Source organism: Anaerophaga thermohalophila DSM 12881 (genome assembly GCF_000191885.1).
Lineage (GTDB): Bacteria > Bacteroidota > Bacteroidia > Bacteroidales > Marinilabiliaceae > Anaerophaga > Anaerophaga thermohalophila.
In genome coordinates, this window is record NZ_AEWI01000049.1 from 1 (window position 1) to 56,497 (window position 56,497).

The following is a 56,497-nucleotide window of genomic DNA, read 5'->3' on the forward strand; positions in this document are numbered from 1 at the left end:
AAATATGCTTTTTATACCGCACTCTTTTATTATAAAGCAGGCCGGACATTTTTCGGCAAAAACTCTGCAAAAAAACTGCGTCCGGCCTGTCAGGGTGGAACAATTATGATGTTTTTTAGTCCATTAAATTTTTGCAATAAATACGGTAAAGTGTTCTCTCTCTATCAGCGGAGGTAAAACCCGGAGGCCGAAGGTCTTTTGTGTTTATAGCCAGTCGTTGCAATATAGAGACACGACTCCGAAGGTGTCGTATGTAATTCCTTCAGGCTTGGCGGGCGGGACGTCCCAAAACCTGCCGGTGATCCCCAAGCTATACCAGGAGGCCTTAAAATCCGCCAGAGAGCCCGTAATACCGTCCTCCGGGCGGTCACTTTATGGGCAGATACTATTTTTATTGCTTAATCTTTCCTTTCAATAAGGTAACTGAATGGGGAGGGAAAGCGTATGTGACAACGGAACCACTGGCTTTAATGTTCTCTTTTCTTTCGGTCTTTACATTGGTCTGACCAAAATCATTTTCAGCCTTTATATCCGGCCCGTTAATCTCATATACTTCCAGCTTTCCGTCGAAATCTCCTGACTGTGATATTATATCGGTAGGAATGGCTTTGTCTTTATGGCGATTGATCACCGCGATGGTAACATTATCATCCTTATAAGTGGCTGACACATCCAGGTATGGTACATCCGACTGCTGAGTTGTAGTTTCTCCCAGACCGAGGTAAAATTCTTCAGTATCGTAGGTTTCACAGTCTACAAATACATCGAGCGATGTTCCGTGCATGTTATTGGCAAAGAGCTCGAGCGGATAATAGATGGTTTGTTTGTACATGTCGTCTTTGCTTGTAAAAATGGGACCAATAACATTGACCAGCTGCGCCATATTGGCCATTTTTACTATATGGGCATTTCTGATGAATGCGTTGAGCATACCACCAATGACGAGAGCATCTTCCAGATTATAATGCTCTTCAAGGGCTCTTTCACCGGTCATTGTATCTCCTGAGCGTGCACGGTACCAAACATTGTATTCATCCCAGGCAATATAAATAGGATCGTCGGTATGATCCCGCCGTAGAGTGCGTTGCATCACTTCGTTGATCATTCCTTCCACAATCCTGGTACGTTCTTCAATAACGAGGGGCGTGGCCATGAAGTTGTAGTAATTGTTGTCGGGATTTCCCACGTAGATGTGAAGGGCAATGTAGTCGATATAGTCTTTCAACTCTTCCAGAACAGTGCGGTTCCAATCATCAGGATTTGCATCCGGCCTGTAGTTGGAAGACCCTGCCGCAATAAGTTTAATACCGGGCGAAGTCAGTCGCATCAGTTTTCCTGCTTCGCGGGCTTTTTTACTGTAATCAATGGCATTGAGGTGTCCCATTTGCCAGTAACCGTCCATTTCGTTTCCGAGACTCCAGTATTTTATATTATAAGGTTCCGGGAATCCGTGTTTCTTTCGTAGCTCGGCATAATACGGTCCCTCTTTTACGTTGCAATACTCTACCCATTGCCGGGCTTCACGGATGGTGCCTGTTCCCAGGTTTACAGCAAAATAAGGCTCTGTCCCCAGTTTATTGGCCCATTTCATAAATTCGTTGGTACCAACTTCGTTGGTTTCTAATCGGGCCCACGCCAATTCAAGACGTTTGGTTCTTTCCGGTCCGACACCGTCTTTCCAGTTATAGTTTGAAACAAAGTTCCCTCCCGGGTAACGAACAATTGGGATATTCAGGTCTCTTGCAGCTTCCAGTACATCGGTACGAAATCCGTCTTCATCAGCAAAGGGGGAATCGGGATCATAAATACCTCCATAGACACATCGACCAAGATGTTCAACAAAATTACCGTAAATGTTTTTGTTGACTTCCCCTATTGTCCGGTCCAGATCAATCTTTATTCTCGCGTTTTGGGCTTGCAGGTTACTGCTAATGAAACCCGCCACCAAAAATAAGATCAGGGGCTTTAAAAAGTGGTTCATTTTCATAGTATTATTATTTTGATATTAGAAATTGCACGTTTCGGCAGGACTGCATGTTAAGCGTTATGTTCTTTGAACACGCGCTTACTTGTCAAAGATAGGCGCTGAGAGTTAAGTGGGGGAGGACAAACTGGTAAATCAGGTAGAAGGATGTTTTTGATACAATACTTCTTCAGACTCAGCAAAGAGTTTTAAATCAGATGATTGCAAAAACTCAGGCATTAAGAACATCCATGAGGAGTCTTTCCATACTGTCCCGATATTCGGGAACCTGAGTCAATAAATTTTTAAACGGAACAAACATATAGTAGCTAATATCAGAAATTCTAATGATCTATTGTATATTTGCACTGATCTTTAATTCATTCATATTCTTTGTTCGATGCAGGAAAAAATTTTCATTCTTGATTTCGGGTCTCAATACACCCAATTAATTGCCCGCCGCGTTCGTGAATTAAATGTATATTGTGAAATTCATCCTTTTAACAAATTTCCCGAACCTGATGAAACAGTAAAGGGTGTCATTCTTTCCGGGAGCCCGTTCAGTGTTCGTGATAAGAATGCTCCCATACCTGATTTAAGTAAAATTAAGGGCAGATTGCCCCTTTTAGGGGTTTGCTACGGTGCCCAATTCATGGCCCAGAATTATGGCGGTCTGGTAGAAGCTTCTGACTCCAGGGAATACGGAAGGGCTAATTTGAAATACATCGACCATGACAATGAACTGTTTCTGGAAATCGAGAAAGATTCACAGGTATGGATGTCGCATGGTGACACTATTATAAAACTACCCGATAATTATCGTATCATTGCAAGTACAAACGATGTTGAAGTTGCCGGCTACAAGGTGCAGAATGAGCCGACTTACGGCATTCAGTTTCATCCCGAAGTATACCATACCACACAGGGATTGCAGATATTGTACAATTTTGTAGTAGATATTTGCGGATGCCACCGTGACTGGACACCAGCTTCCTTTGTGGAAGAAACAGTTGAATCACTACAAAAGCAAATCGGCACCGATAAAGTTGTTTTGGGACTATCCGGAGGTGTTGACAGTTCAGTAGCAGCCATGCTTTTGCACAGAGCCATCGGGAAACAGCTTACCTGTCTCTTCGTGGATAACGGACTGCTTCGAAAGAATGAGTATGAGAAGGTATTGGATTCTTATAAACATATGGGTCTTAATGTGATCGGTATTGATGCAAAAGACCGGTTTCTGGGTGAATTAAAGGGTGTTTCCGATCCTGAGAAAAAGCGGAAGATTATAGGAAGAGTTTTTATCGAGGTTTTCGATACAGAGGCCCAAAAGATAACCGGTGTGAGATGGCTTGCACAGGGGACTATTTATCCCGATGTTATTGAATCTGTTTCCGTTAACGGACCTTCGGCTACCATCAAATCTCACCATAATGTAGGTGGTTTACCCGAAAAGATGCATCTGAAAGTAGTTGAACCGCTTAAATTGCTTTTTAAAGATGAGGTACGAAAAGTAGGGCATGAACTGAATATTTCTCCCACTATACTGAAACGTCATCCATTCCCGGGCCCGGGCCTGGCCATTCGTATTCTTGGGGAGATTACCCCAGAGAAGGTGGCACTTTTGCAAGAGGTTGATCACATTTTTATTGAAGGTCTTCGCATCCATAACCTTTATGACAAGGTTTGGCAGGCCGGAGCCATTCTTCTGCCTGTTCATTCTGTGGGTGTAATGGGCGATGAACGTACTTATGAAAGCGTGGTAGCACTTCGTGCGGTTACTTCGACCGATGGTATGACCGCCGATTGGGTGCATCTGCCTTATGAGTTCCTGGGACGTATTTCCAGTGAAATCATCAACCGGGTGAAAGGTATTAATCGCGTGGTTTATGATATCAGTTCCAAGCCACCGGCAACTATTGAATGGGAGTAGACACACATATTGTGAAAATTTTTGCAGGTTTAAAGACGAGTACAAGTTATGCTGCTTCAGCAGGTAAAGTGCTATTCTCTAATATATAGTCCCACAACCTGACAACTTAACAACTCAACAACCCGGCATGAAATAAGGGCAGGAATGACCTGGAAAATTAAAAGAAAATTCAGCAATGCGAAACGTTTTCATATTAACAATCACTTTTTTGGTGGCTTCATTGTCTGCAAATTCACAGGTAAATGATTCAGAACTGGAAAAAATTCAGCTTTCCTGGCAGTTGATTACTGCTTTCTATGTTGACAGTGTGAATACTCATGAACTTGCAGAGGAGGCTATTATTGCCATGTTAGAAAAACTCGATCCGCACTCGGTTTATATTCCTGCAGAGGAGGTTAAGGCCATGAATGAACCTCTTGACGGGAATTTCGAGGGTATTGGTATCGAGTTTATGATACTTAAGGATACACTTCTTGTGGTTTCAACCATACCAGGAGGGCCATCGGAAAAAGTGGGAATGATGGCAGGCGACCGTATCCTGGAAATTGACGGTGAAAATGTGGCTGGTATTGGCTTGACAAACAGCGATGTGTTTGATATGTTAAGAGGCCCAAAAGGAACGGAAGTACAATTGACCATTCTGAGAGATGATAGGAGTCTGAATTTTATTGTAGAGCGTGATGAAATTCCCATTCATAGCGTTGAGGCATCTTATTTGATTTCTCCTGAGACGGGATACATAAAAATATCAAGATTTTCTCAAAGTACTCATCAGGAATTCAGAGAAGGATTGAAAGAGCTGAAGAAGAGTGATATAGAAAATTTGGTACTTGATCTTAGGGGCAATGGCGGTGGCTATTTAAAAGCAGCTCTGGATATTGCTGATGAGTTTATCGGAGAACGCCGATTGTTGTTGTATACCGATGGGATGGCTATTCCCAGGTCTGAATATCATTCAAAACCAGGTGACCTTTGGGAAAAAGGGAAGCTGATAGTATTGATTGATGAAGGCTCTGCCTCGGCCAGTGAAATTGTTGCCGGAGCGGTGCAGGATTGGGACAGGGGCATTATTATGGGACGCAGGAGTTTTGGAAAGGGACTTGTTCAGAGACCATTTACATTGCAGGACGGATCGGAAATACGACTTACCATTGCCAGGTATTTTACTCCGTCAGGACGAAGCATTCAGAAACCTTACGATAACGGACTCTCGGAATATCACAGTGAGATATTTGAGCGCTTTGAGCATGGTGAGTTTATGTATGCCGACAGTGTTCACATGCCCGATAGCTTGGTTTACAATACGCTTGAGAAAAAACGAAAAGTTTACGGAGGTGGAGGCATTGTACCCGATGTGTTTATACCGATGGACACAGCCTACTATACGGATTATTATCGCGATTTGGTTGCCTCCGGAATCATGAACCGCCTGGTGATGGACATGCTGGACGAGAACAGGGAGATGTGGAAAGAGCAATTTCCGGCTTTTTCCGATTTTTCTTCCCGATTTGAAGTCCCCGATAGTTTTATTGATGAACTGGTAAAAAAAGGTGAAGAAAACGACATTATTCCGAACCGGCAGGAACTGAGTATTTCCGAATACTGGATCAGGTTACAGATTAAAGCTTTGATCGCACGAAATTTATGGGATACCGGCAAGTATTATCAAGTCATCAATCCGGCACTTCCGTTCTTTGATGAGGTGATTGAACTGGTGGAAAGTGAAGATAAATATTCAAAAGTATTTGAGAAAAGATGATTGAATGGTTGTCGGAACATTGGATGGAGATCGCAGGAACATTACTGTCCCTGGTTTATCTCTATCTGTCGGTTCGCGAAAACATCTGGTTATGGGCTACCGGATTTTTGTCATCCTTTTTTTATATGATTGTCTTCTTTGACGAACGCCTGTATGCCGATATGGGATTACAGGTGTACTACCTTATCATCAGCATATACGGCTGGCTTACCTGGAAGTGGGGAAGACAAAGAACCGGCGGAAAGAAGATGCCCATCAGTAAGGTGGATGGCAGGACAGGAGCTATTCTGTTGCTTACCGGAGGTATTGTTTATGTTGTGGTTCTTCTGATATTATTGAAAGTTCCCTCTTTAATAGATATTCCTGCGTCGGAATTACCTTTCTGGGATGCATTTACAACCACCGGGGGAATCATTGCAACATGGATGCTTGCCCGGAAATTTATTGAACACTGGTTGGTATGGATTATCGTTGACCTGGTAAGTAGTGGAATGTATATTTACAAAGGGCTTGAAGTAACAGTTTTGCTTTACCTGGTTTATACTGTTGTAGCTGCAATTGGCTATTTGGAATGGAAGAAAAACATGAAAACCCGTGACAGAGATATTAAAACATGATTGGTCCGGAAGAAAGGAATACCAGCGGAAGGGCAGCAGGTACATCTTTATCATTACGGGGCCCGAGTCTACCGGCAAATCATCATTAACTGAGGAGCTGGCCAAACATTTTAATGGAATAGCGGTTAAAGAATACGCAAGAGAATATGTAGAAAATCTCAATGGAAATTATACTTTTGAAGATGTTGAAGCCATTGCAAATCACCAGGTTGAGGAATATTGTTCGATAACCCAAGCCACTGATGGTAAGAGACCGGTGTTTTTCGATACCTTTTTGTTTATTACCAAAGTGTGGTTTGAAGAGGTTTTTTATTGTTGTCCGGTATGGCTGCATCGGGCCATTGAGAAATGCAGAATCGATTTGGCCTTGTTGTGTTTCCCTGACTTGCCGTGGGAACCCGATGGCGTTCGTGAGAATCCTCACAGGAGAAACTACCTTTTCGATCGTTACCTCGATGAACTGACGTATTACGGAGTCCCTTACTGTGTTGTGAGAGGAATTAATCAACCGAGGATTGAGAACGCGATTAGATGTATTGACAAAGAGATGTGTTGAGCCGTTTAAATTAAATATTTAGTTATGCGTTATCTGGAATATCCGAGAAAACTGAAAGACATCATAGAGAATCTTTCGCAGGAGGAGTCTTATCAGGCTGTATGTCACCGCCATTATCCCGATCAACCAATGCCTTCATCCAGGGTGCTTGAAGAAATTGTTGATCTGCTCAGAGAGATTATTTTCCCCGGCTATTATGGTAATTCATCCACCCGTCCTGACAGTATACGGTACTATCTTGGCGTTAATGTGGAAAAACTTTACGATCTGTTGCGCCAACAGGTGTATGCAGGCCTGTGTTTTGATTGTAAACACGCGAACAGGGAAGACCTTCTGATGCGGCAAGATAGAGCCGCTATGATAAGTATAAAATTTATTGAAAAACTCCCGTTGATCAGACATCTACTTGCCACAGATGTGGAAGCTGCCTATCTGGGCGATCCGGCTGCGCAAAGCAAGGCAGAAGTAATTTTTTGCTATCCGGCCATCAAGGCCATTACAAATTACCGAATTGCTCATGAGCTTTTGGAATTGGAGGTTCCGTTGATTCCCCGGATTATCACGGAAATGGCTCATTCCGAAACCGGTATTGATATTCATCCCAGGGCCAGGATTGGTCACCATTTTACAATTGATCACGGTACCGGCGTAGTTATTGGTGCTACATCAATTATTGGTAATCATGTTAAAATTTACCAGGGGGTAACGTTAGGTGCCAAGAGTTTTCCCCTGGACAAGGATGGGAATCCGATTAAGGGTATCGACAGACATCCGATCGTGGAAGATAATGTCATTATTTATGCACAGGCTACTATTCTGGGAAGAATAACTGTGGGGGCCAATTCGGTTATTGGCGGTAATGTCTGGTTGACTTCATCCGTTCCCCCAAACAGTAAAATTTTGCAGGAAAAATATCGACACAAGGGGTTTATGGATGGCGATGGAATTTGATTTTAGGGCTTCGTTTGAAATGATTGATTTTTCTGAAAATCAAGACCAATAGTATTTTTGCCGAAATTAACCAATAGGGAATGAGGCGTTATAAACTTTCCGTAACAACGGTTTTGAAGACAAAGACACTTGTTTGAGTTGATTCATTTATCTTATATTTTCTCATTTTGGCCATAAAAATTGTTGTTTTTACCAAAAACAGAAGTGATTACCAAGGTTTTTTGAACGGATTTGATTAAACTTCGGCAAGGATAATACCCTGAAATTTAATAAATTTTTATATTTGCGATGGATCAATGATAGACACTAAAATGGGTTTTAATCTTGAAGAATGGTATGCTCATAAGCTCCAGGGAGATGTAATCCTGAAATATACAGGAAGTATTTCCCCTGAAATGATTACCCATGCTTTAGAATCTGTTGAAAAAAATCCTCAGCTTAAAGGTGAAAGACTGCAGACACGGAAGAAGGTCTACAATGTTTTCGTAGAATGCATGCAAAACCTCTATCATCATGTTGATGCACCACCAGCCGGCCTCTCAGCAGGTGGGTCTCCCAATTTTGGAATAGTTATTTTGGTACGCGACGGCTCTTTTTACCGGGTTACGACCGGAAATTTTATTTTGCGTTCCAAAGTCAATTTTATCAAAGACCGTATTGAGCAACTTAATTCGCTCTCTGATGAAGAGGTACGTTTGCTGTATCGTGATATTCTGGGAAATGAAGCACTCTCCGAAAAAGGAGGCGGCGGTCTCGGGATGTTGGATATTGTCAGGAAAACTGGCAATAAACTAGAATATTTTTTGTATCCTTACGATGGAGAACATGTGTTTTATTCATTAGATGTCTATATAAGTTAAAAAGATATAATTGCCATTATGGAAACAATTATTCGCGAAGACACACCAAAAACTCCCTATGTCAGGTTGGACGGCGAAAAGGGGTTTGTCGAGATCAAAGGGCGCTCGATTCCCGAAAATTCTGTTGAGTTCTATAAGCCGCTTATTGACTGGATCGATGAATACGGGAATTCCCCCAAAGATAACACGGTAATTAATATTCAACTTGAATATTTTAATACTTCTTCTTCTAAATGTATCCTCGATATTTTTAAAAAGCTGGAATTATTGTTCAAAAAGGGCTATAAGGTTCAGGTGAATTGGTATTACGAGGAAGACGATGAAGACATGTTTGAGGCCGGGGAAGATTACCAGTCGATTATCAACTTGCCATTCAAAATGATTGAAATGGAAGAGTGATCATTCCGGAAATTTAATGAAACGTGTCCTGATTACTTGGGACGAATTCCGTCAAACTAATGACTTAGACTTATTTTATACGGATGAAACGAGCATAACAAGGTTTGCTTTAATAGATCATTAGGGCATTAGGGCATTAGATCATTAGATTATTAGATCATTAGATTGTTAGATCATTAGATTATTAGATTGTTAGCTAATGTGATAAAACTTATAACATTCTAACAACTAACATTCTAACAACTAACAAATCAACAATATTAACAACTTTAACAATTCTAACAGCCGTAACAATTTATTAAATGTGAGATGAAACGAGCATGGCAACGTTTTGCCACAATAAGAATATGTATTACCCGCTTGCATGTGAGTAAAATTTCACGCAAGGTGGCAGGAGTTTTATCCGTCAAATTATTATTCTACCGGAGTCTTTTTAACGCTTAAATGATTCTTTCCCTTCGACAAAATCTTCTTTAAAGTTTTGTTATACAGCAGAATAAATAACACAAAATTCATAACCCACAGAACGATTAAATCAATCCGGTACGTTTCGATTTGAAGATTTCCGACTTTCTTGAACGGAGCGAGAAAATGAGCTTTTACGAATTTGTGTTTTGGCTCTTTATAGATGGGATCAAATTTCTGGATGAAGCGGTTATTGTGCCGGATAATCCTTTTGGAGAAAAAATCATCCGTACCTCTTAGAAATCTTTCAAGGCCCTCGTTGTGGTAGTAATTCCTGAGTTGGGTAAGATAAAACCGACCAGCTTCGGGGTGCTTCCGTATCAGGGCACGTCGATGTTCTTCATGACGTCTGTCGGCCTCATTGTATAGTCCTATGTAAAATTTTTTTATTCTTTCCAGGTACTGACTCGCCTTCTCTGACTTTTCTTTTTGTGGAATATATTTGAATGTTCCAATATTTTCAAATTCAGGTCTGGAAGGTAATTCTTCTGCTATTTTGCTGAACTCATTATTAATCAGTTCCACATTGTTTTTCAAAACAAACGTATCATCTGTTGACTCTGCCTTCATTAGTTCCGACTTCATAGCCGGATACCAGTAATCTTTTCTGTAAGTAGCATTACTTTTCAGTTTTTCGTAAAGGAAAAACTCTTCCTGGTAGTTATTGTCCTTAAATTGATTCACAGCCAGGGCTTCGAAAGCCCACCGGGCAGTGATTAATTCGCCATACCACGGAATGTCAGATACCGATGAGAAATTGGGGTTGAGACGGTCGTAGGAGACAAAAACGCCACTCAGGATCAGCTGTGGAATGATCAGAAAGGGAATTAAAATGTAAATGTTAACAGTCTTTTTAAGTGTGTCGGATATTATGAGCCCAAGTAGGTTAGCAAAAACTGCAGATGTAAAAAGTATGAGCCAATAATCCATAAACATCTCTTTTATCTGAAGAATGCTGTTTCCTATCCAGACAAACAAGGCCACCTGAATCGCTGATAAGATGGCCAGGATTCCGACTTTTGACAACAAATAGCTGAATCGGCTCAAATTAAGGAACGCTTCGCGTCTCAGTATTTTTTTGTCGTTGATGATTTCTTCAGCACTGACGGTCAGTCCCACAAAAATGGCTATTATTACAGCAATAATGATGTATGTAATAATGTTTGGATTGTTATAAAAATAGTATTGCTTACTGCTGTTTTCGCCTACCTGAAAATAATAAAGCAATCCGGCAAGTACCAGTGCAAGAGCCGGCATTTCGAAAAGATTGATAAATATGTATTGGACGTTGGCCAGCTTTGATTTCAGGTCTCTTGTGAAGAATATTTTTAATTGCCCTAATCTGTCGGGTATTTGGAAATTGATCTCGGGCAGAGGTAATCTCTTCTCCTCCCTCTTTCTTGTTGAAGGATGTATTTTTTTAAAGGTATTAAACCATTCCTCGGGGGTTATTTTTCTGACTGGTGTAGGCGTACCGTATTCGTCCAGGACATGTGAGTTGACTATATTGAGGATTTGTTCGGGATTGACATTCCCGCATACGGGGCATTCACTCTCGTCTCGGTTGGCATGGTTGATGCACGACTTAAAATAGTTGATGGCACCTACCGGATCGCCATGGTATATTAAGTAACCACCTGTATCAAGCACCAGCAGTTGGTTGAACATTTTGAATATTTCTGATGATGGCTGGTGGATTACCACAAATATTAATTTCCCTTTAACTGCAAGATCCTTTAGCAGGTCCATTATGTTTTCGGAGTCGCGGGATGACAGGCCTGACGTGGGCTCATCAAGAAAAAGCACAGAAGGTTCCCTTATCAATTCCAGGGCTATGTTAAGGCGTTTCCTTTGTCCGCCGCTTATTTTCTTGTTCAACGGAGAGCCTACTTTCATATTCCTGATCTCGAACAGTCCCAGCGACCTTAACAGATGATCGACTTTCTCTTTTATTTCATGATTATTCAGGTGATCGAAACAGAGTTTGGTGTTATAGAACAAATTCTGATACACGGTAAGGTCTTCAATCAAGAGGTCGTCCTGAGATACATAGCCGATGAGTCCTTTGAGCTTTTCGGGGAATAAATGAAGGTCTATTCCATTAAGTAATATTTCACCCGATGAGGGCAGATAAATGCCTGTGAGCACATTTATCAGGGTGCTTTTTCCGGCACCTGAGTCTCCCATAATGCCTACGAGCTGACCGGAATGGCTGGTGAAACTCATTGGATGTAAACCGGATTCATGCCTCTTGCTAAAACTGAAAGAGATATCCCTTACATCAAAAACAATGGGTGTTTGATTTGCACTGTAATTAAAATGCGTGGCAATATCGCTGAAAGTGACAGGTGTCCCGTGCATGTACCGTACCGATCCGCCGGGACGTAAAAACTGTATCCGGTGGGGGATCAGAACCTGCCCGTTTATAGTAAGTTCGGTGCTTTCGTTCGACTTAACCAGGAAAAGAGAGACCGACCTGATGTTGAGAACATAAATTTCAGTGTTTAAAAACTCCCTGAAGATATATCGCTCTTCCTGCCGTCTTTCTCTGTCGCCCCCTATTATTAGTATGTCTTTGTTTTTTTCGGGAACGGGGTTTGTTATGAAATTTTTGATGGCTTCATACTCTTCTGCCGGAATATTGAAGGTTTCGGCAACAGTGTCGGCAAACTCATTTTCAATTTCAGAAATACCGCCTTTTCCCGAATTTAAAAACTCGAGAAGCTGAATGATAACGATGGTTTTCTGATAATGGGTCAGCTCTTCATTTATGGCGGTGGCTATTCGGAGTATTCTTACCGAGCTGGCGGCATATAGCTTGGGAATGCGTGTTTTTTCTTTAAGTTTTTGCCTGTAAGTTTGCCGATGTTGGTCAAATAAAATCAGGTATTCTTCAATGAGTTGATTATTAAGATGAAGCGAAAGATAATTTCGCACAACTTTACGACGCGAGACGGCATCCTGATCGGGCGCGGCCACCAGGGCAAATAATTGCATCAATGCTTTTAAAATACCTTCACTCATGTGGTATTTTCAATGTTTGAGGTTTTTCTGAAAATTATGATCCTCTCGTTTCGACAGTTGATTTTCAAAACTATTTGCTGTTGATATTTTTTCAGAAAAATCCACATTTTCTAAGAGGATTGTGCAACAAAACCGACACTTGATTCAAACCTGTTTTATTCAGTTAAAAGGCAGATGGTCTCAGGTTCTTAAAACCGATAAGGAGCACTGCCATGCCCGAGCTTCCGCTTCCCGGCACCAGACCTGCTTCAATCTTGCATTCCATGTTCCCCTCCATCTTGAAATCCCAGCTTGATGGGTAATTATGCCGGGTAGTGGAAAACAATAAATTATTATTGGTATCATAGATTGAGAACCAAACTCTCTTATTTGTAGGTGAGCAGGTTGCAATCCGGTAGATATTACCTTCGAACAGGGTGGCTCTGAATTCGGCTACTTCCGTACCGGTAAGAAGCGCTTTCATAGGTTGACTGTTGTGAATAAATCCATTGTCGATTTGTTCCATGCAGTCGGCATAGATGTCCTTTTGGTTCGATGGCTGACTGAAAGCCAATGCGAACATGCCGGCACTCACAACAAAAAGTAAAAATGGTATGGTTTTTCCGGATATCATATCGCACTAATTCTTTGTTGAAAATTGGCCCTTATTTTGTCTTTAGTCAAAGATATTCAAAAAAACAGAATATTTCGATAAATATCTAAAAAATAATCACTTTGTAGGTCTTTGAAGTCGCGGATGTCTGGCTGGAATAAATGATCTTTCTGTATTTAAAGTATTGATTGTAAGAGTTTTGATTTTTAATATAAATTTTATCCAAATTCTTGCAATCAAGCGGCGGAGCCGGGCAAGATCGATTCCGTTTCCCGATTTCCCGATTTTGATCAGAAATATAGAAAATGTAAGGCTCTCATTAAAATAGTTATGAAAGCCAACATTTTCTAAATCGGGGTTAACTCTGAGTAAAGCGATACTTCGCCTAAATCGTATCGCTCCGCCCGGCTCTCTTTGCAGGGCAAAGCGGCTGTTTGATTGCAAGAACTCAGGTTTTAGTAAAATACAGTCGTTCCTGGTTGAGCAGGTACAAAATCTTGAAAATGCCTTGTTTTTTCGCCGGTGATCCGGAGGCTTAACGGGAATTCTCCGGAGGGAACTCTGGGCATGATGGCCAGTCTTATCTGCAGAGTGTTGAAGACCAGGTTGTCGTTTCTTATCCGCAAGCCACCTCCAAAACTAAAATATGGCGTATGATTAAAGAGGCTTTTCGAACTCTCTTTTAGAAAAGCGGTATCGAAAAATGTAAATGCCGCAAATTTGAATCCCAACGGTTCTATGTTCGTAAATAATACCTGCTCTGTCTTTAAGACTATTTTTTCTGATCCTCTTAATGATTCGCTGTAATCGAAACTATGCAGACCATTCACGTCTTCATCAAGAAACAAATACTCTCCGGGAAATCGTTTAAGTCCGTTTACATATTGGATTTCAAAGAAGTTTCTGAGATCGCTGTTTCCTACTTTTATTAAGGGGGTAATGTACTCTCCGACAAGCTTGAGATGTCCTTGTTCAGGGGAGCCGGATTTGAAGAAAGAGCCTACGTCGGCACTCAGATAGAGATAGCCTTTTGATGGGATAAGCGCTTTTCCCAATGAGTGGTGAAAATTCAGATAATGACGGGTTGAGCCATCGCCGTCTTGATACCCGTAATTCAAAGATGTAAGAAAACCATAAGGAACATCTTCTGTCCGTCCGAAAGAATAAATGAGATTATTTTTTATAGTAGCCTCTTTTCGAGAAAGAAAGACCTCCGAAATAAAACTTTCCCACGGGAAGAAATTTTTGATTCTCAACCTGATCAAAAAGTTTTAAATCGAGGAAACGGGTTGTTATGTAAAAATTGGACCGCAACGGATGGTCGGAATCTCTAAACAAAAATGAACGGCCAAACCAGAAATTCTGTCTCCTGTAATCAAGAGGAGACTCCCATTCAAGGGATGGGTAATCCTTTAGCTTGGGATTTACGTAAGAGCGGTTAACCGTAGCACCACCGGCATATTTTATTTCAGGCAGTACAAAGTTTTTTTCAATATTACCCGAGATAAGCTGTAAATTTTTTATATGCGAATAGTCAAGTTCAAAGTTGATGTATTCGCCTAGGAAATTTTCTGTTCCGAAAGTCTCTCTAACCCCCCAGTCCCTGATATCGGTGGTTGGCGTTACAATGGTGTGCGACAAAGAAATACCGCGACCAAAAAGGTTTTTGTTGATGAGCGATACCGAAGGTTGCTGGTTTTCCCGTCCGATGGATACTGCATGAGGATACCGGTCTTGTATGTACACACTTATATTTACCACATCATTATTTTTAGCATGAGGCCAGGCAACTATCTTAGCGTCGTTAATAAATGAAAGGGAACGCAACAACCGCTCGCTGTCTGTAATATCTGACTGGCTAAGACTTTGCCCTGCCTCAAAAGTCAGAGTTTTCAAAACAATTTGCGGAGCTGTTTCGAATCTTAGCGTATTGCCCATTTTTACCAGCCATGAGTCTTCAACTATTGTTGTATCGTTTACTGAACCACCGAAAGGAGGAATGTTTCTGATGTCAATATTGGCAATTCTTTTGCCTGAAAATTGAAGATAATTTTTATTTTGAGATAATGAATCACTGTTTAAACTACTCTTAACGAGCCACTCGTGCAGCTTGCGCGAGAAAAAATTATTTTCAGAATGATCTTTCAGTATTTCTTCCAGTTTTTTCCCTTCCTGAGGTTCTTCAATATTTAAGTTCCCTGGCTTTATCAACCTGATAACCGTATCATTTCTTATGATTATAGTGGTATCCGTTGACTGGGCATTGCATAAAAAAGTAAAGTAAAGCAACAATATTATGACAAGACGTATTCTTTTTTCAGATCGTCCGCAAAAAATGGAAAAATGGCCGGTATATTCAATCATTGGTTGTCAAAGGTATATTACCAAAAATGCGATTGAAATCAGAATTCCTGCTATTGAGAGCCAGGCGCCTCTTCCACGGATTCCGTTTTTCCCTTTGAGGATGAAAAGGCCCGTGATGGCAAGTATCATTAACGAAAACGCAAAAATATCAGAAAACCAGGTCCAAAGTTTGCCGGGATTGTAATGTAAAAAGTTGACTTCATAAAAAACCGGTCTTTTCCGGATGATTTCAATATTTGCTATTCCCGTTGCTGTATCTACTGTCACCGAACTTCCTTTTTCCAGAAAAATTTTTATCATTCCCGGCGAAGGAGAATAATGATTTTTATAGTCTTGATTAACTCCGCATTGTTCAAGAATGGCCAGCACAGATGCCTGGTTGTTTTCATCAAAATGTTCAGGAAGGGATATTTTTTTCTCCTGAACTTCAATGATATAGTTCGGATTCCAGTCGTCAATATGGTTCAGAGCTATTCCCGACAGGCCGTAAATGATAATCATGCCTGTAAAGAAGTAGCCTAAATCGCGGTGAATTACACGATTAATTTTGCGCCAGTTAAATTGCATAGTGATATCTTGTTATTTCCGGGTCGTTGCTAAAATACATATTTTTTGTCTGATACTATACCCTGAGATGTCTGGTTTTATCGGGCCAAACTATTGAGTAATAATGAAGCTTTTAAATAAATCAGGCTGAAAAAATGGCATATTATGGCGTTTAAAACGGTCAATTTAGCAGTATAAAGTTTATGGCAGGAACCTTGAAGTAATACTTGAGTGCAGTCTAAAAAGCCTTTTGACCCCTAAATCCCCAAAAGGGGACTTTTTCAAACTGCTGATTTTTAGCAGTTCCCCTTTAGGGGTGAGGGGTAAAAACGGTAAAAATCAGCAGTTTGAAGGCTTTTTATACTGCACTCATACTTTAAAAACATAAAACGAATAACTATGAATCTAAACCAATTTACAATAAAAGCTCAGGAAGCAATCCAGCAGGCCTTTCAAATTGCTGCAGGTTATCAGCATCAGGCCATCGAAAACGGTCACTTGCTGAAAGGAATATTTGAGACTGAAGAAAACGTGACCCGTTTCCTGTTTAATAAAATGGGAGCCGGGCAGGTTTTACCGGTGTTAAATAAGATGATAGAATCGTATCCCAAAGTAAGCGGAGGTGAACCGTATCTGAGCCGTGATGCCAACGACAGCCTTCAGAAAGCGATTAATTTTGCAAAGGAAATGGGTGATCAGTTCACCAGCATCGAACACTTGCTGATGGGAATTTTGAAAAGCAGCGATCAGGTTTCAAAAATGCTAAAGGATGCCGGTGTTACAGAGAAAGGACTTAAACAGGCCATAGAAGAGTTGCGTAAGGGAAGTAAAGTCGACAGTCAGTCGGCCGAAGAAACTTACAATGCTTTGGGACGATTTGCCATAGATTTGAACGAGATGGCCCGTACCGGCAAGCTGGATCCCGTAATCGGCCGTGACGATGAAATCAGAAGAATTTTGCAGATACTGTCGCGCCGGACAAAAAATAACCCTATTTTAATCGGAGAGCCCGGAGTAGGTAAAACGGCTATTGCCGAAGGACTGGCGCACAGGATTATCAATGGTGATGTTCCCGAAAACCTGAAGAGTAAGCGTATTTTTTCGCTCGATATGGGAGCTCTGATTGCCGGAGCTAAATATAAAGGTGAGTTCGAAGAGCGGTTAAAGGCCGTAGTGAAAGAGGTGGTGAGCAGTGATGGTGAAATCATTATGTTCATTGATGAGATACATACCCTTGTAGGAGCCGGAAAAAGTGAAGGCGCCATGGATGCGGCCAATATTCTTAAACCTGCTCTTGCACGGGGTGAATTGAGAGCCATTGGGGCTACCACGCTGGGTGAGTATCAGAAATATTTTGAAAAGGACAAGGCCCTTGAGCGTCGTTTCCAGATTGTTATGGTCGATGAGCCCGATCTGGCTTCTGCGATATCCATCCTTCGCGGCCTGAAAGAACGTTACGAAAGCCACCATAAAGTGCGGATACGCGATGAAGCCATCATTGCAGCGGCAGAGCTGTCAAAGCGGTATATTACTGACAGATTCCTGCCTGACAAAGCCATTGATCTTATCGATGAGGCTGCATCGAAATTGCGGATAGAAATGAATTCGGTACCGGAGGAAATTGACGAAATTGAACGCCGGATAAAGCAACTCGAGATTGAAAGGGAAGCCATTCGCCGTGAAGGTGATAAGAAGAAGGTAGAAGAGCTGAGTAAAACAATATCAGAGCTGAAAGGCGAAAGAGATTCTTTACGTGCGCGCTGGGAAGAAGAAAAAAATATTATTGATCGGATTCAGAAGAACAAGGAACAGATAGAACAATATAAATTCGAAGCAGAAAAGGCTGAGCGGGAAGGACTTTATGAAAAAGTAGCAGAGCTGCGTTACGGACGCATTAAAGAAGCCAACGAGGCGATTGAAAAACTGCAGAAAGAACTGGCCGAACGTCAGTCCGAAGGCGCAATGATCAAAGAGGAAGTGGATGCTGAGGATGTAGCACAAGTCGTGAGTCGGTGGACAGGTATTCCGGTAACACGGATGTTGCAGAGCGAACGTCAGAAGTTATTGAAACTCGAAGACGAGTTGCACAAACGGGTAATTGGGCAGGACGAAGCCATTGCCGCAGTTTCGGACGCTGTACGACGCAGCCGTGCCGGATTGCAGGATGCCAGACGACCCATTGGTTCGTTTATTTTCCTCGGAATGACAGGGGTTGGAAAAACTGAGCTTGCCAGAGCTTTGGCAGAGTTCCTGTTCGACGATGAAGACTTGATGACACGAATTGATATGTCCGAATATCAGGAACGGCATTCCGTCTCAAGACTGATTGGAGCTCCCCCCGGATATGTGGGGTATGAGGAAGGCGGACAGCTGACCGAAGCAGTCCGCCGGAAACCTTATTCCGTGGTGTTGCTCGATGAAATTGAGAAAGCTCATCCCGACGTTTTCAATATCCTGTTACAGGTGCTTGATGACGGACGATTGACCGACAACAAAGGTCGCCATGCTGATTTTAAAAATACGATCATCATAATGACTTCTAACGTGGGGTCGCACCTTATTCAGAAAAACTACGAAGAAGCCGGAAAGGACGGTTTTACTGACGAGGTGGCCGAAAAGACCCGCAATGAAGTGATGTCGCTGTTGAAACAAACGATACGGCCTGAGTTTCTGAACCGGATCGACGATATTATAATGTTTAAGCCTCTGACCAGGGACGAAATCAAGGAGATCGTTAAATTGCAGTTTGCTCAGGTGGCTAAATTGCTGAAAGCACAGGGTGTTGAAATCAGCATCAGCGCTAGTGCGGTTGATCATCTGGCCGATGTCGGATTTGATCCACTTTTTGGAGCAAGACCCATCAAGAGGGCTATGCAAAGATTTGTGCTGAACGATCTGTCGAAGAAATTGCTGGCCGATGAGGTGGACAAAGAAAAGCCCATTTTGGTCGATTTTGATGGAGAAAACCTGGTATTCAGAAATTAAAAATCAGACGGGTTAGAAATTTGATAGTTCGTTAGAGGTTTTAAATTATGTAATTTTAGTACCGGATTTTGCAAAAGAGGCTGTCTAAAAAGTAATTCTTTGGAAAAAACTGAATTCAATACTTGCTGAGGCAAGTATTGTTTTCATTAGTATAAAATTAGTCTAAGTTATTGGTCTGATGCAATTTATAATACTTTAATTGATGTCAGATTCTTCGCTCCGCTCAGAATGACAAACAGCTAAGGTTGAGGTTGAGATTAAGGTTAAGGTTGAGGTTGAGATTAAGATTAAGATTGAGATTGAAGTTAAGGTTGAGAGTTCACCACAGTTGACGCAGATGAACGCAAATTATTTTTTATTAACATCAATAAAAATCACATTTTAGTCTGTTTGCTTTTTTTAGATTCTCCCCTTCGTCAGAATGACAAAGGGCCTCTTGTCATTCTGAGGAGGTAACGACGAAGAATCTGTCCCCTGTTTTTGGTTTCTTTGATGATTAGAGGCTAAATGGTGCTTATACATATTCTTATTGTGACAAACCTTGCCATGCTCGTTTCAATTGCTAACACAGAGGTGCACGAAGCACATCACGGAGATTTACAGAGAAAAACGGACTTTTTAGACAGCCTGACAACTGCTTATCCTTCGTAGAAGTCAAAAACCTTGTCAAGTTTCATTAACGATAATAAATCCATAACCTCTTTATTCACGTTGGTGAGATAAAAATTACCGTTATTTTGGCGGGCAGTTTTTAAGGCAGAAATTAGCACTCCTATTCCTGTACTGTCGATAAATTTTATTTTCTGAAGATTCAGAATAAAATTTACCTCCGGCTTGTTTAAATTACTGTTAAGCTGAGCTTTTACCTCCGGGGCAATTGTTGCGTTCAGCCTGTCGGTATCTTCAAGGGTGCCAATTAACATATCGTTTTGACGGGTTACTTTAAGTCGTGTATCCATTATTTCTTAATTTCTGATTTGAGTTCTTCTTCTGCCTTCCTAATGGTTGTATTGAATTTATCAATAATGGAAGCTACCGTTTCCGGTGAAGCATTGGCTTTTATCCAGTTTTGGTGTTCTTTGTCATATCCCTGAAGATTTTTTTCCAGTTGCTCTGCTTCCTCTTCTTCTCTTGTTTCCGGATTGTCTTTGCTCCTGATGTCTCTCACATGAAGTTCTTTGGCTACCAGTTCCAGATTTTTGAGGTCACGGTTGCCAAGTTCTTCCATTCCCAACGAGATAACCGACGATTTAGCTTTATGCGCGATAGCGGCAACGTCGAGCCATCGTTTTTCTTTAAAACTGTTTTCCAGTCCTTCTGTAAACTCTGGTATCTGGTCTAAGAAAATTGTAATTAGTTCTTTAATAATATCTTTGTCGCCTTCGGCAATGCTTTCAAGATAACTTAAATTGATACATTCATATTTGCTTGGCATAGTGCAAACGTTTTTTGACAGGTTTAAATGCCCAAATTTAATAAAATATTGAATGAGCCCGGTCTAAAAAGCATCTTTGTTGCCAGACTCTTTGTTGTTATAAATTTTTTGAAACGAGCATGACATGATTTGTCACAAAAGTTGATGTATAAAATCAATCATGCGAGTTCTATCAGACCCATGACTTATACTTATTTTTTATTCTGATAAATCCTCATTAACAACAGGTTATTTTCCGGTACAAAAATTTAAAACACCTTGATTTTAACAAAACATGCTTTTTATACCAACCTCATAGAATGAGAAATACAATATGGCCTTGATGCTAATAACGTAAATTTACAAATAATTATCATTCTTTTCCTCTCTTTTTTTCATATAAATTTGCATTGATAGTTTATTCTTTGACGTTTCATCCTGCCAAAGTTTTTGTTTTCCGGGCTATCCGGAGTAACTTTGCGATAAATATTTTTCAAGATGCAAAAGACATCTTTAAATGAAATTCATAAGCAATTAGGAGCCAAAATGGTGCCATTTGCCGGATTTGAAATGCCTGTTGAGTATACAGGTATTACTAATGAGCATATAGCTGTACGGAAAGCAGCCGGAATGTTTGATGTTTCTCACATGGGAGAATTCTGGGTGAAAGGACCCAGGTCCTTTGATTTTATTCAATACATCACCTCTAATAATGTTGCGGGACTACCTGTCGGGAAAGCTCAATATTCATGTATGCCCAATAAAAAAGGCGGAATAGTTGATGATCTCATCGTTTATCATTATGAAAAGGAAAAGTACATGCTGGTTGTTAATGCAGCAAACATTCAGAAAGACTGGGAATGGTGTATGGAAAACAATCAAGCCGGAGCCGAATTGGACAATGCAAGCAGCCGGATTTCATTGATTGCCGTTCAGGGGCCCAGGGCTGCCGGGATAATGCAACCGCTGACTTCCGTTGATCTGGCATCAATTCCTTTCTATGCTTTTAAAGTGGGCGATTTTGCCGGCATAGAAAATGTCATTATCTCAAATACCGGATATACCGGATCAGGCGGGTTCGAACTATATATCTATAATGAGGATGCGCCAAAAGTTTGGGAAGCGCTGATGAATGAAGGCGCAGACAAAGGTATGCTGCCGGCAGGGCTCGGTGCACGGGATACGCTTCGACTGGAAGCGGGACTTGCATTGTATGGCAACGATCTTAATGATTCCACATCTCCTATTGAAGCCGGACTGGGTTGGATTACGAAATTTGTGGATGGCAACGATTTTATTTCCCGGCCCATTCTTGAAAAGCAAAAGAAGGAAGGCGTTCAAAAGCGTCTGAAAGGTTTTGTCCTCGAGGACAGGGGAATACCCCGCAAAGATTATGAAATCGTGGACCGCTCAGGAAATATTATCGGAGAAGTAACGTCAGGAACTATGTCACCTATATTAAAAAAAGGTATAGGTATGGGGTACCTGAAAAAGGGCTTTTGGGAAGTGGATACTGAGATTTTCATAAGAATACGAAACCGGGATTTGAAAGCCAGGGTGGTAAAACCCCCTTTTGTTAATCTGAAATAATTTAGTGGCTGTCCATAAAGTACCATCTATTGGGCAATGGCAAATACCTCGAATCTTTAAACATTTTAAGTCTTGAACCTAACAACCTAACAACCTAACAACTTAACACCCTAATAATCTGTTAATTAATGAAACATAATTTGGAGGTTTGTTTTTCCCCTGCGTTGTACGAACTGTTTCATCATTCTGATGCAGTAGTGGTTGTCGTTGATATTTTAAGAGCAACTTCTGCTATTTGTACAGCCTTTATGAACGGAGCTCGGCATATTATTCCTGTCGGAAGTCTGGAAGAGGCGCGCGAGTGGAAAACTAAGGGACACCTGGTGGCAGCTGAACGGGATGGTTTGATTTTGGATTTTGCAGATTTCGGGAATTCACCGTTTAATTTCACATCTGATCGCGTGCAACAGCACGATATTGTTTACAGCACCACCAATGGAACCAGTGCAATTCATAAAGCTGCTAAGGCGCATGCGGTAGCTATTGGTTCGTATCTTAATTTATCGGCCCTCTCGCAGTGGTTACTCATGAAAGGACGGGATGTAGTGATTCTTTGTGCCGCCTGGAAAAATAAATTTAGTCTTGAAGATTCACTTTTTGCAGGGGCTTTGTCTAAAAAATTGCTGGATTCGGGTGAATTTTTCACCATTTGCGATTCTGTGCATGCTTCTCTCGATCTTTGGGAATCCGCACAACCCGACGTTTATCGTTACGTCCTGAAAGCTGCTCAAAAGCAGCGTCTTGCTAAAAATGGCCTTGATGATGTCATCGGGTTTTGTCACACTCCTGACCAAACAAATATTGTTCCTGTTTTAAAAGGTAATTTACTGGTGGGTGAAACTGTCGGGAAGATTTCCTATATTTGAGCAAAACAGTCGTCAATGCCATTATTTTCTTTCATTATACCTGTTTTCAACAGACCCCGGGAGATTGATGAATTGCTCGAATCGTTTTCCCGTCAGAAACTAAAAGATTTTGAGATCATAATCGTAGAGGACGGGTCCACCTTGTCGTCACAGATCATTGTTGACGACTGGTCAGAAACGTTGCCCATCCGCTATATTCTTCAGGAGAATGCCGGCCCCGGGCCTGCCCGAAATACAGGTGCCGCCGAGGCGATTGGTCAATGGCTGGTTTTTTTGGATTCAGATTGCCTGCTTCCACCCGATTATACTGAGAAGATTGCTTCTTTAGTTAAAGATGCTGATTTTGACTGTTTTGGAGGGCCTGATCGTCCGCATTCTGATTTTAATGCCATTCAAAAAGCCATTGGACATGCGATGAGTAGTGTGGTGACTACCGGCGGAATCAGGGGAGGAAAAGAAAAGGCTGATAAGTTTTATCCGCGTAGCTTTAACCTGGGCGTCAGGAATGAGGTGTTTCAGGCTGTTAAAGGATTTACGAATATGCGTTTCGGAGAAGACCTGGATTTTAGTATGCGTCTGCTTGAGGCCGGGTACAAAACCGCGCTGCTTCGCGAGGCCTGGATATGGCACAAGCGACGTAATAATTTCCGTTCGTTTTTCAAACAGGTTTTTAATTCCGGCATTGCAAGAATTAACCTGGAAGAACGTCATCCGGGTACGACAAAAATTGTACACATTCTTCCTTCAATTTTTGTCGTTGGTTTTTCACTCTCATTACTTCTTTCGGTGTTTTTTCCCTTTTTCCTTTTTGTTATACTGGTTCCGCTTTTTGTTTTTTTCTTCGATGCACTTTTCTCTCTCAAACACCTAAAAGCTGCTTTCCTGGCTGTTCCTGCCGCTTTTATTCAGTTGTTCGGCTATGGTTTGGGATTTCTCAACGCCTTTATTAAGAGAAGGCTCTTTAAGAGAAAGGAATACACTGCGTTTGAAAGAAATTTTTATGAATAACCATGAGGTTGGCTTTTATACCGCACTCATTTATACTTATCCTTATTGCGGACAATCCTGCCATTTTCGTTTCGACGGGTACGGTTCAACTTTAAATTTCTTTACCTTTGCCAGTCAAAATATTTTTTCACTTCAAAAATGTACAGACTAAAATGATGCACACCTGGTTTGAATGCAGAGTAAAATACGTAAAAGTAGATGAGAACACCGGTAAAGAGAAAAAAGTAACTGAACCATATCTGGTAGACGCTGTTTCCTTTACTGAGGCCGAAAGTCGTATACATGAGGAAATGCAGGCCATGATAAGAGGTGAGTTTCAGGTTACCAATATTCGTAAGGCCGATTACAGCGATCTGTTTCCCGATTTTCCCGGCGATCGTTGGTATAAATGCAAGGTTAGCCATTTGGCAATCGATGAGAATGCCGGAAAAGAAAAAAAGGTGACCAGTCAAATGCTGGTAATGGCAGATAATGTGCGCGATGCATACGACCACCTTATGAAGGGGCTTTCCGATATGGTTGTCGATTTTCAGGTTCTAAGCATTACCGAAAGCCCCCTGATGGATGTTTTTCCCTATGATGCCGAAAGTGCTTTCGACGGAAAAACCGAAAAAGAAGGGGAAGAACCGGGTAAAACCAGCGTGGCAAGGGTTCCTACAAAATAAGAATATGTATAAATCTTTCATTCGAATTCCATCAGGCCAATGACTTAGACTTATTTTATACGGATGAAACGAGCATGGCAACGTTTTGCCACAAAAGAACATGTATAATTAACTTCTAATCATCTAAGAAACCAAAAACAGGGAACAGATTCTTCGTCGTTACCTCCTCAGAATGACATTAGACAGTCTGTCATTCTGAGCGGAGCGAAGAATCTAAAATCAATTAAAACATAATAAGTTGCATCAGACCAATAACTTAGACTAATTTTATACGGATGAATAATTTTTTTATATGGTCAGGCGAATGCAAAAAGAACTTTTTCCTGTTAAGGTCACGGACAAAAGCGAAATTGCTCCCGGGGTCTTTACGCTGGAGACCGAACGAAGGTTCGACTTCACGCCCGGGCAGGTTATTGCCGTTGCTTTAAACCGGAGTGAGGAGCCGCGACTGTACAGCATTGCCAGTGGCGTCGAAAGTGATCATATCCGGATACTTTTTGATATTAATCCCGATGGTCTCTTTACTCCCCGGATGGCAAAGCTTGAATTTGGTGACCAGCTGCTAATGTCTCAACCATTCGGGCGGTTTCTGGGTTCAGGTGACCCGGCATGGTGGATAGCCACGGGGACAGGGATTGCTCCCTTTATCAGTATGACGGAATCCGGGATGCATGTTAACAAAAAGTTAATTCACGGTGCCCGAACATCTGGTGAATTCTGGTTTTCCGGTCTGTTTCTCAATAAAATGGGGGGAAACTATCTTCGTTTTGCCACCCGTGAAAACGCTCCCGGAATAAACAACGGAAGGCTTACAGTATGGTTGGCTGAGCAGGAGAATTTACCTAAAGACAGAAAATATTATCTTTGTGGTAATGCAAATATGGTGGTTGAAGTTCGCGATATTCTTCTGAGTAAGGGAGTTGCGTATGACAATATAGTTTCGGAGATATATTTTTGATTTTCTATTTCGCAACATTTTCTTTGGCCGTGTGTTTTTTAGAATCTGTTGCTTTATCGGGGATTACTTTGCGAAATAGTCCGTTAAATAGTGTCTGTCCATAAAGTACCATTTGCTGTGTTACGCTTGCCGCCAAAATACTCATTTACGAAAAGTAAACTCCGTTTTTGGCGGCTTCGCAAGCCTTGCAACCGGCACTTTCTGAACTGACACATTAAAGTAAGAAACTTTCATGACTTTATAGACGCGCACTAAATAGTTGAGTAAAGCAGGTTAAGAACAATTATTTATGTATCAAGTTTTTTAGCTTAAAATTCATATTTTCAGCATTATAGGATGTATCTTACATTTTACATCTAAAAATCTAACAATTTATTAATATCTGGCCAGGTACAAGGTATTGAATAATTGCCGGGAAAGCATTAAATTATTGGGGTAAAACAACAAAACATCAACGATATGGATCTTAAAAAATCATTCGGTTTTAGTGAAAAAGGGACCAACGAAATTCCCAAGCCTAAGCGGATTATTGAGTACATCAATCTCAAGCTGGCCGCTATGGGACAGCCATATTACAGGTCGGCATCAAGAATGGCTTTTCTTGAGCTGGCCAACGACCTGATAAAGAATTACAAAGAGAAAAACCGATTACTCACTTCATATCTGTGTCCGGCGGATCAGCGCATCCAGAATTTTCTGGACAATTATCTGGCCGATTACAAAGATAAAATGGATATCAGGCTTCCTGCCAGTACGTTCATCGTGGATTACCATGGTGTGGCAAGAGCTTTGTCGCTTCCACCGGACAAACCGGAGTTTGAATCGGATATCATAAAAAGTTATCGTCTGAAACAGGGAATACTTAATAATCCTAAAAGTGACAGACGAACCACGAAGGGGGTTTTTCACATCGCAGAAGGAGGTTTACCGATTCCGAATGATAAAAAGGCAGTCCCCAAAATTGCTTTTGCAAAACTTTTGGAAGCAGCGTTGCAACCACCCCGCGAATTGCTTCAACTTCCTTTCACATCAACACAGAAGCAAAAAGCAGCTACTTTTGTTTCGCTACTTTTGAAGCCCGTGGTTGAACCCTGCATTAAAGAGGGGTGTAAAGAAAAGAGAATGGAGATTCGTTTTTTTGCGCCCGGAAATCTTGTGAGTAATCTTGATTTTGTGGAATCAATTTTCGGTAATGCCGGAGACCCGTATTTGCCTGAAAATGATTCGGCTCTGGATGTGGAAGGATGGACAGGCCATACCGGTTGTGTTATTCTTGCCCCCCATCTTGCCAAATTGAAGAAAAAAGAAGTGGGACTGCCGCATGTGAGCGAAGCAACGGAAAGGCAAAAACGTGACGGCATGTGTTGGGAAAATGAGAATGAACTTTATAATGACGGGGGAGCATTCAAAATAACGGCACGTACTGCCGAAGGTGTCATCGTGACGATTATAGCCGATAATTATTATGGTTATTCCAAAAAAGAAGTAAAAACCCAGATTGGCTACGCGGCTAATCTTCTTGGAAATGTGGAAGAAGAACATGCCGGTGGTGCCATTGCATTTCCTACATATAATCTGGGGGATGAGTTTTCCGATCGTAATCAGTTTGCCGGAAATGAACTTACATTTGACAAAATGATAAAATTGTACGGCGATATTATGGAGGTAAAACCCGAAGGATACGCCGTTGACAAAAAGTATAAAGATATCATCTATGTACCCGAAAATGCTGCATTCAGCCTGATAGAACAAAAGGTCAAATGGTTCAGGGATAATAAGGAACAATGCATCAGGCTTAATCCTGAAAATACTTACATCTTGCCTGCAGGTTATAAGGTAAGAATGGATAAGAATCCTTATGTGCCTTCGTGGCGGCTGATTGGTTCTGTTGCCGAAGGAACCTTTTGTCACAAACCATGTACGGTTTCCGGAGGTGGAAAATCCGAAATATCCAAGTCCATCGAAGATGCCATAATCTACGGGCCTTTTTTTACGGCCGACTTTGAAAATGATTTCAAAAAAGTAGAAGAGATCATCAATAAAGATTATTCGGATGTCTATCTGGATCATGTCAAAACCGACCGCAACCGTCCCATCCTGAGTCCCAAACGTTCGCTGGGGTCGGTTATTAAGTTGCTGACACCTGCCCCTAATCGCTATAAGCCTGAATACAATGAATGGTTGCGAAGCATCCCGCATCATATCAAGGGATTGGTATACCTCGTTAAACGGTTTTACAAACAGGAGTGGGGCGACGAATGGAGAAAATATTTCTCCGTTGATATCATTGATGGCCGTTATGGTAATGAACTTAAATTCAAAGACCGAAAGTTGGTTGCAAGTTATCTGAGGGTCGGCCTTACCAATGAAGGAGCCTGGCGAACATTCAAATTGAGACAGGATTACATCGCTTCAGATAAGTTACAGATGGAAGATGATATAACAGCTTCAACAGTTGTTCCTGTATCACGGTTGGAATACCTTTCTCCTGATTTTCATTATCCGGCTGCCAAGTTTACCTATAACTGCGAATTCAGGTTTTTCCAGAGACCCGACGAAGCCATTCACCGGGGATACGACAAACAGGCAGAAGCAGACCTTGCAACGCCAAATACCTTCATTTCAAACTTTGAACCGCTGACGGTGCAGGATGCCAGGGAAATAATGGATAATGCCATTGAGTTTGATAAGTATACCAAGCCGATGAAAGAGCTGATCAAAGATGTGGTGAAGAAAAAGGATTGTACCTATTTTGTTTCATCATCTCATCCCCGTATTATTGACGGGAAGCCATCGGCCAATGTTCGCTACCTCCAAAACCGCCCGGGACTTATCAAGCAACGTGATAATTATATTGCAGAGATGGGTACGCGCCTGTTCCGGAAAATACCTCTTGATAAGCCGGTATTGTATCCGGTAAATGCTGTGCTGGCCGGACGTCGAAATAATCCTCCTCAACCAGGCATACGTCCGCTTGCAGTTTATAATCCCATTCATTATCAGGAACTACCCGAACTGTTCATGGACTTCATCTGCAGTCTCACCGGTAAATCCCCTTCAACCACCGGAGCCGGCTCTGAAGGAGCACTCACCAAAGGTCCGTTTAATGCATTAAGTCCGATTACTGACCTGAACAATGCTCTGGTTTCTTTTATTCTTACCGGTTATCCGGGATTTACTTCCGCAGCAGGTTATATTGGCCCTCACTATCGGGTCGACCACGATATCAGCCTGCTGGTACCTGAAATATGGAGTCGCCTCCATTCTGAAGAGACACAGCCGGAATTTCTGATGGAGCATGGTTACCTGGAAAAACTGGAGGACTTTGAATACAACGGACAAAAAGTTCTTGCGTCAAGACTGGGTTACAGGATCACAGCAAAATTTGCCAGAACATTTTTAGGCAGAATTTTCGAAAATCCCGATTCCGTTTTCAATGATGAAATGCTGAAGCCCGAAACTCAGGATTTGGATGTTTTTGTGGATGGTATTAACAACATTGTAGAAGCACAGCAATGGGTGGCCGAAAGCTATTTTAAAGATGGAAGCATTGAGGGCGCCGTGCCTCCGCTTAAAGCTGTTCTCCATATTATGGCCTATGGCAACTACAACGGTAAAGGCATTGAAGACCCCGACATTCGCCGGTTGTTTGATCGCGATAATATGCTTGCCAGCGATTGGTACCATGAACGCCTTACGAACAAACAGCTCGGTGATATCACCCTGTGGCAGAAGCACCTGAAATACTTACGGGAATATCTGAATAAATGGCCCAATCTTGAAGAAGATGTCGTGCGAAAAGTTAAAGCCAGTATTGAACTGGCAGAAACAAATATAAAACATTTTAAATCTGCCGATTACCTGAAATCGCTCGAGGGCTATATCGGTCTCGACACTTTTGTGAAATAATGCCTGTCTATGGAACCACTCTTTGGAAAAACATTAAATGAGCTGAAGATCATCGCCTCAGAAAGCAGTCTTCCTGCTTTTGCTGCCAGACAAATAGCTCAGTGGCTCTACCAGAAGAGAGTGACCGATATCGATCAGATGACCAATCTCTCAAAAAACGGGCGAGCCAGGCTGAAAGAAAAATATGAAGTAGGACGGGTTGAGCCTTCCAAAGTGCAGGTTTCTGCGGATGGTACCAGGAAATACCTTTATCCGGCACATAAAGGTTTGTTCATAGAATCGGCTTATATCCCTGAAGATGACCGTCATACTCTCTGTGTTTCGTCGCAGGTTGGTTGTAAAATGGGATGTCTTTTCTGTATGACTGGGAAACAGGGTTTTCAGGGACAATTGTCAGCCGGTGAAATTGTAAACCAGGTGTTGAGTCTGCCAGAAACTGAATTATTGACCAACGTGGTTTATATGGGAATGGGAGAACCCATGGATAATATCGACAATGTTCTGAAAAGTCTGGAAATATTTACCTCCGACTGGGGGCTGGCCTGGAGCCCCCGGAGGATAAATGTTTCGACCATAGGTATTGAACCGGCCATGCGGCGTTTCATAGAGGAGAGTGAGGCACACCTGGCCATCAGTCTGCATACACCTTTCAATGAAGAACGGCGACAACTTATGCCGGTCGAACAAGTCTATCCGATCGAAACCATTATCGAAACGCTTCGGGAATACGATTTTGGTCGTCAGCGCCGTATCTCTTTCGAGTATATCATGTTCGACGGGGTAAATGATACCCCGGCACATATCAGAGGGTTAACAAAACTTCTAAACGGCCTCCGCTGTCGAATCAACCTGATACGGTTCCATCCCATTCCGGATTCTCCGTTACGGGGGGCTTCGGATTCAAAAATGAAATGGTTTGCCGATCAGCTCAATAAAAAGGGACTGATCACCACCATTCGCCGTTCAAGGGGAGAAGATATTTTTGCCGCCTGCGGGTTGTTGTCCACCAAAAATATGGTCAGACAAAATACAGATGTAGATTACTAAGCCCTTCTGAAACTTTTACTTTTAGCTAACTATTTTCTGCTTCCGCCAGGTTTGTTTCTAACCTTCCGGCCCCATGTTCCATGCCTTCCATTACATATCGTTCTTCTTAAATAATGCCCGTCTGTAAAGTGGGAAAAAGTTGTAACAAATCATGTGTCTGTTCAGAGAGTGTCATTTACAAGGCTTGCGAAGTCCGAAAATACGGAGTTTACTTTTCATCCGTATAAAATTCATTTATTAAGCTCGGATGGAACTCGCATGATTGGGTTTTGATACATGTTCTTTTGTGACAAAACCTTGTCATGCTCGTTTCTTCTTACATTTAATTAATTGTTACGGCTGTTAGAATTGTTAAAGTTGTCAGAATGTTATAAGTTTTATTACATTAGCTAACAATCTAATGATTTATTATGACAATTTTTGCCATGCTCGTTTCATAAATGAGTTATTTTTGGACAAGCGTAACACAGTAAATGGTCCTTTATGGGAAGATACTAAACAGGGTGAAGCCTGAAAGGTTTCTGTGTTCTGCTTAATTCTGTCTGTTGCATTCTTTGTGCAGACGCAACTTAAGCGTTTCAATGAATTCCTTTCGTGGCGACACAAGAATATCTTTCATTTTAGGTTCGGGTAGTTTCATCAATAAACTCTGTAAATAGAGGCTCTTTGATATAATAAAATCTATATCCATTGTAGAAATACTGTCCATAAGCGCAGTTGTTAAAAAGTTTTTAGAATTAAGAAGTTTCAGGGAACATATTAAAAACGAAATTTGGAAGAAAAAATTATGAGTGCAGTCTAAAAAGCCTTTTGACCCCTAAATCCCCTAAAGGGAACTTTTTCAAACTGCTGATTTTTTAGCAGTTCCCCTTTAGGGGTCAGGGGTAAAAATGGTAAAAATCAGCAGTTTGAACGCTTTTTATACTGCACTCAATTAAACAAGTAATCATCATAAATGAGTCTGCTCGTAAAAGAGACTTTTAAGAGTGGACTCATAAATTAAATATTAAAGGCGGGAGATAAGTTAATGAAAATTTCCCATTTTTGTATTGTTAAAGAAACCTGATCGGGTGTTATATGCTCAAAAAAATAATAAATCTTTTTAAGTCGAATGGTTCCATCAGTCAGAAAGTACTTGGCGGATATCTTATCAATCTGTTTTTGTTGGTATTCGTTGCGGGTGCGAGTCTGTTGGGAATTTCCCGTTTGAAAGACTGGGTAAGAAGCACTGAAAAGGTTAATCAACTCTTAAATCAGATATATATTTCCCGGATTCAGGCTGGAAACCTGACGCTTAAAAGTGACACCACTACCACGTTGGTTGTTGACAGCCTCACTCATGAAATAGAGAATCTCCTTCAGGATGCCCGCCAAAGTCAGCTTAATAGTGAAAGCCGGGATGAACTGGCTTCCATTGATAGCTGGCTGGAAAAATATAAGGAATACTGGCTTTTGGTCATGGAATTGAAAGAACAGCGCAGTGAAGCGGAACAACAGATGGATTCTCTTTTTCAGGATGTTTTTGCTGCGGCAAGAGAACCGTTTCCCCGTCGGCTGACATGGGACAAAAAATCGGCGGGAAGCGGGCGTGAAGAATCTGAGTTGTACAATGACCTTATGTTTCAATTGCTTCACCTGAAGGAAATTGAGAAACAGTTGTGGAATTACCCGGAAGATAAGATTTCCCCGGAGACTGTGGATGCTGTCTTTAAAAGGATTTTAAGTCTGATACCTCCCGAGGGAGTTGTTCCACCCAATTCTTCATCGTATAGGCCTTTGCTGCGCATGCGTCGTAGCCTTGCCGCCTATCAAACCGAGATGCGTGAGCTGGTAAGTGCACTTGAGAATATCGGAAGAGCACAAGAGTTAATGGATCAGAGTTCCCGGAGCATTCAACGTGCCGGGGAGCAGGCGAGCCATTATCAGACTAATGCCATGGAACGCTGGGTTATTATTGGTTTTGTGGCCCTTTGGGTCTTTATGTCTCTTGCCATTATTGGGGGGGTATGGCTGGCTGTTATTTTTTACAGGAAAATCAGACACGATGAGGAGACTCGTGAACACGCCAACCGGCAGCTTCAAACCAACCGGCAATTATTGAATGATATCATAAACAACAGTTCTTCACTCATATATGTAAAAGACCTGGAGGGGCATTACACCCTGATTAATCAGCCCATGGAGGAGACACTCGGGCTCGAGGCCCATCGATTGATTGGCCACACGGACGGTGAGATTTTCCCTGAAGATATTGCTGCCTTGCAGCGAAAAAATGACGAAGAAGTCCTAAGAGCAGGCCGTTCCATTCAGAAAGAAGAGTTCTTTCCATCGGGAAATTCGCGCCGTATTTTCCTTTCCAATAAGTTTCCCATCAGGGATCGTGACGGGAAGATCACGTCGGTTTGTGGTGTTTCAACCGATATTACCGAGCTTCGCCAGGCTTTGCGTGATCTGGAACGCAGCCGGGAAAATTATCGTAACATCGTCACCAATGTGCCGGGCATCGTTTATCATTGCCGAAACGATAACAAGCGTACCATGCTCTTTATTAGCGGAGGTGTTGAGAAAATAATTGGTTTGGGAATTAACGCCTTTATCCAGGAAGGGCAATCTATTGTTCCGTTTATTGAGAAGGAAGATGTTCCAAAAGTGATGGAAACGCTCAACAAAGCCATTCGGAGTCATCGATCATTTGAGATGGAATATCGCATCCGCGATCTGGCTGGAAACCGTAAATGGGTTTATGAGAAAGGGCTTCCGGTAACCGATAAAATAACCGGTGAGACCACTTTTCAAGGGGTTATAATAGATACAACGGCCCAGAAAGAAGCTGTCAATGAGATTATGGTGCGCGACCGTCTTTTGGAGGGTGTTTCCGAAGCATTAAAAGAACTCATCGCAAGTTCAAACTTTAAAGAAGCCCTTCAGCGAGCTCTCAGGATTTTGGGGGCTGGAGCCGGAGTTGACCGGGCTTTTGCATTCAGGAATTACCGTAATGAGCCGGGCCAACTTCTTTTTAAGCATTTTGTTGAGTGGGAACGTTCATCAGTAGAGCCCGTTCGCCGTGATGATATGGTTGATCTCTCATACGAAAACATTAATCCCGGCTGGTATTTCAGGTTAAGCGGGCAAAAAGAACTGGAAATTGCATCAAATACCGCTTCGCCACGTGAAAAATCCTTTCTTCATAAAATGGGTGCTTCATCGATGCTGCTCGTACCTGTTTTTGTTCACGATGTGTTCTGGGGATTTATTGGGTTTGCCATGGAATTCAAATCGGGTGGCTGGAGCGATTCACTAAAAACATTTTTCAAGGCATTTGCAGCAACCATGGGACTGATGATTGCCCGTTATGAAAGTGGCAGGGAATTACAAAAGGCCAAAGAGGCAGCCGAAGCTGCTACCCGGGCAAAAAGTGATTTCCTGGCAAGGATGAGTCACGAGATACGTACACCGCTCAATGCCATTATCGGCTGGACTCACCTGGCACTCGAAAAGTCGGGAACGCAGGAACAGAACGATTATCTCAAACGTATTCAGTCTTCTTCACGTTCATTATTGGGAATTATCAACGATATTCTCGACTTCTCAAAAATTGAGGCAGGCCGGCTTGAACTTGAATATATTGATTTTGATCTTGAACAGGTGCTTCAGAATCTGGCCGATATGGTGCTTTTCAAAGCCAATGAGAAAGGTCTTGAACTGGTTTTTGACATTGCACCTGATGTACCTTTAAGTCTGGTCGGCGATCCCTTGAGACTCGAACAGGTGCTGGTAAATCTTGTAAACAATGCCGTGAAATTTACCGACAAGGGATATGTCAATGTTAAGATCAGGGTGAAGTCAACAAGGAGTGAAAAAACCGAATTACTTTTTGCGGTTGAAGATACAGGAATAGGATTAAAGGAGGAGCAGAAGAATAACCTGTTCAAAGCCTTTTCCCAGGCAGATGTTTCTACCACACGAAAATACGGCGGTTCCGGGTTGGGACTTGCCATCTGTAAGCGGATTACGCAGATGATGAATGGCGAAATATGGGTAGAAAGTGAATATGGTAAAGGGAGTACATTCTTTTTCACCGCCACCATTGACCGGCAACTTATCCAGAAAAAAGACCAGATGCGGCATGCCTTCGAAGTAGCCGGAGATGATGCAATGATTGCCTGCCACAACTCCAAAACAGCGGCGAGCATTAAGGGAATGCTTTGTGACTTTGGTTTTAAAGTGTTGCAAACCTGTTCCTACAGTACTCTTGTTAGCAAACTAAATGAGATTAGCCCCGATGACCCTCTTTGGTTGTTGTTTATAGATTGGCTTTTGATAGAGAATAACAGTAAGCAGGTTGTTAAAGATTTGAAAAAATATAACGATCGTTTTGAACACCTGATCATCATGTCATCTCCTTTCCATGAAGAAGCGTTTCAAAGACAATGGGAGGGCGCCGGTCTTTCTTATGTGGTAATGCATAAACCTGTCAATTATTCAATACTTTTTGACGCATTAATGGATGCCATGGGCGGTATTGATATGGCCGAACAATCAGCAGGTCAGAAAACCGGAAATTACCGTGACTATCTTGTTAACGAGAGACCGCTGAAACTATTAATGGTTGAAGATAATGATACCAATCGTCAAGTGACTGTTGAATTACTGGCCATGGCAAATATTAAAACCGATGTTGTTGCCAGCGGTCAGGATGCCTTAGACCTGGCCGGACAGCACAAGGGGAAATGTCCTTATGATATTATTTTGATGGATATTCACATGCCCGGAATGAACGGATATACAGCAACACGCCGGATTAAAAGAATAGAAGGATGGGAGGAAGTGCCGGTGGTTGCCATGACAGCAGAAGCGCTTGGCGACGTGGAATCACAATGTCTTCAGGCCGGAATGACCGGGCTGGTGGGTAAACCCATTGATCCCGATGATCTTTTCAGGGTTATTTACCGGTTGGTTTTCGGAGAACCGGAGGATTCAGGAAAGACCCTGACTCATTCGGAAAAAGGACGGGAGTACAAATTTCCTAAAATTGAAGGATTGGATGTTCAGGCTGGTATCCGTCGTATGGGCGGGCGTTCCGATTTATATAGGAGACTGCTGAAAGGTTTTTGTCATGATTATTCTGATTTTGAGAAGAAAATTAATCAATTGTCGGAAAAAGGAGATGACGAGGAAGTTGCACGGATGCTTCACTCTCTGAAAGGTATTGTGGGTACAATGGAAGCTACGGGGCTTTACGATCTTGCACAAAAAACCGAAAAAGCGTTTAAAGAAAAAGCAACAAACTATAACAAATTTAAAGAAAAACTCGTAAAAGAAATTAATCGCCAAATTAAACAAATCAACAAAAAAATTTAACGTTTGGAGATTTGTGTTTTTTTTTGTTATTTCGGCGATGTATTTTATCCTGATTATTAACCTTCAAACGAAAAGCCTATTGAACAGTTTTTACAAGCTAATTCTAAATTATTGATTATGACAGATTTGAAAATACTGTCTGATGAAGAGCTTGTAAAAAAGTTTATCTCAGGCGATACCCGGTGTATTGATTTATTAATTGACCGGCACCATCAGAGAATTTATTCATTCATTTTTTTAATGGTTCGCCATCGCGACCTGGCGGAGGACATATTTCAGGATGTGTTTGTAAAGGTGATCCATTCACTTAGGTCAGGCAAGTACGCCGAAAACGGCCGTTTTACATCCTGGGTAATGCGCATTGCTCACAACCTGGTCATTGATTATTTTCGTAAACAGAAAAACCAGCAAATGATATCCAATGACCAGTATTCGTATGATCTTTTTAATCACACAAGGTTCTCGGACCACACCATTGAAGACAAAATGGTATACGAACAGTTATTGTCTGAGGTTGCTTCCCTGGTAGAAATGCTCCCCGATTCCCAGAAAGAAGTCATTAAGCTCCGTCACTATTTCGGGCTCTCCTTCAAAGAAATTGCGGAAGAAACCAACGTCAGTATCAATACTGCTCTTGGCAGAATGCGCTATGCATTGATCAATATCCGAAAAATGATGGAAGAGCGAAAGATGTCTTTGACCATCTGAGAAAAAAATCTGAGTTTGCCATACGTGTTTTTTCTCTTTCGGTTGTCATATTATTAAATCAACCAAAAGAGATGTTGTTATATGGATGCAAAAGAGATCAGAAGAAATCTTTACAAGGTTTTCAGGCAGACAGGTATTCCCCGGGATGTGATAGATGAAAGGGCCTCCTTAAAAGATGATTTGTTCATGGACGATGTGGACATGGCATGTTTTCTTTTTTACCTCGAGACGCGTTTTAAGGTTGAGGTAAAGAATGAAGAGTTGCCAAAGTTGAACTCTGTTGGTTCAACAATTAATTATCTTCAACAACATTGTGCATAAACACGTAAGGGTTGCATTTTTTTGAATTTCCAACAATGAGGTTACGTCCGATCGGTGCTTCTTGTTAACTTTTTATCCGATCGGATTTAATACGGTGTTTCGTTTAAAAGGCGTAGATGCATAATTCAATTCCAGACAGTTAATTTGGTTTTAAAACAACACTTACCAATGAACTGGCCGGTAAGCTTGACTTAAGAGGAGTTTTCCGGCTTTGTTCATTTTTCCTGCCTGTTTTCTTCGGGATTATCCTTTCTGAATATTTTTTCAATCGATTCATCCGGGCTTATGATATTGTATCGTGACCAAAAATCGGGATCGTAAGTTTCTATCTGATCGGAAAGGATATAATCTTCCCTGAAGGCTTCAGACCATCTGAGTTCCTTTCTTTCGCCGGGACGTAAGTCGGTAATCAGCATTTCGGAGACGGTATTGAAAACCGTTCTCACTTTTTTTTCACGATCAATAATCTTCATACTTACTTCTCCTTTCACACTATTCAGCACCCATTTGTCTTTCCATGGCCGGTAGTCAATATGATACCGGGCGAAGAAAGGACGTGTGCGGTATCGTCTGCTGTCCCTTCTAATCAGATATTCTCTGCTTTTGCGGATGGTTTTCCGGGTCATCTCAAAATCTGCACTGACGATTGCAAAAGTTTCTTCATCAACTCTTATTTCTCCTTCATACAATAATTCACCGGTGTCGTTAATCGGCTCGAAACCAACTACAAAGACATTACGCCCCTGTTCATAGTCCATCCTTTTGAATGAATATTCATATTTTGAACTACCTTCCTGGTCGGGCAGAAATCCACCTTGTCTTACAATATCCACGCGGCTAAACAGCAAAGGGCCGCCCTGGAGTTTGAAGTTGATCACTTCCATATCACCTTCGGCTTTCCCTTTCCTGCCTTTAACGAATCGAACTCTCTCAAGCGCGTAATTACGGGAATAGGGAGGCTTGTAGATTTCAATCACGGCTTCTGAAACATCCACATATACGCCATCCTGTTGTATGCTCTCCCTGAAAAAAGCTGTCAGAATGAGCGGTTCGGAAGCGTAATTAAAAGGTTTTCGCCTGACAACTTCTTCCATAATACGGTCGGCCTTTACATATCTTACCAGAACTTCCGGCAGTTGGACGGAGGTTTCCTGAAGTGCCACGGTGACCAGTGTATCATTGGGCGGTATGGTGATATATTTTCTTAAATACCCGAGATTGGAAAACACCAGTTTTTCACCAATGTAGCCGGGTGGCAAATATATGCTGAACCGTCCTTCACTGTTGGTGGCTGTTCCGATGGTTTTACCCTCCACTCCGATATTGACCATTGCCATCGGTTCCCGTTCCAGTGAATCAATTACCATTCCTTCGATATGAACAGATTGCTTTGGCAGACGTGCAGGCTCAAATGAAATTATAATCTGTTTTTCCATTTCATGTACCCGGAATTGATCATTTTTCAGATATTTCAATAGAAATTTATCCAGATAAACCGAGTCTGCTACGGCAAAGATAATACTGTCCCCATCAATAACAGAGGCATCATACGAAAAGGAAATGTCAAAGTCGGCCGAGATAGAGTCAAGAAATGCTGAGAAACTGAGACTGTCGTATGAGAAGGAATATTTTTGTGATAAGATGCTGTTCTTTTCCTGGGAAAGACTCTTCGGTATGTTCCATACAGAAAGCATTATCAGGCAGATAAGAGCCTTGAAAATCCGGCCTTTTAAAGGTGTGTTTGTGTGTTTTAATTGGTACAACATAACTCGAATTGCCTGGTCTTGAAACTGTGTGGTGTTGCAACCGGAATAGGAGCGACTTTGCCGTGCAGATACCTTTACTGTTTCATGTCCGGGACAGCTGTCGGGCAAAAGGCTAAGTGCGGATGTTATTTCAGCCATCAGGGGGTTGCTCTGGACAAAAACACGGTGTCTCCCTCTCTTTTTGATTGCAGATTAAAGGTAACACAAACTACTTCAAGAACAAAATCCAGGGAGTTTTGACTAAATCGTGCCGTGAGTTTCTCCCCGGTAAGAGTAGTATCTGAAATTTGAATATTAACGCCGTAAACTCGTTCTAAAGTTTCGGCGACGACCGGCAACGGGGTTTCATCAAAACTCATTTTCCCTGTCAGCCATGCCAGTATATTAGGGTCTGTAGATGACTTTATCACCAATTCTGCGGATTTTTTATCAAAAAAAGCTGTTTGCCCTTTTTTTAATATTTCAGTGGCAGATTTTGCAGAAGCGGATACTTCAACTTCTCCTTCCAGTACCGCAACTTCGGTGACATTCAGATTGGGATAGGCTCTTACATTAAACTGCGTACCGGTCACTTTAATGGTTATGCCCCCGGCATGGACAATAAATGGCCATTCTTTGTCGCTTTTTACCTTAAAGTATCCCTCTCCATCGATTTCAACGATTCTTTGATCGTCATCGAAAGGTTGGTCGCAACTGAATCTTGAGCCCCTGTTTAAAGTGATAACGCTGCCATCGTCAAGTACTATTTCTTCCTGTGTATTGTTTGCAACAATCAGTGATGATTTGTGATGATCCTTACCGGGTATAATAAACCACAACAGTCCAAGCAGCAACACCAGCGATGCAGCTGCTGATAACCACCACCTGATACGGGGGGATGGTTTTCGGGCCATCGATGCGGGTTCATGCACGGTGAAATGTCTTACCTTCTCCCATGCTGCATCGGTGTCGATTGTTTTCATTATCAAAGCATCTTCACCTTTTTCCCAGCTTTGTTTGATTTGCTGCCATTCTTCGCGGTTCTCTTTGCCGGCTTTCAGCCATTCTTCAAATAAGCCGCGGTCTATTTCATCAGCTTCACCGCTGAGTATCCTGGCCGCAAGTTCCCAGTCGATATTGTAATTGTTATCGGTCATCACTTCGTGTTAATTTTCTTGAACTATTATACCATAATAGATCGTTAGATTCTTAGATATAAGATATAAGATGATTCATAAAATATTGATATACTGCATTTTAATAAATTCAATCTTTAATTACAAGCAATTGGTTTGCAACGTATTGTAAACGTTTAACGAACTGTTGATGCTATAGATCGTTAGATTTTAAGCTATCAGATGCAAGCTAAAGGCAACAGTTTGACAGGCAGAAGGTAGAAAATGCAATGTCTTTGGCACACTATGTCATCTTTAGCGAGTTTTACCTGGTCATTGTTAAGATTCTTTGTCGTGCCTCCTTCCCGATTAAAATCGGTACCAGTCGCATGCTCCTGGCAGAATGACATAAGGCGGTCTGTCATTCTGAGCGAAGCGAAGAATCTCTTATTTCTTAAAATCTAAAAATCTAACATCTAATTAATATGTCATTGAAAAATTAGTGTAAATCTGTGATATCTGTGTTGCACCCTCAACCTTGACCTCAACCTTGACCTCAACCTTAACCTCAACCTTAGCCTCAATCTCAAATCCGTCTGTATCAGACCTGTTTGTGTTTGCTCTTTTCAGGGCTAAAGGTCTCGCGCAATGTTTTTAGTGCTTTACCCATCTGAACCTCCACTGTCTTTGATGAAATGGCAAGTGCAGTCGCGATTTCTTTATATTTCAGACCGTCGAAACGGCTCATTTTAAATATTTTTTGCCGTTGAGGGGGCATCTCATTAATGGCTTTATCTATTTTTTCCAGCAGTTCTTCCTTCATCCCGTATTCTTCCTCTTCGACCGTTGGAAGTTGAAACTGCTCTTCAACAGATAAATGGTATCGGGTTCGTTTTATTTCATTGATACATCTGTTACGCACAGCCATCATCAAATAAGCATTCAGAGATTCAATTTTCAGTTCTTTTCTCTTTTCCCATAGTTTAATAAATACCATCTGAACCACATTTTCCGCTTCCATACGGTCCGGAATGAATTTCATGGCAAATACGACCAGCCGGGCATACCACGAACGGAACAATTGTTCAAAAACCTGTTCATCCCCCATGGCTATGAGTCGAAGTATTTCTTTTTCCGTTCGTGGTTTTTTCATCCGTATAAAATAAGTCTAAGTTATTGGTCGGATGGAACTCGCATGCAAAGACTTATACATATTCTGTTGTGACAAACTTTGCCATGCTCGTTTCATCTTACATTTAATAACTTGTTAAAGTTGTTGATATTGTTAATGTGTTAGTTGTTAGAATGTTATAAGTTTATTGCATTAGCTAACAATCCTAACAATCTAACAATTTTATAACAATCTTGCCATGCTTGTTTCATTGTCAGCCCGGTTTTTTATGCCAAATCCTGAACCTCATAGTGCGAAAATATGTTCTGTTATTAGTATGACACGAAGATGAGAATAAACCCTTATTCGCAATTTACAATTTTCGTTCTTTTTGGCTAAAAAGGTTAATTTTGCGGAACCTTAAATAGTACTGAGTATAGTATAAAAAGCATATATGAACACAGTCTAAAAAGTATCTTTGTTGCCAAACTCGTTGTTGTTTTAAATTTTTGTATCCTTATTAACAACAAGTTAACTCCGGTACAAAAATTTAAATCGCCTTGATTTTGACAAAAATATGCTTTTTATACTGCACTCATATATTAAACATCTAATACGCATGGCACTAAATATCAAAGCCTGGATTATTTCCTTTCGACTGCGAACATTACCGCTGGCCCTCTCCGGTATTTTTATGGGTTCCATACTTGCAGCGGAAGCGGGTAGTTTTAAATGGCCGGTATTTATATGGGCATTGCTCACGGCATTGTTTTTACAGATTCTGTCGAACCTGGCCAATGATTACGGCGATGCCCTGTCGGGAGCCGACAATGAAGAAAGACAAGGTCCTCGGAGGATGATACAGGGTGGAGTTATTACCCTGAAACAGATGAAAAGGGCGGTTATTGTTACAGCAACTCTGGCGCTTATTTCGGGCATGGTCCTTATTTTCGTTTCATTAAAGGGCAGACAACTTGCAGCTTTAGCGTTCTTTATATTGGGACTTTTAACCATTACTGCAGCAATACGATATACAGTCGGGCGAAATCCTTATGGATACAGAGGATTTGGCGATTTTTATGTGTTCCTTTTTTTCGGACTGATGGGAGTAGGGGGTACCTTTTTTCTTCATGCCGGCATGTGGGAATGGCCGGTTTTGCTACCGGCATCGGCAGTCGGGTTTTTCAGTACCGGAGTGCTGAATCTGAATAATATCAGGGATATAGAGAGTGACAAAAAAAGCGGGAAGAAGACCTTGCCCGTTATGATGGGCAGAAAACCGGCGGCATTTTACCACCTGTCGCTTCTTGTGATGGGATGGATCGCGTTTATTTTGTGGTTGATAATTTTCCATGATGGGAATGTTGGCGTCTGGTTGCCATTGATAGTTTTGCCGGTTTTTGTTCTGAATGCCATTTCGGCATTTCGTTTTGGGGCACCTTCGTCAAAGCTCGATTCTCAATTGCGAAATCTTTCTCTGGGTACGCTTTTTCTGGTTATTTTTTATGGAACAGGTTCATTGTTTATTATATGCTGAAAGCTGATTACCAACCCTATAAATTGATGTTCAAAACCCCCGGGGGAACTTCAAGGGGGGTGCTTACCGAAAAGCAGAGTTGGTTTATTACCATTTATGATGATGCTGCACCCTCGAAACGGGGAATAGGAGAATGTTCGGTTTTGCCAAAGCTAAGTTACGATGACCGGCCAGGGCTTAAAGAAAAAATTGAATTTGTTTGCAAAAATGCAGATGCCCTCAGGGATGACTTTCATGATGAGTTACGTGACTGGCCCTCATTGCGCTTTGCCGTAGAAACAGCACTGATCGGTTTGTCAACGCCGGGTAGTGATATTCTGTTTCCCTCGGCATTTACCCGTGGTGAGCATGGCATTCCTATAAACGGGTTGATCTGGATGGGAGCGCCCGATTATATGTTACAGCAGATAGAAGAAAAGATATTGGCCGGCTTCACTTGTTTGAAAATGAAGATAGGTGCGATTGGTTTTGATGAGGAATATCGCATTCTGGAGGCTCTAAGGAGGCGTTTTTCCAAAGACCAACTGGAGCTGAGGGTGGATGCCAACGGGGCGTTTTCCCCTGCTCAGGCACCCGGGATACTCGATAAACTGGCACGTTTGGATATTCATTCCGTAGAGCAGCCCATAAGGGCCGGCCATTGGGAAGAGATGGCTGCTTTGTGCGAGTCGTCACCCATCCCCATTGCGCTCGATGAAGAACTTATCGGTATCAATGATATTGAAGAGAAGAAGCAAATGATGAACACCATCAGACCACAATTCATTATACTGAAACCCAGCCTGACTGGTGGGTTAAAGGCCTCCGAAGAATGGATTCAAATAGCCGGTGATAATGGTACCGGATGGTGGATAACCTCGGCTCTCGAAAGTAATATTGGCCTTAATGCCATAGCACAGTGGACTTATACTCTTGATAACAGGATGCCTCAGGGGCTGGGCACCGGACAGGTTTTTTCCAATAATGTACCATCGCGCCTTTATACCGATAAAGGTCATTTATGGATGCATGACTGAATGATGCAACACAAGTACAGAAAATACAGACAGCTTACTATTGCCGGACAAACTTACAATCCGGAGGCACTATTTCATTTATCCGAAGAAAAACTTACCGATGAACATGTCCCTGCCTGGGAAAAAGAAATATATCGGTTTATTTTAGAATGGCTGAGCGATGAAGACACGATTTTAGTGCAAACATCCGGTTCTACCGGGACGCCAAAGAAAATGCCGGTCAGAAAAGATGCCATGCTCCAATCGGCCTTTAACACGATTGATTTTTTTGGTCTGACTCCCGGTATGTCAGCCCTTCTTTGTCTTCCGGTCAATTATATTGCCGGCAGGATGATGATCGTACGGGCTTTTGCAGGTGGACTCGATCTTGTTCCTGTTCCGGTAACCGGCAGGCCTTTGCAACATCTTGCCGGTCCGGTAGATTTTGCGTCAATGATCCCGTTGCAAATGATGAATGAGCTTTCTGTCGAACCATCGCGCCTTCATCTTCTGAGAACCGTGATGCTTGGCGGGAGTGCTGTTAGCAATGAATTGGTCCGGAAACTGGAAAACCAGACTTTCCGCGCGTGGGAAACTTATGGTATGACAGAGACATTATCGCACATAGCATTGAGACCTCTTAACGGGAATGAATCGAGCATGACAAGGTTGTCACAAAAAAACATGGATAAAACTGAATCATGCGAGTTCCATCAGACCAATATCTTAAATAAATTTTATACGGATGAAAAAAATAATTTTTTCACGCCTCTGAAAAATGTTCGCATTTTCACGGATGAGCGCAACTGCCTGGTAGTGGACGCCGCCGGTATAACCAATACGCCGGTTGTTACCAACGATATTGTTGAAATCAATAAAAACGGAACATTCAGAATTAAAGGAAGAATTGATAATATTATTAACACCGGCGGCGTTAAGGTTTCACCCGAGGAAATAGAACAACGTCTGTCGGGTTTAGTTCCGGAGCCTTTTTATATCTCTTCAAGGCCACATCCTTCCCTGGGTAACGAGGTTGTTCTGGTCGTGCCCCGGAAACCGGATAACGTCGATGCCTTGTTGCAACGCCTCAGAAATGTTTTGCCTCCTTATCATGCCCCGAAAGATGTCGTTGTGAAACAGCCTTTCAGAATGACTGAAAGTGGGAAAATTAGAAGGGATTAACAATATTCCCCTCATCTTTTGGTATCTTTGCAGGTCAATTTTGATTACATAATAATGGGAAAAACCAAAGCAGTTGCATCCAAATATATCAGTATAAAAGGGGCGAGAGTTCACAATTTGAAAAATATTGACCTGGACATACCCCGAAATCATTTCATCATTATTACCGGGGTCTCAGGTTCCGGAAAAAGTTCTCTTGCATTTGATACTCTTTACGCCGAGGGACAGCGCCGCTACGTGGAGAGCCTGAGCGCTTATGCCCGTCAGTTTCTGGGAAGGCTTGACAAGCCTGAAGTGGATTACATTAAAGGCATACCTCCGGCAATTGCCATAGAACAAAAAGTGAATACCCGGAATCCGCGTTCTACTGTCGGGACTTCTACCGAGATATATGATTACCTGAAACTGCTTTTTGCCCGTGTTGGTCGTACCTATTCTCCTGTCTCCGGGAAAGAAGTGAAAAAACACAGCACTGAGGATGTCATTGATTTCATCAACAGCTATGAAGATGGGACGAAAATGGCCATTCTTGTCCGTGTTTCGCCCCCCGGAAACCGCAGTTGTGCTGAGCACCTGTCCGTTCTGTTGCAGCAGGGATTCAGCCGCTTGGAATCGGGGGGAAATTTCATGCGTATAGAAGAGCTTCTAAAGGATAATGAAAAACAGGAACGATGTAAAGAGATCAACCTGGTAATCGACCGCATCAGTGTCAACAAGGAAGACGAGGATACCAACTCGAGGCTGGCAGATTCTATTCAGACCGCTTTTTACGAAGGCGAAGGTGAATGTCTGGTGAAGGTTTTTACAGGCAGTGAACCCGAAACATTTTTCTTTTCAAACCGGTTCGAAGAGGATGGGATAACTTTTGAGGAACCGACCGAACATACTTTCTCTTTCAATAATCCCATAGGTGCTTGTCCGACTTGCGAAGGGTTTGGAAATGTTATCGGAATCGATGAGGATCTTGTTATACCGAACAAAAGTCTCTCCATTTACGACGATGCCATTGCCTGCTGGCGGGGAGAAAAAATGGGACAATGGAAAAATCTTTTGATACGAAATGCGCATAGGTTCGATTTTCCAGTCCATAAGCCCTACTATGAACTATCACAGGAGCAGCGACGATTGCTATGGACTGGTAATCAGTATTTTCATGGGCTGAATGAATTTTTTAAGCACCTCGAATCCAAACAGTACAAGATACAATACCGGGTAATGCTTTCCCGCTACCGGGGAAAGACCGTTTGTCCCGATTGCCGGGGAACACGCCTGAAAAAAGAAGCTATGTATGTTAAGGTGGGCGGAAAAAGCATTCACGAACTGGTGTTGATGCCGGTATCGGAACTTACCGGTTTTTTCAGGAACCTGAGTCTGGAGGATCATGAGCAAAAAGTGGCCAAACGGTTGCTGACAGAAATTAATTCGCGGCTTCACTTTCTTAATAACGTCGGATTGGGCTATCTTACTCTAAACCGGTTGTCTTCGACGCTTTCGGGAGGTGAAAGTCAGCGCATCAATCTGGCAACATCTCTCGGCAGTAGCCTGGTTGGTTCATTATACATCCTGGATGAGCCCAGCATAGGGTTGCATCCGCGTGATACGCATTTGCTGATTGATGTCCTCAGGCATCTGAAATCACTTGGTAATACGGTGGTCGTCGTTGAGCATGACGAGGAGATTATCCGTGCAGGTGACGAGATCATCGATATCGGGCCCGGTGCAGGTCAGCATGGTGGTGAGGTGGTTTTTCAGGGTAATTTCAGGGAGCTGGAACATACACCCGAAAGTCTGACTACCCAATATCTTAAAGGGGTCAGGAAAATAGAACTCCCTTCGTCACGAAGGCCGTGGAACAATGCCCTTGAAATTGTCGGGGCCCGGGAAAACAACCTGAAAAACATTAATGTAAAGTTCCCGCTTAACGTTTTGCATGTCATTACCGGTGTAAGTGGTTCGGGGAAATCGTCGTTAATCGGCAGGATATTGTACCCCGCACTGAAAAAGATTAAAGGAGGATATGCCGATAAAACAGGTGATTTCGACCTTCTTAAGGGAGATACCGATGCCATAGCCGATGCTGAGTTTGTGGATCAGAATCCCATTGGTAAATCGTCACGTTCTAATCCCGCTACCTACCTGAAGGCTTACGATGAGATACGTAAACTCATGGCCGATCAACAGGCGGCAAAGATAAACGGTTTTAAACCGGCTCATTTTTCGTTTAACGTTGATGGCGGCCGCTGCGAAGAGTGCCAGGGAGAGGGAACCATAAAAATTGAAATGCAGTTCATGGCCGACATCGTTCTTACCTGTGAAAGTTGCCAGGGAAAGCGTTTTAAGCCCGAAATATTGGATGTTACCTACCGGGGAAAGAACATATACGATATTCTTGAAATGACGGTTAACCAAAGCATAGAATTTTTTGGTCAGGCAAAGGGAAATACGGAGAAGAGGATAGTCAACAAGCTAAAGCCTTTAGCCGATGTAGGTCTTGGATATGTGCGCCTTGGGCAATCCTCAAGCACATTAAGCGGAGGCGAAAGTCAGCGTGTTAAGCTGGCATCGTTTCTGGCCCTGGAGAAAGCCGATCCGACGCTCTTTATTTTTGATGAGCCCACAACCGGCCTTCACTTTCATGACATTCAGAAATTGTTAAAAGCATTTCAGGCACTCATCGAAAAGGGGCACTCAATTATTGTTGTAGAGCACAACATGGAAATTATTAAATCGGCTGACTGGATCACCGATTTGGGGCCCGAAGGAGGCAATAAAGGCGGACATGTGGTGTTTGCCGGGAAACCGGAAGACCTTGTAAAATCAGGGAAGGGACATACCGGGAAATTTCTTGCCCCGTACTTGTAATGGATTTATACATGTTCTGTAGTGGAAAACGTTGCCATGCTCGTTTCATCAGTATAAAATAAGTCTAAGTCATTGGCCTGATGGAACTCGCATGATTGATTCTATACATCAACTTTTGTGATAAACCTTGTCATGCTCGTTTCATCCGTATAAAATTTATTTATTAAGGCCGGATGGAACTCGCATGAATGAGTTTTATATATATTCTTATGTGACAAACTTTGCCATGCTCGTTTCATTCGGGTTTTATTCCGACTAAAACAGCGATACATCCGCTTTTTAAAGAATCTTCATCTTCATCTTCCGTTATTGATACCTCAACCGAAAGGGTGCGTGTAATTTCGGCAATGAAATCCCATTTTGGGGCAAAATCGTGGTTCGCATTATCAAAAATAATCTGATCAGCATCCATAATTCTGAAGCGGAGAGGGGGTAACTCAGGAACGCCCTTTACCACTATACGGTATTTTTGTCCCTGGAAGACTGTTTTTTGCAATATAATGGTTTCGCCTTCTCCCAGTAAGGCGGCGTTGTAATTCCCGTCGTGTATATATGGTGCCAGTTCCGGTTTTACTATGGCTCTGGCAAAACCGATGCATTGGGAGGAAGCAGTATTCGCAGAAAAAAAATAGAGAAAACCGGCAAATAACACCCATAATCCCGGATAAAAACCGGATGCTCGTTTTTTGTATGGTTTATTTGGGCTATTACCGGACATTGTCAGGAAACAAAATCAGATCTCAATTTTTCAATTTTTTTGCATAGCAGCACGTAATCATCAGGTGCAATTTCTATTTCACTCTTTGCACGAATTGTTGTCGTTCTGCTGGCGGTATCAGTTTCTGTTTCTACAGCAGATGTATTGATAATTGTAACCTTATCGAAAATCGCCTCCAGCTCTTCAAATTTATTAATCAATCTGGCTACATCAGAATTTTCGCTGTATGTTTTCAACATGTTCAACAATGTTACCAGGGATAATTTTTGGTACAATATCCTGTCGACCAATTCTTTGTTATTTGAAAGTGATCCTTTGGTAAGAGATGAGGCCAGATATAATCCTTCAATCCATCCACCGGCAAGAACCATTACTGAAATAGCAGCCCTGTTGTTTTCCGAGAGATAAGCATTGGCGTTCATGTATGTTTCGGAAATAATGTCCATGACTACCTCCCTGTTGTTCATATTTTCTTCCAGTTTCTTGATGGTATTTTCATCCACAGCTTGCATAACACCAAGTTCTTCAGCCAGTTTACGTGCAGCGCCCATGTACTCGACGGTGATTTGCGACTGGTCAAAAAGACTGGCATAACTAAGGTCGGCACTGTAAATTCCAAGATTCAGAGCCATTTTATAGTTGGTGTTGTATTTCGGGAGATTATCCGTTGAATTCAGAATATTTGCATCGAAGGTAGCACCTGCCTTTTTGATCAACATGGCAGTTTCTATCGGCGAAGGCAAAGAATAAAATATCAGTTTGGATTTATTGAAATCTTCAACCAATTGCTCATTCACAGGAACAGATTGGATGATCTTTTCTTCTGAATCTTCAGAGTCTTTTTTTTCACCGTCGGAACGGCAGGAGAAAAAGAGTGCTGCCGAAAGGAACAGAAAAATCAGACCGCAATTCAGGGACAAGATACGATGGTAATGATACTTCATAGGTGCACTTATTGTATTAGAATTCATGGATTTAATCAATGAACCCGGTATAAAAAGCATCTTTGTTGCCAAACTTATTGTTGTTTTAAATTTTTGAAACGTCATAAACAACGATTTAACCCGGGTACAAAAATTTAAAATGCCTTGATTTTGACAAAAATATGCTTTTTATACCGTACTCATCAATAAAATTATTTGCACAAGTTAAAACAATTTCACTGATTTTCAAACAACAAAGTTTGAATGACCTGTGTCTTATGAATCGGAAAATGCTCCAGGATAACTGCCCGTACCCATGTCCGGAAGTCAGAACTTATTCAAAGTTAGAAAAATACTTCATAAATTGTGCCCGTTCATACATGACGGGGTTTTTAATGCTGCGATATCCCATTTTTCCTCTGAAATCGGCAAGGGTGGAAAAATTCTTCTCCGTCATCCACTTTTCAATAAAATCAATCATCCGCGTTATCACTGAAGGTCCGTTTTTATAGACGGCCGAACAGACCTGACCTACCTGCGCACCTGCCAGTATTTGTTTGACAATTGCAGCACCGTCATGTATTCCTGTAGAAGCAGCAATGTCGATATTTTTTACCTTAGAGCTGGTGATGGCCACCCAACGCAGGGATTGTCTGATGTCGGCAGGTGTGCTAAAGACTTCAGCCGATTTGAGTTGTAGCGTATAAATATCAATATCGGGTTCGTAAAAACGATTAAAAAGCACTACTCCTTTGACACCGGAAACCGAAAACCTGTCAACCATTTTTACCAGATTGGAGAAATAGGGACCAATTTTCATTGAAACAGGAATGGTTATTACTTTGTTGACCATTTCTGCTATATCGAAGTACAATTGCTCATAATCTTCTGCAGCGCTGTTTTTGTCGATATTTACTCTGAAGACATTTAGTTCAATGGCATCTGCTCCGGCATCTTGTATCTCCTGGGCAAAGTTGACCCATTCGTCGGCTGAAAAGCAATTAATGCTGGCTATTACCGGAATACCAGCGGCGGCTTTTGCCTCCCTGATCAATTGGAGATATGAAGCAACTGAATGATCACGGGTATATCCTCTGATATAATCAACAGCTTCTGGATAATCAAAACCATGGCCGGTTTTTATCTCATGGTTGATCTCGTGGTTGATCTGTTCCTCAAAAAGTGATTTTAAAACGACTGCCCCTGCCCCTGCTTCTTCAAGCTTTTTTATCTTGTCAACACTATTGGTAAGTCCCGAACTACTTACAACAACCGGGTTTTTAAGCTTAAGCCCCAGATAGGTGGTCTCCAAATTTGCCATGTCCTTGCTTATTTAATTTAACGGATGAAACGAGTCCCGATTACTCGTGACAAGTTTCATTAAACCTTAAAAACAAATTTAATAATGAATCAGGATTTTCGTAACAAATATAATTAAAAGCCCGAAAGTTTCAAGGGGAGGGGTGGAGGGCGTGTTTCGTGTTTTGAGCTTCGTGTTTTGAGTTTCGTGGTTTCGGGTTTTGTGTTATGTACTGAGGCGTTAGTCTCAATCTCATTTGTCATTGAAGAGATTCTTCGTCGTGCCTCCTCAGAATGACACACAGCATCAGTGTCATTCTGAGCGAAGCGAAGAATCTACTCTCTTATATCTAAGAATCCTATTTTCTTTTTGACCTTTTTAAATCTGTGCTCATCTGTGATATCTGTGGTGCACTCTCTCAACCTCAACCTTAGTCTCAATCTCATTTGTCACTGAAGAGATTCTTCGTCGTACCTCCTCAGAATGACACACAGCATCAGTGTCATTCTGAGCGAAGCGAAGAATCTACTCTCTTATATCTAAGAATCCTATTTTCTTTTTGACCTTTTTAAATCTGTGCTCATCTGTGTTATCTGTGGTGCACTCTCTCAACCTACCTCAACCTTAGTCTCAATCTCATTTGTCACTGAAGAGATTCTTCGTCGTACCTCCTCAGAATGACACACAGCATCAGTGTCATTCTGAGCGAAGCGAAGAATCTACTCTCTTATATCTAAGAATCCTATTTTCTTTTTGACCTTTTTAAATCTGTGCTCATCTGTGATATCTGTGGTGCACTCTCTCAACCTCAACCTTAGTCTCAATCTCATTTGTCACTGAAGAGATTCTTCGTCGTACCTCCTCAGAATGACACACAGCATCAGTGTCATTCTGAGCGAAGCGAAGAATCTACTCTCTTATATCTAAAAATCTAATCATTCTTCTTTGTACTATTTTTAAATCTGTGTAAATCTGCGATATCTGTGGTGCACTCTCTCAACCTCAACCTCAACCTCAGCCTCAACCTCAGCCTCTCCCCGCCTAATGATACTGTCGTTCACCAAAAACTGCACTTCCAATACGCACCATGTTACTTCCTTCTTCAACCGCTATCTGATAATCGCCTGACATTCCCATACTGAGGATGGAGAATGCATCATCTGAGCGGAAGTAATTATTTTTTGTTTTATCGAATAGTGTTTTAAGGAATCTGAATTCGGAACGTACCTTTTCCCTGTCATCTGTGAAGGTGGCCATTCCCATAAGTCCTTTGATTTGGATGTTACTCAGGTTTTTGTAATCAGCACTTTCTAATATTTCAAAAAGTTCATTTTCGTCGAGTCCGAATTTTGTTTCTTCGTCGGCAATGTGAATCTGGAAAAGACAAGGAATGATACGGTTATTCTTTGCAGCTTCTTTGTTGATGGTCTTTAGCAAACGAAAGCTGTCAACACCGTGAATCAGCGAAACAAAGGGGGCAATATATTTCACTTTGTTTCGCTGTAGATGACCAATCATGTGCCACCGGATGTCTTTTGGTAGTTGCTCATATTTATCTGCCAGTTCCTGTACTTTGTTTTCGCCAAAGATGCGGTGTCCGGTTTCGTAAGCCTCCATAATCATTTCTGCCGGTTTGGTTTTAGAAACCGCTACCAATGTGACACCGGAAGGCAATTGTTCTTTTAATTTGTTCAGATTTTGGGCAATTGATGCCATGGTTCTCTTTTCTTATTTATTGTTGAGCCCGGTCTAAAAAGCATTTTTATTGCCAAACGCCTTGATTTTGAAAAAAATGCTTTATACTGCACTAATTTTTTAATTGGTCACTGGTACGGACTCTTCGTCCTCTCTCTTCAGGATGACAGGTAGCTTAGTGTCATTCTGAGCGAAGCGAAGAATCTTTTCTTGCATGTTAATTGATTCGTTTGATAGCAGGATGGATTCTTCGTCGTTACCTCCTCAGAATGACAATAGAAAGTCTGTCATTCTGGGCAAAGCGAAGAATCTCATCATTTAACATCTCATTCGTATATAATTAGTCTAAGTTATTGGTCGAATGGAACTCGCATGAATGAGTTTTATACATGTTCTTTTGTGACAAACGTTGTCATGCTCGTTTCACACCGAAAATTTCTGAACAGACCGGACTAATAATGATCATATTTCATGAATCACCAATCCCGAGCGTAGTTTAGGTTCAAACCAGGTGGTTTTCGGGGGCATAATGTTGCCGGTATCTGCAATATCGATCAATTGCTGCATGGATACCGGATAGAGGGCGAAAGCTACCTTCATTTCACCATTGTCAACCCGGCGTTTCAGCTCTTTGAGGCCGCGAATACCTCCGACAAAATCGATGCGGTCAGAAGTTCGCAGGTCTTTGATTCCCAGAATTTTATCGAGTACATGGTTCGAAAGAATGGTGACATCCAGAACGCCGATTGGGTCCTTGTCATTGTATGTTCCCTCTTTTGCCGTCAGTTTGTACCAGTTGCCGTCGAGATACATGCTGAACTCATGTAACCTGGATGGCTTGTAGGTTGCGTTACCCATATTGACGACATCAAATGTCTCTGTCAGTTTTTCAAGAAAGTCTTTTTCGGACAAACCGTTCAGGTCTTTTACCACCCTGTTGTAGTCAATAATTTGCAGCTGATTGTCGGGGAAATGCACTGCCATAAAGAAATTGTATTCTTCCTTCCCGGTATGATTGGGATTTTTGGCTTTTCTTTCGAGTCCCACACGAGCTGCGGCTGCAGTTCGGTGATGACCGTCGGCCACGTATGTGCATGGGACTTTCCGGGAGAACAGCTCTTCAATCTTTTTGTTGGTCTCTTTATCCCGGATTACCCAGAAATGATGGCCGAATCCGTCGTCTTTTGCCGTAAAATCATATTCGGGTTCCTGGTTCTCTACGATGTTTTTAACGATCTGATCAATTTCCGGAACGGCTTTATAGCTGAAAAACACAGGTTCCAGGTTGGCATTATTGGTTCGGATATGAACCATCCGGTCCTCTTCTTTATCCGGTCGCGTTAATTCATGTTTTTTTATGATTCCGTTTTCATAATCGGAACAGGCGGCACAGCCTACAATTCCGTATTGGGTGCGCCCGTTCATGGTTTGTGCATAAATGTAAAAACGGGGTTCTTCATCGGGAACCAGCCAGCCTTTTTCTTTGAATTTCCTGAAATTCTCTGCCGATTTTTGATACACTATTTCAGAATGCGCATCCACATCGGGTGGACAGTCAATTTCGGCACGGGTAATATGTAAAAGAGAAAATTCCTTCCCTTTTGCCATATCGGCGGCTTCGCGGCTGTTCATGACATCGTAGGGAAGGCAGGAAAGGTCTGCTGCAATTTTTTTGGGTGGCCGGAGCCCTTTGAATGGTTTAACTATCGCCATAAGAATTTATTTGTTGACTCTGAAGGTTTCGTCTCCGTTTTTAAAGAATTTAACAATCTGGTTGGCAGCTGCAACACCTGCATTGATGTTGGCTTCTGCTGTTTGTGCTCCCATTTTTTTAGGAGTAAAGAAGTAACGTCCGTCGAATTTTTCCTCGAATACGGATTTGTTATCGGGAGCAATATCGGAAATATAGGCAAAGTCGGTCCTTTTTTCCATAAATTGTACCAGGCTCTCTTCGTCAATAACTTCTTTGCGTGCGGTATTCACCAAAACGGCGTTTTTGGGCATCTTTTCGAGCAATGCGGCATTGATCGATTTTTTTGTTTTCTCGTTGGCCGGGAGGTGTAAAGAGACATACCGGCAAGTGCTGTATAATTCTTCAACCGTTTTTAAAGGCGTCACACCGTCGGCCTTGATCTTATCGTCGGGGACAAAAGGATCAAAAGCATATACCTCCATCCCAAAACCTTTGGCTATTTGGGCTACATAACCGCCTACATTTCCATAGGCATGGATTCCCAGCTTTTTACCACGCAACTCGGTACCGGCAGTACCGTTGAAGTGGTTTCGTGCCTGATAGACCATCATGCCAAAAACCAGTTCGGCAACAGCATTGGAGTTTTGTCCGGGCGTGTTCATGGCCACGATTCCTTTGGTAGAACAGGCCTCAAGGTCAAGATTGTCATATCCGGCGCCTGCGCGAACTACAATCTTCAGTTCTTTTGCGGCATCAACCACGTCGGCAGTCACCTTGTCCGACCTTACGATGAGCGCATGTGTATCGGCAACGGCGGCTTTCAGTTCATCGGAAGTTGAATATTTTTCGAGCAGAGAAAGCTGATAACCTTCCTTTTCGACAATCTCTTTGATTTGCGCAATGGCTTCCGGCGCAAACGGTTTTTCGGTAGCTATAAGTATTTTTTTCATCAGTATAAAATTAGTCTAAGTTATTGGTCTGATGGAACTCGCATGTAAGAGTTTTATACATGTTCTTTTGTGACAATCTTTGTCATGCTCGTTTCATTAGGATAAAATTTAATTATTAAGGTCGGTTGGAACTCGCATGCAAGAACTTATACATATTCTTATTGTGTCAATTTTTGCCAAGCTCGTATCATCTTACATTTAATAAGTTGTTACGGCTGTTAGAATTGTTAAAGTTGTTAAAGTTGTTAATGTGTTAATTGTTAGAATGTTATAAGTTTTATTAGATTAGCTAACAATCCTAACAATCCTAACAATTCTAACAATCCTAGCAATTTAATGATGAGCCTGGTCTAAAAAGCATCTTTATTGCCTTACTGGTTGTTGTTTTCAATTTTTGCATCCTCATTAACAGCAAGTTAACTCCGGTACAAGAATTTAAAACGCCCTGATTTTGACAAAAATATGCTTTTTATACAGCACTCAATGTTTCTTTTCAAATTCCTGCATGGTTTCAACAAGGGCTTTTACACTTTCAAGGGGCAGTGCATTGTAGGTAGATGCCCTGAAACCGCCCACGCTTCGGTGACCTTTAATCCCTACCATACCCCGGCCGGTAGCAAAATCAAGGAATTCTTTTTCCAGTTCGGCATAATCATCATTCATTACGAAGCAGATGTTCATTAAAGAACGGTCTTCTTCATTGGTCACCGTGGCCTTGAAAAGTTTATTGCGGTCTATTTCATTGTACAGCAATGCTGCTTTTTCCCGGTTCCGTTTTTGCATGGCAGCTACACCGCCTTGCTGCTTCAGCCATTTGAGGGTCTGAAGGGCAGCAAATACAGGCAATACCGGTGGTGTGTTAAACATTGATCCCTTTTCAACATGAGTGCGATAATCGAGCATGGTTGGTATTTCCCGTCCTGCCTTACCCAGGATATCTGTTTTCACCACGACAAAAGCTACACCGGCGGGACCCAGGTTTTTCTGGGCACCACCATAGATCAGTGCGTACCTGGAAACATCCAGAGGGCGTGAGAAAATATCAGATGACATATCGGCCACCAATGGAACTTTCAAATCCAAATCTTCTTTGATTTCCGTTCCGTAAATGGTGTTGTTGGTGGTAATATGAAGATAGTCGGCATCATCCGGTACCTGATAACCTTTGGGGATATAATTGAAATTTGCATCTTTGGACGACGCCACCTCCACAACTTCTCCAAATAATTTGGCCTCTTTCAGGGCTTTTGAAGCCCATGATCCGGTGTTCAGATAAGCGGCTTTCTTCTTCAATAAATTATATGGAACCATGCAAAACTGAGTGCTGGCACCACCGCCCAGGAAAAGTACTTCGTAGCCTTGGGGAATGTCGAGAATCTCCTTGAAAAGAGCCTGAGCTTCTTCCATAACGGCTACAAATTCTTTTGACCGGTGCGAAACTTCCATAACAGACAGGCCGGTACCTGCAAAATCGAGAACAGCTTCTGCTGTATTCTTAATGGTATACTCAGGCAAAATTGATGGCCCTGCATAAAAGTTGTGTTTCTTCATCACCAGATAATTTTAAATAATGAAAATAAATTGGTTAATTCTATGTTCAAGCTCCAATCAACAAGTTCAGTTGTTGATCTTCAGCAAAAATAGTCAGATTAGTGTCTGTCCATAAAGTACCATTTGCCGCCTTACGAGTGGTGACCATTTTTTCATGCTCGTTTCGTCCGTATAAAATTTACCTAAGTCATTGTAATGATGCAACTTATCATACTTTAATTGATGGTAGATTCTTCGCTCCGCTCAGAATGACAGACTGTCC

General features: G+C 41.9%; 41 protein-coding genes. 22 read left to right on the forward strand and 19 right to left on the reverse strand.

The window, feature by feature from the left end:
* Positions 1 to 391: 391 nt before the first annotated feature.
* Positions 392 to 1,981: an alpha-N-arabinofuranosidase gene (locus tag ATH1_RS0113190; RefSeq protein ID WP_245531762.1), complete on the reverse strand. Its 1,590-nt coding sequence runs from the start codon at positions 1,979 to 1,981 to the stop codon at positions 392 to 394.
* A 382-nt stretch (positions 1,982 to 2,363) separates the two neighbouring features.
* On the opposite strand from ATH1_RS0113190, the gene guaA reads away from it, so the two are divergent.
* From guaA to ATH1_RS0113230, 7 genes are all read left to right on the forward strand, one after another.
* On the forward strand, positions 2,364 to 3,893 hold the full coding sequence (guaA, locus tag ATH1_RS0113200) for a glutamine-hydrolyzing GMP synthase (RefSeq protein WP_010420938.1): 1,530 nt from the start codon (positions 2,364 to 2,366) through the stop codon (positions 3,891 to 3,893).
* Positions 3,894 to 4,068: 175 nt separating this feature from the next.
* Positions 4,069 to 5,652, forward strand: coding sequence for a S41 family peptidase (locus ATH1_RS0113205; protein ID WP_010420936.1), 1,584 nt, complete (start codon positions 4,069 to 4,071; stop codon positions 5,650 to 5,652).
* Positions 5,649 to 6,269 carry a nicotinamide riboside transporter PnuC gene (pnuC, locus tag ATH1_RS0113210; protein ID WP_010420933.1) on the forward strand — a complete coding sequence of 207 codons (621 nt, stop codon included), beginning with the start codon at positions 5,649 to 5,651 and terminating at the stop codon, positions 6,267 to 6,269. Before ATH1_RS0113205 ends, pnuC begins: the two co-directional genes overlap by 4 nt.
* Positions 6,247 to 6,825: an AAA family ATPase gene (locus ATH1_RS0113215; RefSeq protein WP_010420931.1), complete on the forward strand. Its 579-nt coding sequence runs from the start codon at positions 6,247 to 6,249 to the stop codon at positions 6,823 to 6,825. Before pnuC ends, ATH1_RS0113215 begins: the two co-directional genes overlap by 23 nt.
* 24 nt (positions 6,826 to 6,849) lie before the next feature.
* The gene (gene epsC / locus ATH1_RS0113220; RefSeq protein ID WP_010420930.1) at positions 6,850 to 7,776 is read left to right on the forward strand and encodes a serine O-acetyltransferase EpsC; all 927 of its coding nucleotides are present in this window, start codon (positions 6,850 to 6,852) and stop codon (positions 7,774 to 7,776) included.
* Between the two features lie 311 nt (positions 7,777 to 8,087).
* The gene (locus ATH1_RS0113225; RefSeq protein WP_010420927.1) at positions 8,088 to 8,636 is read left to right on the forward strand and encodes a SiaB family protein kinase; all 549 of its coding nucleotides are present in this window, start codon (positions 8,088 to 8,090) and stop codon (positions 8,634 to 8,636) included.
* A gap of 18 nt (positions 8,637 to 8,654) precedes the next feature.
* Entirely contained in the window at positions 8,655 to 9,035 is a 381-nt protein-coding gene (locus ATH1_RS0113230; RefSeq protein WP_010420925.1) for a DUF1987 domain-containing protein, read from the forward strand.
* A 414-nt stretch (positions 9,036 to 9,449) separates the two neighbouring features.
* On the opposite strand, the gene ATH1_RS0113235 is transcribed toward ATH1_RS0113230, so the two are convergent.
* The 5 genes from ATH1_RS0113235 to ATH1_RS0113260 all read right to left on the reverse strand — a co-directional run bounded on the left by ATH1_RS0113235 (position 9,450) and on the right by ATH1_RS0113260 (position 16,047).
* Positions 9,450 to 12,524 (reverse strand): ATP-binding cassette domain-containing protein, encoded by a 3,075-nt coding sequence (locus ATH1_RS0113235; RefSeq protein ID WP_010420922.1) that lies wholly within the window; start codon positions 12,522 to 12,524, stop codon positions 9,450 to 9,452.
* 163 nt (positions 12,525 to 12,687) lie between these two features.
* Positions 12,688 to 13,137, reverse strand: a complete 450-nt coding sequence (locus ATH1_RS0113245) for a hypothetical protein (protein ID WP_010420916.1) — start codon at positions 13,135 to 13,137, stop codon at positions 12,688 to 12,690.
* A 434-nt stretch (positions 13,138 to 13,571) separates the two neighbouring features.
* Positions 13,572 to 14,372 carry a hypothetical protein gene (locus ATH1_RS22285; RefSeq protein WP_245531797.1) on the reverse strand — a complete coding sequence of 267 codons (801 nt, stop codon included), beginning with the start codon at positions 14,370 to 14,372 and terminating at the stop codon, positions 13,572 to 13,574.
* Positions 14,290 to 15,480 (reverse strand): hypothetical protein, encoded by a 1,191-nt coding sequence (locus ATH1_RS22290; protein ID WP_245531798.1) that lies wholly within the window; start codon positions 15,478 to 15,480, stop codon positions 14,290 to 14,292. Before ATH1_RS22290 ends, ATH1_RS22285 begins: the two co-directional genes overlap by 83 nt.
* A 6-nt stretch (positions 15,481 to 15,486) precedes the next feature.
* Complete coding sequence (locus ATH1_RS0113260; protein ID WP_010420909.1) at positions 15,487 to 16,047, reverse strand: PepSY-associated TM helix domain-containing protein; 561 nt, start codon at positions 16,045 to 16,047, stop codon at positions 15,487 to 15,489.
* 378 nt (positions 16,048 to 16,425) lie between these two features.
* Between ATH1_RS0113260 and clpB the strand changes: the two genes are divergently transcribed.
* Complete coding sequence (gene clpB, locus ATH1_RS0113265; protein WP_010422609.1) at positions 16,426 to 19,011, forward strand: ATP-dependent chaperone ClpB; 2,586 nt, start codon at positions 16,426 to 16,428, stop codon at positions 19,009 to 19,011.
* Positions 19,012 to 19,649: 638 nt separating this feature from the next.
* Here clpB and ATH1_RS0113270 read toward each other — a convergent pair.
* Both ATH1_RS0113270 and ATH1_RS0113275 read right to left on the reverse strand, forming a co-directional pair.
* Positions 19,650 to 19,970 carry an STAS domain-containing protein gene (locus ATH1_RS0113270; RefSeq protein WP_010422610.1) on the reverse strand — a complete coding sequence of 107 codons (321 nt, stop codon included), beginning with the start codon at positions 19,968 to 19,970 and terminating at the stop codon, positions 19,650 to 19,652.
* A complete protein-coding gene (locus tag ATH1_RS0113275) occupies positions 19,970 to 20,446 on the reverse strand; it encodes an Hpt domain-containing protein (protein ID WP_010422611.1) in 477 nt (158 codons plus the stop codon). The genes ATH1_RS0113270 and ATH1_RS0113275 overlap by 1 nt, the downstream gene beginning before the upstream one ends.
* Positions 20,447 to 20,923: 477 nt before the next feature.
* Between ATH1_RS0113275 and gcvT the strand changes: the two genes are divergently transcribed.
* The 7 genes from gcvT (at position 20,924) to rlmN (ending at position 30,468) form a co-directional block, all read left to right on the forward strand.
* Entirely contained in the window at positions 20,924 to 22,015 is a 1,092-nt protein-coding gene (gene gcvT, locus ATH1_RS0113280; protein WP_010422612.1) for a glycine cleavage system aminomethyltransferase GcvT, read from the forward strand.
* A gap of 128 nt (positions 22,016 to 22,143) precedes the next feature.
* The gene (locus tag ATH1_RS0113285; protein ID WP_010422613.1) at positions 22,144 to 22,881 is read left to right on the forward strand and encodes a 2-phosphosulfolactate phosphatase; all 738 of its coding nucleotides are present in this window, start codon (positions 22,144 to 22,146) and stop codon (positions 22,879 to 22,881) included.
* A gap of 15 nt (positions 22,882 to 22,896) precedes the next feature.
* Positions 22,897 to 23,889 carry a glycosyltransferase family 2 protein gene (locus ATH1_RS0113290; protein WP_010422614.1) on the forward strand — a complete coding sequence of 331 codons (993 nt, stop codon included), beginning with the start codon at positions 22,897 to 22,899 and terminating at the stop codon, positions 23,887 to 23,889.
* A gap of 152 nt (positions 23,890 to 24,041) precedes the next feature.
* Positions 24,042 to 24,554: a DUF4494 domain-containing protein gene (locus ATH1_RS19510; RefSeq protein WP_010422616.1), complete on the forward strand. Its 513-nt coding sequence runs from the start codon at positions 24,042 to 24,044 to the stop codon at positions 24,552 to 24,554.
* A gap of 304 nt (positions 24,555 to 24,858) precedes the next feature.
* Positions 24,859 to 25,512, forward strand: coding sequence for a ferredoxin--NADP reductase (locus tag ATH1_RS0113305; RefSeq protein WP_010422617.1), 654 nt, complete (start codon positions 24,859 to 24,861; stop codon positions 25,510 to 25,512).
* Between the two features lie 459 nt (positions 25,513 to 25,971).
* Entirely contained in the window at positions 25,972 to 29,421 is a 3,450-nt protein-coding gene (locus ATH1_RS0113315; protein ID WP_010422619.1) for a PPi-type phosphoenolpyruvate carboxykinase family protein, read from the forward strand.
* A 9-nt stretch (positions 29,422 to 29,430) separates the two neighbouring features.
* Positions 29,431 to 30,468: a dual-specificity RNA methyltransferase RlmN gene (rlmN, locus tag ATH1_RS0113320; protein ID WP_010422620.1), complete on the forward strand. Its 1,038-nt coding sequence runs from the start codon at positions 29,431 to 29,433 to the stop codon at positions 30,466 to 30,468.
* Positions 30,469 to 31,000: 532 nt separating this feature from the next.
* On the opposite strand, the gene ATH1_RS21485 is transcribed toward rlmN, so the two are convergent.
* Entirely contained in the window at positions 31,001 to 31,177 is a 177-nt protein-coding gene (locus ATH1_RS21485) for a hypothetical protein (RefSeq protein WP_010422621.1), read from the reverse strand.
* 368 nt (positions 31,178 to 31,545) lie between these two features.
* Here ATH1_RS21485 and ATH1_RS0113330 point away from each other — a divergent pair, with 368 nt between their 5' ends.
* The 3 genes from ATH1_RS0113330 to ATH1_RS0113340 all read left to right on the forward strand — a co-directional run bounded on the left by ATH1_RS0113330 (position 31,546) and on the right by ATH1_RS0113340 (position 36,858).
* Positions 31,546 to 35,829 (forward strand): ATP-binding protein, encoded by a 4,284-nt coding sequence (locus tag ATH1_RS0113330; RefSeq protein ID WP_010422622.1) that lies wholly within the window; start codon positions 31,546 to 31,548, stop codon positions 35,827 to 35,829.
* Positions 35,830 to 35,946: 117 nt separating this feature from the next.
* Positions 35,947 to 36,537 (forward strand): RNA polymerase sigma factor, encoded by a 591-nt coding sequence (locus ATH1_RS0113335; RefSeq protein ID WP_010422623.1) that lies wholly within the window; start codon positions 35,947 to 35,949, stop codon positions 36,535 to 36,537.
* An 81-nt stretch (positions 36,538 to 36,618) separates the two neighbouring features.
* On the forward strand, positions 36,619 to 36,858 hold the full coding sequence (locus tag ATH1_RS0113340; RefSeq protein WP_010422624.1) for an acyl carrier protein: 240 nt from the start codon (positions 36,619 to 36,621) through the stop codon (positions 36,856 to 36,858).
* Between the two features lie 215 nt (positions 36,859 to 37,073).
* On the opposite strand, the gene ATH1_RS0113345 is transcribed toward ATH1_RS0113340, so the two are convergent.
* From ATH1_RS0113345 to ATH1_RS0113355, 3 genes are all read right to left on the reverse strand, one after another.
* Positions 37,074 to 38,762, reverse strand: a complete 1,689-nt coding sequence (locus ATH1_RS0113345) for a carboxypeptidase-like regulatory domain-containing protein (protein ID WP_010422625.1) — start codon at positions 38,760 to 38,762, stop codon at positions 37,074 to 37,076.
* Positions 38,762 to 39,760, reverse strand: a complete 999-nt coding sequence (locus ATH1_RS0113350; protein WP_010422626.1) for a FecR family protein — start codon at positions 39,758 to 39,760, stop codon at positions 38,762 to 38,764. The genes ATH1_RS0113345 and ATH1_RS0113350 overlap by 1 nt, the downstream gene beginning before the upstream one ends.
* Before the next feature lie 559 nt (positions 39,761 to 40,319).
* Positions 40,320 to 40,871: an RNA polymerase sigma-70 factor gene (locus ATH1_RS0113355; RefSeq protein ID WP_010422627.1), complete on the reverse strand. Its 552-nt coding sequence runs from the start codon at positions 40,869 to 40,871 to the stop codon at positions 40,320 to 40,322.
* Positions 40,872 to 41,448: 577 nt separating this feature from the next.
* Here ATH1_RS0113355 and menA point away from each other — a divergent pair.
* Genes menA through uvrA form a run of 4 tightly spaced genes read left to right on the forward strand, consistent with a single transcriptional unit; the run spans position 41,449 to position 47,405 of the window.
* Positions 41,449 to 42,366: a 1,4-dihydroxy-2-naphthoate octaprenyltransferase gene (menA, locus tag ATH1_RS0113360; protein WP_010422628.1), complete on the forward strand. Its 918-nt coding sequence runs from the start codon at positions 41,449 to 41,451 to the stop codon at positions 42,364 to 42,366.
* A complete protein-coding gene (locus ATH1_RS0113365) occupies positions 42,360 to 43,382 on the forward strand; it encodes an o-succinylbenzoate synthase (protein WP_010422629.1) in 1,023 nt (340 codons plus the stop codon). Before menA ends, ATH1_RS0113365 begins: the two co-directional genes overlap by 7 nt.
* Positions 43,383 to 44,543, forward strand: a complete 1,161-nt coding sequence (locus tag ATH1_RS0113370; RefSeq protein ID WP_010422630.1) for an AMP-binding protein — start codon at positions 43,383 to 43,385, stop codon at positions 44,541 to 44,543. It begins immediately after the preceding gene.
* Positions 44,544 to 44,597: 54 nt separating this feature from the next.
* The gene (uvrA, locus tag ATH1_RS0113375) at positions 44,598 to 47,405 is read left to right on the forward strand and encodes an excinuclease ABC subunit UvrA (RefSeq protein ID WP_010422631.1); all 2,808 of its coding nucleotides are present in this window, start codon (positions 44,598 to 44,600) and stop codon (positions 47,403 to 47,405) included.
* A gap of 235 nt (positions 47,406 to 47,640) precedes the next feature.
* Here uvrA and ATH1_RS0113380 read toward each other — a convergent pair whose 3' ends face one another.
* The 7 genes from ATH1_RS0113380 to serC all read right to left on the reverse strand — a co-directional run bounded on the left by ATH1_RS0113380 (position 47,641) and on the right by serC (position 56,235).
* Positions 47,641 to 48,123, reverse strand: a complete 483-nt coding sequence (locus tag ATH1_RS0113380; protein ID WP_010422632.1) for a hypothetical protein — start codon at positions 48,121 to 48,123, stop codon at positions 47,641 to 47,643.
* A gap of 2 nt (positions 48,124 to 48,125) precedes the next feature.
* Positions 48,126 to 49,067: a hypothetical protein gene (locus ATH1_RS0113385; RefSeq protein ID WP_029164122.1), complete on the reverse strand. Its 942-nt coding sequence runs from the start codon at positions 49,065 to 49,067 to the stop codon at positions 48,126 to 48,128.
* Between the two features lie 313 nt (positions 49,068 to 49,380).
* Positions 49,381 to 50,367 carry a dihydroorotate dehydrogenase-like protein gene (locus ATH1_RS0113390; protein WP_010422634.1) on the reverse strand — a complete coding sequence of 329 codons (987 nt, stop codon included), beginning with the start codon at positions 50,365 to 50,367 and terminating at the stop codon, positions 49,381 to 49,383.
* A 1,020-nt stretch (positions 50,368 to 51,387) separates the two neighbouring features.
* The gene (locus ATH1_RS0113395; protein WP_010422635.1) at positions 51,388 to 52,062 is read right to left on the reverse strand and encodes a YggS family pyridoxal phosphate-dependent enzyme; all 675 of its coding nucleotides are present in this window, start codon (positions 52,060 to 52,062) and stop codon (positions 51,388 to 51,390) included.
* 441 nt (positions 52,063 to 52,503) lie between these two features.
* Positions 52,504 to 53,754 carry a DUF1015 domain-containing protein gene (locus ATH1_RS0113400; RefSeq protein ID WP_010422636.1) on the reverse strand — a complete coding sequence of 417 codons (1,251 nt, stop codon included), beginning with the start codon at positions 53,752 to 53,754 and terminating at the stop codon, positions 52,504 to 52,506.
* A 6-nt stretch (positions 53,755 to 53,760) separates the two neighbouring features.
* Positions 53,761 to 54,684 (reverse strand): 3-phosphoglycerate dehydrogenase, encoded by a 924-nt coding sequence (locus tag ATH1_RS0113405; protein WP_010422637.1) that lies wholly within the window; start codon positions 54,682 to 54,684, stop codon positions 53,761 to 53,763.
* Between the two features lie 480 nt (positions 54,685 to 55,164).
* Complete coding sequence (serC, locus tag ATH1_RS0113410; RefSeq protein WP_010422638.1) at positions 55,165 to 56,235, reverse strand: 3-phosphoserine/phosphohydroxythreonine transaminase; 1,071 nt, start codon at positions 56,233 to 56,235, stop codon at positions 55,165 to 55,167.
* Between the last annotated feature and the right edge of the window lie 262 nt (positions 56,236 to 56,497).

Excerpts from the sequence above, each read along its gene's own strand:
- uvrA (WP_010422631.1), top strand. The coding sequence starts at position 44,598 with ATGGGAAAAACCAAAGCAGTTGCATCCAAATATATCAGTATAAAAGGG.
- ATH1_RS0113370 (WP_010422630.1), top strand. The coding sequence starts at position 43,383 with ATGATGCAACACAAGTACAGAAAATACAGACAGCTTACTATTGCCGGA.
- ATH1_RS0113380 (WP_010422632.1), bottom strand. The coding sequence starts at position 48,123 with ATGTCCGGTAATAGCCCAAATAAACCATACAAAAAACGAGCATCCGGT.
- ATH1_RS0113225 (WP_010420927.1), top strand. The coding sequence starts at position 8,088 with ATGGGTTTTAATCTTGAAGAATGGTATGCTCATAAGCTCCAGGGAGAT.
- ATH1_RS0113315 (WP_010422619.1), top strand. The coding sequence starts at position 25,972 with ATGGATCTTAAAAAATCATTCGGTTTTAGTGAAAAAGGGACCAACGAA.
- pnuC (WP_010420933.1), top strand. The coding sequence starts at position 5,649 with ATGATTGAATGGTTGTCGGAACATTGGATGGAGATCGCAGGAACATTA.
- ATH1_RS21485 (WP_010422621.1), bottom strand. The coding sequence starts at position 31,177 with ATGGACAGTATTTCTACAATGGATATAGATTTTATTATATCAAAGAGC.
- ATH1_RS0113365 (WP_010422629.1), top strand. The coding sequence starts at position 42,360 with ATGCTGAAAGCTGATTACCAACCCTATAAATTGATGTTCAAAACCCCC.
- ATH1_RS0113305 (WP_010422617.1), top strand. The coding sequence starts at position 24,859 with ATGCAAAAAGAACTTTTTCCTGTTAAGGTCACGGACAAAAGCGAAATT.
- ATH1_RS0113400 (WP_010422636.1), bottom strand. The coding sequence starts at position 53,754 with ATGGCGATAGTTAAACCATTCAAAGGGCTCCGGCCACCCAAAAAAATT.
- rlmN (WP_010422620.1), top strand. The coding sequence starts at position 29,431 with ATGGAACCACTCTTTGGAAAAACATTAAATGAGCTGAAGATCATCGCC.
- serC (WP_010422638.1), bottom strand. The coding sequence starts at position 56,235 with ATGAAGAAACACAACTTTTATGCAGGGCCATCAATTTTGCCTGAGTAT.
- ATH1_RS0113235 (WP_010420922.1), bottom strand. The coding sequence starts at position 12,524 with ATGAGTGAAGGTATTTTAAAAGCATTGATGCAATTATTTGCCCTGGTG.
- ATH1_RS0113405 (WP_010422637.1), bottom strand. The coding sequence starts at position 54,684 with ATGAAAAAAATACTTATAGCTACCGAAAAACCGTTTGCGCCGGAAGCC.
- ATH1_RS22290 (WP_245531798.1), bottom strand. The coding sequence starts at position 15,480 with ATGATTGAATATACCGGCCATTTTTCCATTTTTTGCGGACGATCTGAA.
- ATH1_RS0113395 (WP_010422635.1), bottom strand. The coding sequence starts at position 52,062 with ATGGCATCAATTGCCCAAAATCTGAACAAATTAAAAGAACAATTGCCT.
- ATH1_RS0113350 (WP_010422626.1), bottom strand. The coding sequence starts at position 39,760 with ATGACCGATAACAATTACAATATCGACTGGGAACTTGCGGCCAGGATA.
- ATH1_RS0113260 (WP_010420909.1), bottom strand. The coding sequence starts at position 16,047 with ATGCAATTTAACTGGCGCAAAATTAATCGTGTAATTCACCGCGATTTA.
- ATH1_RS0113285 (WP_010422613.1), top strand. The coding sequence starts at position 22,144 with ATGAAACATAATTTGGAGGTTTGTTTTTCCCCTGCGTTGTACGAACTG.
- ATH1_RS0113190 (WP_245531762.1), bottom strand. The coding sequence starts at position 1,981 with ATGAACCACTTTTTAAAGCCCCTGATCTTATTTTTGGTGGCGGGTTTC.
- ATH1_RS0113390 (WP_010422634.1), bottom strand. The coding sequence starts at position 50,367 with ATGGCAAATTTGGAGACCACCTATCTGGGGCTTAAGCTTAAAAACCCG.
- gcvT (WP_010422612.1), top strand. The coding sequence starts at position 20,924 with ATGCAAAAGACATCTTTAAATGAAATTCATAAGCAATTAGGAGCCAAA.
- menA (WP_010422628.1), top strand. The coding sequence starts at position 41,449 with ATGGCACTAAATATCAAAGCCTGGATTATTTCCTTTCGACTGCGAACA.
- epsC (WP_010420930.1), top strand. The coding sequence starts at position 6,850 with ATGCGTTATCTGGAATATCCGAGAAAACTGAAAGACATCATAGAGAAT.
- ATH1_RS0113275 (WP_010422611.1), bottom strand. The coding sequence starts at position 20,446 with ATGCCAAGCAAATATGAATGTATCAATTTAAGTTATCTTGAAAGCATT.
- ATH1_RS0113290 (WP_010422614.1), top strand. The coding sequence starts at position 22,897 with ATGCCATTATTTTCTTTCATTATACCTGTTTTCAACAGACCCCGGGAG.
- guaA (WP_010420938.1), top strand. The coding sequence starts at position 2,364 with ATGCAGGAAAAAATTTTCATTCTTGATTTCGGGTCTCAATACACCCAA.
- ATH1_RS0113340 (WP_010422624.1), top strand. The coding sequence starts at position 36,619 with ATGGATGCAAAAGAGATCAGAAGAAATCTTTACAAGGTTTTCAGGCAG.
- ATH1_RS0113330 (WP_010422622.1), top strand. The coding sequence starts at position 31,546 with ATGCTCAAAAAAATAATAAATCTTTTTAAGTCGAATGGTTCCATCAGT.
- ATH1_RS0113345 (WP_010422625.1), bottom strand. The coding sequence starts at position 38,762 with ATGGCTGAAATAACATCCGCACTTAGCCTTTTGCCCGACAGCTGTCCC.
- clpB (WP_010422609.1), top strand. The coding sequence starts at position 16,426 with ATGAATCTAAACCAATTTACAATAAAAGCTCAGGAAGCAATCCAGCAG.
- ATH1_RS0113335 (WP_010422623.1), top strand. The coding sequence starts at position 35,947 with ATGACAGATTTGAAAATACTGTCTGATGAAGAGCTTGTAAAAAAGTTT.
- ATH1_RS0113245 (WP_010420916.1), bottom strand. The coding sequence starts at position 13,137 with ATGATATCCGGAAAAACCATACCATTTTTACTTTTTGTTGTGAGTGCC.
- ATH1_RS0113270 (WP_010422610.1), bottom strand. The coding sequence starts at position 19,970 with ATGGATACACGACTTAAAGTAACCCGTCAAAACGATATGTTAATTGGC.
- ATH1_RS19510 (WP_010422616.1), top strand. The coding sequence starts at position 24,042 with ATGATGCACACCTGGTTTGAATGCAGAGTAAAATACGTAAAAGTAGAT.
- ATH1_RS0113205 (WP_010420936.1), top strand. The coding sequence starts at position 4,069 with ATGCGAAACGTTTTCATATTAACAATCACTTTTTTGGTGGCTTCATTG.
- ATH1_RS0113355 (WP_010422627.1), bottom strand. The coding sequence starts at position 40,871 with ATGAAAAAACCACGAACGGAAAAAGAAATACTTCGACTCATAGCCATG.
- ATH1_RS0113385 (WP_029164122.1), bottom strand. The coding sequence starts at position 49,067 with ATGAAGTATCATTACCATCGTATCTTGTCCCTGAATTGCGGTCTGATT.
- ATH1_RS0113230 (WP_010420925.1), top strand. The coding sequence starts at position 8,655 with ATGGAAACAATTATTCGCGAAGACACACCAAAAACTCCCTATGTCAGG.